This window comes from [Flexibacter] sp. ATCC 35208 (assembly GCF_001975825.1).
GTDB lineage: Bacteria > Bacteroidota > Bacteroidia > Chitinophagales > Chitinophagaceae > Chitinophaga.
Genome location: NZ_MTKN01000006.1, coordinates 115,343 through 173,013, shown reverse-complemented (window position 1 = coordinate 173,013; position 57,671 = coordinate 115,343). Strand labels below are relative to the sequence as shown.

The 57,671-nt window shown below is 42.1% G+C and carries 42 protein-coding genes; 16 read left to right on the top strand and 26 right to left on the bottom strand.

Going from position 1 to position 57,671, the window contains the following annotated elements; all coding sequences use genetic code 11:
• Positions 1 to 136 precede the first annotated feature (136 nt).
• On the bottom strand, positions 137 to 313 hold the full coding sequence (locus tag BW716_RS36650) for a hypothetical protein (protein WP_179091016.1): 177 nt from the start codon (positions 311 to 313) through the stop codon (positions 137 to 139).
• A gap of 63 nt (positions 314 to 376) precedes the next feature.
• On the opposite strand from BW716_RS36650, the gene BW716_RS06550 reads away from it, so the two are divergent.
• Positions 377 to 961 carry a hypothetical protein gene (locus BW716_RS06550; RefSeq protein ID WP_083721733.1) on the top strand — a complete coding sequence of 195 codons (585 nt, stop codon included), beginning with the start codon at positions 377 to 379 and terminating at the stop codon, positions 959 to 961.
• Positions 962 to 1,152: 191 nt separating this feature from the next.
• On the opposite strand, the gene BW716_RS06545 is transcribed toward BW716_RS06550, so the two are convergent.
• The 11 genes from BW716_RS06545 to BW716_RS06500 form a co-directional block, all read right to left on the bottom strand.
• Complete coding sequence (locus tag BW716_RS06545) at positions 1,153 to 1,551, bottom strand: DUF6527 family protein (protein WP_235643512.1); 399 nt, start codon at positions 1,549 to 1,551, stop codon at positions 1,153 to 1,155.
• Positions 1,538 to 2,716 (bottom strand): ThiF family adenylyltransferase, encoded by a 1,179-nt coding sequence (locus tag BW716_RS06540; protein WP_083721731.1) that lies wholly within the window; start codon positions 2,714 to 2,716, stop codon positions 1,538 to 1,540. The genes BW716_RS06545 and BW716_RS06540 overlap by 14 nt, the downstream gene beginning before the upstream one ends.
• Positions 2,691 to 3,392 (bottom strand): multiubiquitin domain-containing protein, encoded by a 702-nt coding sequence (locus BW716_RS06535; RefSeq protein WP_083721730.1) that lies wholly within the window; start codon positions 3,390 to 3,392, stop codon positions 2,691 to 2,693. Before BW716_RS06535 ends, BW716_RS06540 begins: the two co-directional genes overlap by 26 nt.
• Positions 3,393 to 3,704: 312 nt before the next feature.
• The gene (locus tag BW716_RS06530; RefSeq protein WP_083721729.1) at positions 3,705 to 3,950 is read right to left on the bottom strand and encodes a DUF2188 domain-containing protein; all 246 of its coding nucleotides are present in this window, start codon (positions 3,948 to 3,950) and stop codon (positions 3,705 to 3,707) included.
• 16 nt (positions 3,951 to 3,966) lie between these two features.
• Positions 3,967 to 6,438 carry a S8 family peptidase gene (locus BW716_RS06525; protein ID WP_083721728.1) on the bottom strand — a complete coding sequence of 824 codons (2,472 nt, stop codon included), beginning with the start codon at positions 6,436 to 6,438 and terminating at the stop codon, positions 3,967 to 3,969.
• 3 nt (positions 6,439 to 6,441) lie between these two features.
• Complete coding sequence (locus BW716_RS06520) at positions 6,442 to 7,629, bottom strand: AAA family ATPase (protein WP_083721727.1); 1,188 nt, start codon at positions 7,627 to 7,629, stop codon at positions 6,442 to 6,444.
• A gap of 256 nt (positions 7,630 to 7,885) precedes the next feature.
• Entirely contained in the window at positions 7,886 to 9,349 is a 1,464-nt protein-coding gene (locus tag BW716_RS06515; protein ID WP_143708758.1) for a hypothetical protein, read from the bottom strand.
• A gap of 956 nt (positions 9,350 to 10,305) precedes the next feature.
• Positions 10,306 to 10,596, bottom strand: coding sequence for a hypothetical protein (locus BW716_RS37590; RefSeq protein WP_143708757.1), 291 nt, complete (start codon positions 10,594 to 10,596; stop codon positions 10,306 to 10,308).
• Positions 10,597 to 10,622: 26 nt separating this feature from the next.
• The gene (locus BW716_RS06510; protein ID WP_083721725.1) at positions 10,623 to 14,864 is read right to left on the bottom strand and encodes a DUF6443 domain-containing protein; all 4,242 of its coding nucleotides are present in this window, start codon (positions 14,862 to 14,864) and stop codon (positions 10,623 to 10,625) included.
• A gap of 4 nt (positions 14,865 to 14,868) precedes the next feature.
• Positions 14,869 to 19,995 carry a DUF5977 domain-containing protein gene (locus tag BW716_RS06505; RefSeq protein WP_083721724.1) on the bottom strand — a complete coding sequence of 1,709 codons (5,127 nt, stop codon included), beginning with the start codon at positions 19,993 to 19,995 and terminating at the stop codon, positions 14,869 to 14,871.
• Between the two features lie 588 nt (positions 19,996 to 20,583).
• The gene (locus BW716_RS06500; protein WP_143708756.1) at positions 20,584 to 21,030 is read right to left on the bottom strand and encodes a hypothetical protein; all 447 of its coding nucleotides are present in this window, start codon (positions 21,028 to 21,030) and stop codon (positions 20,584 to 20,586) included.
• A gap of 1,423 nt (positions 21,031 to 22,453) precedes the next feature.
• On the opposite strand from BW716_RS06500, the gene BW716_RS06495 reads away from it, so the two are divergent.
• Positions 22,454 to 22,720 carry a hypothetical protein gene (locus tag BW716_RS06495; RefSeq protein WP_083721722.1) on the top strand — a complete coding sequence of 89 codons (267 nt, stop codon included), beginning with the start codon at positions 22,454 to 22,456 and terminating at the stop codon, positions 22,718 to 22,720.
• Positions 22,721 to 22,723: 3 nt separating this feature from the next.
• Here BW716_RS06495 and BW716_RS06490 read toward each other — a convergent pair whose 3' ends face one another.
• From BW716_RS06490 to BW716_RS06480, 3 genes are all read right to left on the bottom strand, one after another.
• A complete protein-coding gene (locus BW716_RS06490; RefSeq protein ID WP_083721721.1) occupies positions 22,724 to 23,677 on the bottom strand; it encodes a hypothetical protein in 954 nt (317 codons plus the stop codon).
• Between the two features lie 208 nt (positions 23,678 to 23,885).
• Complete coding sequence (locus tag BW716_RS06485; RefSeq protein ID WP_143708755.1) at positions 23,886 to 24,704, bottom strand: hypothetical protein; 819 nt, start codon at positions 24,702 to 24,704, stop codon at positions 23,886 to 23,888.
• 82 nt (positions 24,705 to 24,786) lie between these two features.
• Positions 24,787 to 25,287 carry a RadC family protein gene (locus tag BW716_RS06480; protein WP_083721719.1) on the bottom strand — a complete coding sequence of 167 codons (501 nt, stop codon included), beginning with the start codon at positions 25,285 to 25,287 and terminating at the stop codon, positions 24,787 to 24,789.
• Positions 25,288 to 25,602: 315 nt separating this feature from the next.
• Between BW716_RS06480 and BW716_RS06475 the strand changes: the two genes are divergently transcribed.
• The gene (locus BW716_RS06475) at positions 25,603 to 25,857 is read left to right on the top strand and encodes a hypothetical protein (protein ID WP_083721718.1); all 255 of its coding nucleotides are present in this window, start codon (positions 25,603 to 25,605) and stop codon (positions 25,855 to 25,857) included.
• A 326-nt stretch (positions 25,858 to 26,183) separates the two neighbouring features.
• Here the strand turns inward: BW716_RS06475 and BW716_RS06470 are convergent, their stop codons facing one another.
• Entirely contained in the window at positions 26,184 to 27,242 is a 1,059-nt protein-coding gene (locus tag BW716_RS06470; RefSeq protein WP_143708754.1) for a hypothetical protein, read from the bottom strand.
• Positions 27,243 to 27,865: 623 nt separating this feature from the next.
• On the opposite strand from BW716_RS06470, the gene BW716_RS06465 reads away from it, so the two are divergent.
• Together BW716_RS06465 and BW716_RS06460 are read left to right on the top strand one after the other, a co-directional pair.
• The gene (locus BW716_RS06465; RefSeq protein ID WP_083721716.1) at positions 27,866 to 29,218 is read left to right on the top strand and encodes a thioredoxin family protein; all 1,353 of its coding nucleotides are present in this window, start codon (positions 27,866 to 27,868) and stop codon (positions 29,216 to 29,218) included.
• A gap of 65 nt (positions 29,219 to 29,283) precedes the next feature.
• The gene (locus BW716_RS06460; protein WP_083721715.1) at positions 29,284 to 32,004 is read left to right on the top strand and encodes a prolyl oligopeptidase family serine peptidase; all 2,721 of its coding nucleotides are present in this window, start codon (positions 29,284 to 29,286) and stop codon (positions 32,002 to 32,004) included.
• Positions 32,005 to 32,122: 118 nt separating this feature from the next.
• Here the strand turns inward: BW716_RS06460 and BW716_RS06455 are convergent, their stop codons facing one another.
• The 6 genes from BW716_RS06455 to BW716_RS06430 form a co-directional block, all read right to left on the bottom strand.
• On the bottom strand, positions 32,123 to 32,368 hold the full coding sequence (locus BW716_RS06455; RefSeq protein WP_083721714.1) for a hypothetical protein: 246 nt from the start codon (positions 32,366 to 32,368) through the stop codon (positions 32,123 to 32,125).
• 136 nt (positions 32,369 to 32,504) lie between these two features.
• Positions 32,505 to 33,005 carry a redoxin family protein gene (locus BW716_RS06450; RefSeq protein WP_083721713.1) on the bottom strand — a complete coding sequence of 167 codons (501 nt, stop codon included), beginning with the start codon at positions 33,003 to 33,005 and terminating at the stop codon, positions 32,505 to 32,507.
• 1 nt (position 33,006) lies between these two features.
• Entirely contained in the window at positions 33,007 to 33,453 is a 447-nt protein-coding gene (locus BW716_RS06445; RefSeq protein WP_083721712.1) for a MauE/DoxX family redox-associated membrane protein, read from the bottom strand.
• Positions 33,454 to 33,498: 45 nt separating this feature from the next.
• Positions 33,499 to 33,702 (bottom strand): hypothetical protein, encoded by a 204-nt coding sequence (locus tag BW716_RS06440; RefSeq protein ID WP_143708753.1) that lies wholly within the window; start codon positions 33,700 to 33,702, stop codon positions 33,499 to 33,501.
• 514 nt (positions 33,703 to 34,216) lie between these two features.
• Complete coding sequence (locus BW716_RS06435; protein ID WP_083721710.1) at positions 34,217 to 35,278, bottom strand: hypothetical protein; 1,062 nt, start codon at positions 35,276 to 35,278, stop codon at positions 34,217 to 34,219.
• A gap of 5 nt (positions 35,279 to 35,283) precedes the next feature.
• Entirely contained in the window at positions 35,284 to 35,697 is a 414-nt protein-coding gene (locus BW716_RS06430) for a hypothetical protein (protein WP_083721709.1), read from the bottom strand.
• A 588-nt stretch (positions 35,698 to 36,285) separates the two neighbouring features.
• Here BW716_RS06430 and BW716_RS06425 point away from each other — a divergent pair.
• The 3 genes from BW716_RS06425 (at position 36,286) to BW716_RS38935 (ending at position 39,065) form a co-directional block, all read left to right on the top strand.
• Positions 36,286 to 38,136: an ImmA/IrrE family metallo-endopeptidase gene (locus tag BW716_RS06425; protein WP_143708751.1), complete on the top strand. Its 1,851-nt coding sequence runs from the start codon at positions 36,286 to 36,288 to the stop codon at positions 38,134 to 38,136.
• Position 38,137: 1 nt separating this feature from the next.
• Entirely contained in the window at positions 38,138 to 38,602 is a 465-nt protein-coding gene (locus BW716_RS06420; protein WP_143708750.1) for a hypothetical protein, read from the top strand.
• 295 nt (positions 38,603 to 38,897) lie between these two features.
• Complete coding sequence (locus BW716_RS38935; protein WP_083721706.1) at positions 38,898 to 39,065, top strand: transposase; 168 nt, start codon at positions 38,898 to 38,900, stop codon at positions 39,063 to 39,065.
• A 342-nt stretch (positions 39,066 to 39,407) separates the two neighbouring features.
• Here BW716_RS38935 and BW716_RS06410 read toward each other — a convergent pair whose 3' ends face one another.
• Positions 39,408 to 40,907, bottom strand: coding sequence for a RagB/SusD family nutrient uptake outer membrane protein (locus BW716_RS06410; protein ID WP_083721705.1), 1,500 nt, complete (start codon positions 40,905 to 40,907; stop codon positions 39,408 to 39,410).
• A 35-nt stretch (positions 40,908 to 40,942) separates the two neighbouring features.
• Positions 40,943 to 44,320, bottom strand: coding sequence for a SusC/RagA family TonB-linked outer membrane protein (locus tag BW716_RS06405; protein ID WP_083721704.1), 3,378 nt, complete (start codon positions 44,318 to 44,320; stop codon positions 40,943 to 40,945).
• 586 nt (positions 44,321 to 44,906) lie between these two features.
• Between BW716_RS06405 and BW716_RS06400 the strand changes: the two genes are divergently transcribed.
• The 8 genes from BW716_RS06400 to BW716_RS06355 all read left to right on the top strand — a co-directional run bounded on the left by BW716_RS06400 (position 44,907) and on the right by BW716_RS06355 (position 55,502).
• On the top strand, positions 44,907 to 45,473 hold the full coding sequence (locus BW716_RS06400; RefSeq protein ID WP_083721703.1) for an RNA polymerase sigma factor: 567 nt from the start codon (positions 44,907 to 44,909) through the stop codon (positions 45,471 to 45,473).
• A gap of 7 nt (positions 45,474 to 45,480) precedes the next feature.
• On the top strand, positions 45,481 to 46,680 hold the full coding sequence (locus BW716_RS06395; protein WP_083721702.1) for a FecR family protein: 1,200 nt from the start codon (positions 45,481 to 45,483) through the stop codon (positions 46,678 to 46,680).
• Positions 46,681 to 47,521: 841 nt separating this feature from the next.
• The gene (locus BW716_RS06385; protein ID WP_143708749.1) at positions 47,522 to 48,250 is read left to right on the top strand and encodes an ImuA family protein; all 729 of its coding nucleotides are present in this window, start codon (positions 47,522 to 47,524) and stop codon (positions 48,248 to 48,250) included.
• A gap of 2 nt (positions 48,251 to 48,252) precedes the next feature.
• A complete protein-coding gene (locus BW716_RS06380; protein ID WP_083721699.1) occupies positions 48,253 to 49,743 on the top strand; it encodes a DNA polymerase Y family protein in 1,491 nt (496 codons plus the stop codon).
• Positions 49,744 to 49,754: 11 nt separating this feature from the next.
• Positions 49,755 to 52,973 carry an error-prone DNA polymerase gene (locus BW716_RS06375; protein ID WP_083721698.1) on the top strand — a complete coding sequence of 1,073 codons (3,219 nt, stop codon included), beginning with the start codon at positions 49,755 to 49,757 and terminating at the stop codon, positions 52,971 to 52,973.
• A 360-nt stretch (positions 52,974 to 53,333) separates the two neighbouring features.
• The gene (locus BW716_RS06365; protein WP_083721696.1) at positions 53,334 to 53,729 is read left to right on the top strand and encodes a hypothetical protein; all 396 of its coding nucleotides are present in this window, start codon (positions 53,334 to 53,336) and stop codon (positions 53,727 to 53,729) included.
• Between the two features lie 241 nt (positions 53,730 to 53,970).
• Entirely contained in the window at positions 53,971 to 54,861 is an 891-nt protein-coding gene (locus BW716_RS06360; RefSeq protein ID WP_083721695.1) for a DNA-processing protein DprA, read from the top strand.
• A complete protein-coding gene (locus BW716_RS06355; RefSeq protein ID WP_083721694.1) occupies positions 54,861 to 55,502 on the top strand; it encodes a phosphoribosyltransferase in 642 nt (213 codons plus the stop codon). Before BW716_RS06360 ends, BW716_RS06355 begins: the two co-directional genes overlap by 1 nt.
• Positions 55,503 to 55,643: 141 nt before the next feature.
• Here BW716_RS06355 and BW716_RS06350 read toward each other — a convergent pair whose 3' ends face one another.
• Positions 55,644 to 56,738 carry a papain-like cysteine protease family protein gene (locus BW716_RS06350; protein ID WP_083721693.1) on the bottom strand — a complete coding sequence of 365 codons (1,095 nt, stop codon included), beginning with the start codon at positions 56,736 to 56,738 and terminating at the stop codon, positions 55,644 to 55,646.
• 14 nt (positions 56,739 to 56,752) lie between these two features.
• Positions 56,753 to 57,352: a hypothetical protein gene (locus BW716_RS06345; protein ID WP_083721692.1), complete on the bottom strand. Its 600-nt coding sequence runs from the start codon at positions 57,350 to 57,352 to the stop codon at positions 56,753 to 56,755.
• Positions 57,353 to 57,671 lie beyond the last annotated feature (319 nt).

Below are 57,671 nucleotides of genomic sequence, written 5' to 3'. Positions count from 1 at the left end.
GGACAAAACAGGCATACTCTGAAAAGACCCAAATGTATAAGAGACCAGGACAGAAAGTTCCGGGAATATTTGATAAAAGGTGGCAGCACAAAAGAAGATCAATTCCATCCAAAATCACAGTTTCAGATTCACACCGTTAAATAAACAAAGGGAGTACGATTCCTTTGTTGTCAGTAATCAGAAGGTGGTAACAACCAATGGCATCATCGTGAAAGATGGTCAAGGCATCATCTCTTTTGCTGGAGAACTTATCATCTACGAACTCAAATGAGCCGAGGGCTATAATGGGTGTCGTATCTTCTGTAAACCTCACTTTGTATTTGTAATGAGGTCCATTATAAATATATCGGTAAATTTATATAAAACTCAGTAAACTATGAATTCGTCAGATTACCCCATTGATCCTGCAGTAATAGCCATTGCAACCTACCTTACACAAAAGCTTGAAGAACACTTTAACCGGCTGGATGTTAAAGAAGCTTACGATTATGGTATATTACCATGGAAACCAACAATTCCTGGTACTGACAAAGAGATTACGGAAAGGATTGATAGCTGGGTAAACCTTTATCAAACCCCAGAAGAAGACCTGGATGGATTAAAAACTGAGTTGATCGAATTGTGTAAATCCTTCGGATTAACAATAGACTCAGATTTAGAGACAAAAGATTTCCAGGCAGAAATGCGTCAACAGCTTATAAGTCTTCCAGTCGAACAGCTCCTGATACGGGGTGTGTTTGGACATGAAATAACACAGGAAGACGCAAATGAGAATCGCAAAAAGACAATTGGCTTACTGGTAGATTCCCTTCTAAACGCAGGCCTATACCTGGCTGCAAAAGAATTGGGAGTGCCAACCAACTCCAAGGATGACAAAAGTCTGAGTTACATCATTGCCGCATATCCTGAGCTGGTGGATTTTTCTAAGCGGCATTACCTTGGCCGAAATCAAATGAATTAACCCAACTTCCACACTTTATATTTATATAACATGAATTATTGAAAGAGACTGATATCAGCTCTTAAATTGATGAGCATCGTCTTGATGCATGGATGTATAAAATAATGATTTGTTCATAACGGCCAGAATCATTTAATGCCGGCCTTCTTTTGCTTACTCATCCATCCCCCTGTCATGCGGCCTCGGTAAGCCTAAAAACCAAAAATCCGGCTCCAAAAGCCACGCTTTTTCTCCAAGGTCGTCAACGTATGTTCCTCCCCGTCTGAATAATACTTTTCTTTTGCATCACTGGCGCTCTTTCGTCCTTCCTTAATTTTCCTGGTGGTCCAACGATCCGCATACTCAATGTTGCTTTTCGAGATCCAGTAATGGGACCTGCACGCAAAGTTCCAGTTACCAATAGATGGGTATAAAGAAACGGTTTTACCATCAAAGCTCAGCTCCCAGTCGGTTGGTGACAATGGCGTTACAACTTCATTGCCACAGCCACACACACACTTGTGTATGGCTGTGCAATATTCTATGGATATGTACAATATTCCCTCTTCAACATGCTCCGGTATGAATTCAACGAATTTATGTTGCAGCATCTTCATTAAAGATTTTAGATACACCAATTGAATATGTGCAATGATGTTCATGTTCCTGATCAACATAAACTCCGATAAACTTTTTCCACTTCATAACAGCCAACACAGCATTCAATGCATTGAGTTCTGCAATCTGAATATTGGTGGCGTATTCATTATTACCGGTATCCCCTGCAAAAATCCTTTGACTGAGGTGATCATGCTTGGTATGATTAGCAGAAGTAACCCGTACAGCACCGATGAGCTGATCATCAACCACATTCACACCTAAGCCAACATCAGAGAATGCCACTCCTGCTGCTACCAGGTAATCAGTCTGAAATTTACGGACCGAATTTTTATCTACGCAGATAAAAACATAGGTCATTGTATTCAACTCATGCAGATTGTCATTGGTAATATAGTAATCATGACCATGAATTCCTTTGTGCATGTTTGAATAGACCTTCCGATAGTATTCCACCTTACTGAGCTTTGCTGCAAGGTCTTCAAGAGATGCGGCACCAGGCGAACGAAAGGCATTGTGCTGATCAAAACTGTCGCCATCATAAATATGTATTTCTGCCGTAGAGGTTTTAGCCACCATATCCAGTATGTAGGCTCCTGTTCCACCTAACCCCACAATCGCAACACGCTCCCTGCTATGTTTGGCGTTGATAAACTCAATATTGGCCCTGCTGGAATTTGTATCAATATACCGGAATACGGTTTCGTTATCCCGGTCAGCAATGACCCTATAGGTCTTTTCTGTTGCTGACGGATCCAGAAATTTGGCAGGCGCAGAGATGATATCAATGTATCGCTTCACTTTCTCGTAATAGTTAGGATACCCGTTTGGCGGTTTATTAGAAAACGAGCGATTGATAGCAATATCCTGTGTTAGTTGCCTGGTCGTATTGTCAAGTTGAATTGCAGGGATGAAGACACCATCGACATCACAGGGATTATCCCCTATGAAATGTATCACATGAGTATCAGGCACGGTAACGGCATTGTTACTGCTTAGCGTAAGCGTACTTATCAGGGTTCCATATCTGACTTGCTTTGAAGAATCAACGTAAGGAACGTGGTGAGTATGTAAATACCCACCAGTTACCTCAATTTCGTAACCTTCATCGCGTAAACGCTTGAGGTCCAGACTATGATTTATCAGTTGCTGTGACATCGAATATCATTTTATTTTTAACACGTAAAATTGAATTTTTCACCATCGTTCCCTCTGGCTTAGGTTCCCAACCACGACTATAGTTCACCGTATAGCCTATATTGGGATTGTTATCATAGGCACCGAAGGCCAGAACGACTACCTGTTCGAAGGAGATATTTGCCGCTTTCCATTCCTTTTGCCTTGCATTAACAATGATGATGTAGTCATGCTTTGGTGGTCTGGAAACAAAACGCTCTTTCCCTTCCCGGGCTAAATCGACGATTTCGTCATCTGTGATAAGGTCATCCTGCCATCCATCCTGAATATCGAGATATAATTCATGGTCAGCAGGTATGTTACCTAACTCCCGGATCTGTGCGCCGGTTATATATTGCTCATAGGAGGTAAAAAGCTGGCCGTTAATATAGAAGTGCAGTTTTCTTTTCACTATAAACTCTTCCACTTCCGGCCTCGCCAGATTAACAGATTTATCGTTTTCTATCAACTCATCCTCGTAGGGTTTGCTAACAGACAAGTATAATTCTGTGTCTAACGGTATGCCGGCCATCTGCTTTAATTCTGCGCCCGTTTTGTATTGATCAGATGTCTGGTATCCTTTACCCTCAATTTTAAAATGCAAGGGCTCTTTTGGGTGATGGGCATCAGATGCACCATCATGATATTGTGAATTCATGATAAACTTTTTAATATGCTAATAAAAAACATGCATTACTGTACAATCAGTGAATGCCAATCATTGTTCTGGTCAAAACGGATGCGTGGTTGCTGCTGAAATTTTAGGTTATTCAATACCAGACCTTACCGTTTGGGGAAAACAGTAAGGTTAAAATCCACAAAAGGCTTGCTTAATTCGAGTAAAGGAGGTAGATTTGAGTTGTCAAACTTTCTTACTACCGAAAGCCCTGCAAAGGCTTTTGTTTCCTTTAAGGAATTGAAGCCAGGTGAATTTCGCCTGGTTTTTTACTTTTTAGCCATTCGCCTGCAGTTAATGTTTAGTGTCCTTTGATGACCTTGGATCATTACCCGGTTTCACAGTATCACTATCTCTGATTGGCCCGCCATTGGGTTTGTGAATCCTCACCTCCCCACCTCCGGTATTGGAAGAATACTGCTTAGCAAGCTGTTCTGCCTGTTTCTGAGTATAGGTAATAGCGGAGGCTTTTTTACCCCCTTCCTTTTGGACATTCCAGCCGTCCTGGCCTTTTTTTTGTGTGACGTGGTAGTTTGCCATATTGTTTGTTTTTACATTAGATACGTGTTGACACTCGCGCCGCAGTTTGAATATCGACTGCCTGAACACCTAAAGAGGTGAGCATCTGCCGCATGTCGTTAAATACAGGCGCCTGCTTTCCGGGGTCAGAAATTGTAAGTATTGCTGTAAACGGAACACCTGCAGCCGGCATGCGTGCTCCATCCCTCGTAAGATATTCTACATCCAGACTCCATTCTGTTGTAGGACCAACTCCCCGGGGGAACGTCTTTTCATATACTTTTACGGGGCTCCATTTAAACCCATGTTCAATCAGGTCTTTTTCTTTCTGTCCTCCATCACTGCCATCAGGTGTATATACCGCATGCAGACGGCCAAGATAACTATCATCGTCCTGCAACTGGCGCAGGTATGCTTCGACATTCACCCTTACAAACTCAGCCCCGTAGCGGTAATCAAATTCCGGCGTACTCACAATGGTCAGCCTGGCGTGTCCTCTGCACTTTCCATCATGTACCAGGCTTGCAGGCCATGAGAACCTAAAGCTCATCTTATTACCGTTGGTAATTCTATTTGCAAACACCAGCGTAATGGCTGAAGGATCACCATTTAGAATTTCCTGTGAGTTACCAGGCTTTCCAAATCCCACCAGGTCTTTTGCAATGTTCTTTAAGTCTTTGTGCTTTAACGAATCCGGTACAACAGCACTATGAATGCTCAATGCGAACAATGTTTCCCTTGACACTACCCCTTCAATAGCATGGTCCAGGCACGCAAGCGTTTTTGACACATTAGGCGCTGCATAACTTGTACCACAACCATCTACAACAACACCATTAGCATCCAGAGAGAGCAACCCGTATCCATGGGTGGTATGCCTGGTGCCAGCACCGCCAATGTGGGCTAAATCAGGCTTCAAACCAACCCGCAAACCAGGTCCGCGGCAGCTATAGTTACTTAAGGCATATGCTATCACATTATCAAGATGCGGAGGATTGAGTGCAGATACACTCATGTTTCTGCAACTTTCCGCCGGCGTTTTAATTGTATCGTTACGTGACGAAGCCAGTATCCTGAGTGCTTCCAGATTGTCTGCCGGCCATTCTCTTCTCACCTCATGCGGTCGTGTATTACCTGCTGATACGATGAATATAACATCGTTATCCTCTGCAATTTTGTCAAGTCTTTGTGCTACCAGGCTGTAGCCAGTCCCTGAGGCATGTTGAGAAAAGTTCAGGCTGAAGTTAAAAATCCTCACACCTGTTTTCGCCTTTAACTCCTGAACAGCCGCTTCCAATTCATCAAAAAAACCTAACGGCTCCGGAAAATATGTTCGATAATTCTGCTTCGGAAAAATATCCAGATCAATAATTTTACATCCGTCCGGTTCTCCACAAACAGCATCACCGTTCAGCGCTTTACCAGCTACTGCCAGTGTGGCGATGAATGACCCGTGATTTTCATTTTTATCATTTGCACTTATCAGCCCCCACCTTTCCTCTATCCATGGTCCAAGTATTTGAGATACACCACCGTCTACTACGCATATCTTTGGATACGACCTTCCGGTTTCCGGTTGAGGAACAGTGAAGGTTTCCCCTCTTCGCGGACTGATAACAGTATCACTTTGTGTAACAATAGGCGGCAGAGCAATCTTTTTTACTAACGGATGCCTGCCTAAAAAGCCAAGTAGCCGGCTATGCTGTTCAGCATTTTGATTAATCTCATTACCCTGCTGCGATTTTGTAGTTGAACGCTGCGCCACCTTGAGCTTAATTACGGGTTGGGCGCCACTGTTTTCCAATTTTATACCCAGCATGGGTCCTGTATCTTTTGTCTGTTTAATTCTAAGAACAACCAGACCATTTCCAATTTCCAATAAACCTTCGACAAAGGTGTTAAACAACTGCCGTTTTTCAGTACTTAATAAGTCCCAGTCCTGAACTGCCGGTGGTTCTTCAAATAACTCAACAAGATAAAAACCACCGGTCTGTGGCTGGGCCAGCCATTCAACAGCATCGGCAACTGAAAAGTTCCGCTTATCACTTTCTGTGTACGGCGCTATTTCCTGTATTGCCCCGATCTCACTTCTCAATTTGCTGGGTGATGCCTCTCCCCTGGTATTATAGCGTGTTTGCACCTCCGCCTGTTCCACTTTATTACTAATAATATCGATGCTTTGTGGAGTTAGCTCCACAAATAACTCTCCGAGATCGCCGCCACCAACTACGCGCGCAACATCATTTTTAAACAACTGCGATGTCGGACGATGACTTTTCGCAAGTGCACCTGGCTGAAGGGTAACTTTTGCATACCCTACACGGCCAAAACTGCTCATTAATTGCAGGTTTTTTATTTCTTCCAGCTGATCTATCATGGCCTGTTGATGAACAGCAAATGCGGCATCATCACCTGAAAAGAAATCTTTAGGATGACCACCACCCTGATTCTCCAGCGCTTCAATAAAATCGCTACTGTTTAAAATAATTTGAACTGGGCTATTAGCCATAACTTATATTTTACTTGAATCATTCAGTTTTGATAACAGCTTACTCAGGGTCGAAGGGTTCATTCCAAACAAGGAAGCCACGTCCTTTTGTTTAAATGAATAACTTTTATCTTTCAATAGCATCTCAATAAGATCATCATCACTATGCACCATTACATTTCTCTTAATAGCAGCAACACGCCCGGAGTTCAACAGGGCAAACTGCTTCATCACCCATACAATGTTGGCTTTTTCCTCAATAACATAGGCACGTTTCACCCATTTGGCTAATGTTTCAGCATCTGCACCAGTGCCGCCTTCAAGACACCATGCAAGGAACTTAATCTCGCTCTCGCCAAAATTTAGCGGCTGTAAAAACTGCTTTAACAGCGACATTAATACCTCAGTTGCAGGCTTTGGAATTTCGATCTGTATATCGAAGCGCCGCCATATAGCAGGGTCTAAAAGGCTTTCATGATTGGTCACGCCAATGGTGAACCCCTTCTCATGCCTGGAATCCAGTGATTGCAGTAAGGTGTTGACTACGCGTTTTACCTCACCAACTTCCTGGGAATCGTTACGAAGTTTGGCAATAGCATCAAACTCATCCAACAGTAAAAGACAGCGATAGCGGTTTGCAAAGGCAAATAAGCTACCAATATTCCTTGAAGTAGTACCCAGAAAGGAAGACATCAACCCCTCCAGCCTGGCAAGTACCACCGGAAGCCCCAGTTGTTTTGCGATCCATTTAGCCAGATGCGTTTTACCTGTGCCGGGGAGGCCAAATATTAAGCACGAGCTTGCCGGACTGGCATTGATTTCCAACAACCTATCATACACCTTCCATTCATTTACAATGGACTGGATTGCCAACCGGATATTATCATCAAACAAAGGCATCTCATCCGGCAAATCAGCTGGAAAAAAAACCTCCGCTAATGGAGTAGATGTTTCCCTATCAACCGGGACTTGTGTTTTCTTTGTAAGCTCTTCTCCTCCCGCAATAACAAACGACTGCTGCAGCTTACTCGGCGACATCTCCACAGCGGATTGCGCAGCTGACAGAATCGCCTCTAAAGTTTTCGCCTCCTTTTCATTACCATCTTTTGCTAAGCTATCTTTTAAACGGTTAATCTGATGAACAACGGCATCATTAGGAGTAGCCATCATCGAACGGCAGAGAGCTTGAATTATGTTAAAGTACTTGATCATCCTTTATATTATACACAAATGTATAACAAATTTCCGAAAAACAAATTTATTTTCCTTTTTATGGCATATAATTTCCAAATTATAGTTATTAATTTCTTTTAAAAGACAATAAATTTCCGATTACAAACAACAAGTGCCCCGAGTGATATTTTATCAGTTAGTTATTCCCAGGAGGACCACCAGTGAGTTGGGCAGAGTATTTCAACCTACTCAGACATGAATAAAGTACTCAGTTTATTATTTGCGTATTCCGTTCTTATAATGGTAGCAGTGCCAGCTCATCTGGCATATCCCCACCCGTAAGGGTCATGCTCTCTATATCGAATTGTCGATAATATAAGGGTATTTCAAAGGAATTGCGTAACCGTAGCAGATAGGAACGACTTTCATCCGTCAATGGCATGGGGCCTACCACTACCAGTAACTTTGCCCTTTCGGAGTCTGGCCAAAAGGAGTATTCAAGCAGCTGCCCGATGGCCTCTCTCAAACAAGCCCTGACGGTTGGATAAGCTTTAATCTCATAAAAGATAAGGTGTCCGTTCCATTCACGTGCAACGTCAACAAGTGTTCCCTGACCGGTGGGACTCTCTTTGGCTACACAATGGCCATGCAGGTCCATTAAATGATTCTTTAAACCATCGCGCATTTTTTTATGTAAATATTTATTTTCAATAGCTCTGGGTTGTCTGTTATACACAGACGTTTCTACACTGGTGCCATTATCTTCTTCCTTACTTAGATCAGGCTTAAAAATCATCGATTTGCTGACAGGCACCGCAAGCTGAATTTCCTCCTTTTTATACAGGAGCTCATACCTATTTTGCTTTTCAAAGCGTGGATCTTCAATAAGAAGATACTCGTCAAACATCTGTAGATCTTCCAGCTTAAACCGAATATTAAAAAAATTAAGTCCGGGCCAGTCAGAAAAACCCGTAGCAGACCCACCTGCATCAATTATCTGCTTGCGCATACCATCGAGCCAACCTCTGCGCTGATATTCATTTTTTATCTCAATAGCGGTTTCCGATCTGATCACTTCGGCATTATTGATTCTACCGACCATATTCCTCTTTCCGGTTAATCCATTTATGGTAAAGAGGTCAATATTGTATTTTTTTCCAGCAGCCGAGTCTTCTATCCCCCGAATAGTTTCCAGAAAACTGTAATGATAACCGTCCAGTACTCTTGAAACGTCACATAGCCATTCCTCGTGCCCATATCCATACTCACCTTCATGAGATTTACTATCATCACTTTTCCCAGATCGTCCTGACGGTTTAATCCACCCGTTATCATTCCAGCAAATCCTTGAGATACGTTCTCCATTGGTTTTGATTCTGTGTGCCAAAAAGGTACTTTCTACAAATTCATAAACGGGCATCAATCGCTCAAATAGCGCTAAAATAGTATCAATGTCTTGGTCATTCACTTCCCGGATGCCTTTGTTAAAATACTGCCCGATAAAAATGAAATTGTCCCATACTATCCAGGAGGTGGGAATCGCGGTAACCGGAAAATCAGCTGAACGGTGTCTTTTAGGTCTATTAGGGTAATGCCAAAGAAATAGTCCGTTAAAAAAATCAGGATTCTCCTTAATAAACTCATTAAATGCCAGGATTTTTGGGGTCAGATAATTGATAGGGTCTGGCTGGCTTCGATTGGGAGAAAGGGAAAAGCCCACACCGTACCTAAATATGTTTTTTCCGTTCTGGTCTTCCACACCTATATTAAATTGCAGCTCGCTTCTTCCGCCATAATGAAATGCATAAGGATACTCTCCTTCATTCTCAAATATTGTCCTGTCGTCAAACGTACTATAATTACCTACTCTTTTACCTTTTAGGGAAGCTCTTATAACAGGAAGGTTCTTGAATGTAGATGTCTGATGGGCCTTAACATTTATCTGGCCTGCAATGTAGCGGATGTCCATTTGTTGAGCAATTTGTATGTGTAACCGAACTAGTTCCATTAAAATATATGCGATACATCAGCGTAACAATTAGGATGTAAAATGTTTCCGGACTCTTCCCAATCCCTGAAGTCATTGGTGTCAGCCAGCAAGCACATCTGACTTGGATTAAACTTATATTCAATATTTATAACTGATTATTTATGGGTTGGGGCATTAGATCAGTTTTCCCTTCAGCACTTCATCAATTTTTATTGAATACATTGTGATTCATTTTCAAAAACTTACGTCATATTGTTTACGAAAACACGCCGTTTGCGTTCCGTAAACAATATGCAGAGGCAAACAGATTTAAATCAACCTTCTTCCGATGTTGATGAGCGTTGTGATAGTTCAGTTTGGTCAGTCAATTTGCGACCCATCGGCCGGAAGACCGAATATGTTGGCTCGTCTATCAATATTGCCGCTACTTTTGGCCGAATCGGTTGATTAGCAAACAACCCTTCCAGAATTGCCTTTGCTTCAGGTAGCCTGTTTCTGCTAGCAAAGAAAAAGTAGCAGTTGAAACCGGTCTACTGGCACTCGCACACAACTTAAGGAAGAAAGCGGCTTAAAAAAGCCGATATCACCTACTTTTAAAAAACACCTGCCCCAACAGCTTTCTTTACAAATCTTACTTCAATTCGATTACGCTCTATACATCGCCATAAAACAAAAAAGGGCGCCTCTTATTTTTGAGACGCCCTCATGTTCAATGCATTTAAAAATCAATTCTTTGTTATTAATTCATGGATAATTGCCCCTATCCAGAATAAGCCTGTTATAGAAAAAAACAATCCCACTATTCTCTGCTTATATGCAAAAAAAATGATCGCTCCTATCGTAATTAAAACCGGGCCACTGAAAAAAACCTGGATATAAGAATGAAATGGTAATAATGGGAAGTAGTTATAAATAGCTTTATAGTCTTGTAAAAAATATAATAATATTGGATAAACCATGATTATTCCCATGATAAACAAAGAAACTAAAATTGTTTGTTTTACTGAAGTAGCCATAAATATTGATTTCATTTTAATTACTTCTATTTTCTATCTTTATTAAGGTCCCGTAAAATCATATTCACTACTGCTCTTAAGGCATAATCATCAATCTTACCATGTTCGTTTGTGAACCTTGTCACATCTAAATTCACTACCGTAGTATTGCTGCTTTCTTCCTTTTTATTTTTATCTCCATGTGATCTTACCAAAGAAGGGTTAGTTTGATATATATTTATATTCTTATCTACATTAGAAGGGATGGTCCTATCAAGATTATCGGATTCAGGGCCTGCTGCTGCATCAACTGTAACTAATAAAGAAACGGGCACATTTGCTTCCTTCAATCTCCTAGCTAAATGCGTAGCCATCACTCCACCGTAACTATATCCCTGCAACACTACTTTTCCTCCCTCAACATCTTTACCATCACTTTTATTGTAATTGGATAATACATAATCATATGCACTTTGAGTTGCCTTATCCAAACTTTCTTCATTTTCATGATTTGTATTCCAATATTGGGAATAAAAAGATTCTCCCTGCCCACCCTTCTTGCTAAGATATTGTTGCTGTACTTGTTGAATAATCAAAGGCGCCCCTCCCTTATCCTTATGCATAAAAAGATCTGCTCCTCCGAATGCAACCACAACATCACCAGGATCTTGTCCTTTAACATCAATAAATCTAATTGGATTATTATAGGCATAAGCATATGGAGAAATTGATTCGTACTTTTCTATTTTCGGATCAACTACAAGCCATCTACCGGTCTGTGGATCCTGCATTCTGGCTCCATAGTCATACCATTCAAGTCCTGAGCCATCTCCGAACTCTTTTGATTGTAGCTCCTTCCCATTATATTTCATCCGATTTTCTGCATACTTCGCTCCTTTTATAGCCGCTGCACTAATTCCCGCCATCGTGAGGCCAAACGGATAATAATGCGTCTCCTCCAATAACAGCCCTCTGTTATGGACTACCACCAAATTATCAAAATACACATTCTCCCCACTTTCATTGCTTGTATAAATATAAACAAATCCTGTTTTTTTAATAACGAACTTCTCTACCGTCAATGTTTGTAATTCATCAGGATTTCCCTGTACCTGTTTCACACCACTATTATCATCTACCATGTTGAACAGGTCGTCAAAAAGTACATAGGTGAGATACGCCTTTGGTTTAGTAGCAAGGTTCTCATCCGCATCCTTGCTGATCAACTCTTCGTACTCACTGGATGTATATGCTGACGAAATAGCGGAATTTGTACCCGCAGCCGCATGTGTACCATCAGAGATAGTGGAAGAACTGAATGCCTGTATAAGTGCGGCCAGCATACTGCTTGTGGTAGTACTGGAGGTGCTCGCTGCCGTGCTTTTATAAAATGCTTTGACCCCCAGCTGCAGGGTATCCCCCGCCATCACCCGTAGTACAATGGATGGACCTATTTTTTCACCACTTTCTGCATTCAGCCTGGCTACATATGCATTTGGATTGGTAGTTTCATCCGTTGGATAGCCAGCAGGAAGCGCTGTGCGGGTATTGTCTATGTTACTGAATAAAGCGTTTTCAGTCGCACTGCCGGCTGTCTCCATGGTAGCGGCGTATACGCTGGTGTCTGCATTATCTCCCAATACTACCCTGACATTGCCCAGGTGATCTTTTTCAAAATAATCCCAATGATAAACGAGGGCTTTGCCGGAATCGTATTCCGGACGAATACGGCCTTCTTCGTGAATAATATATCGTAAGGTGTCCCGTTCATACACTAATCCTTCTATGTAGTCAGTCACAGTAGTTTTGACAGGAGACAAGGTACTGTCCACTACGGTTTTTTTCAGTTTCCTGCCATCTGCTGTATATAAATAATTAATTGTACCCTTGCCGCTGACCAGAATTTTTTCTGGAAGATTCAGCAGGTTATAACTGATAGAAGTGATATGCTTATTCTGATCGGATATTAAATTCCCATTACCATTGTATGTATAGTCATCGCCTGTGTTTGTACCATCATTAAAATCACCTAGTTTGGCGGTGCTTGTATTACTGGCATCCGTCACGGTCAATAGCTTATTACTGTTGGCCTGGTAGGTATACGTCAGGTTATCCACATTACTGTTGGTAGTACCTATTAACCCCTGTTGTTTCATTGAGCTAATGTTACCATTTGCATCATAAGCGAGGTTGCTTACTGTAAAGTCAGCTTTGTCTGATGTCCATGCTGCTCCTGTATTGTTTTGCTGGTTAAAGACAGCCTTTTTGAGGCGGTTGGCGCCATCATAACCAAAACCGTATGCCCTTGGTATGCCGTTGGACCTGGTTTTCCATTTGATGCCTGCAATGTTGCCATTGTATTGGCTGCTATCAAAGCCATCATCATAACTGATTTCTTCACCGAACCAGTTGTCTGTGCCGGTGGAATTGACGAATGCTTTGTTGATACCCGCTAACCAGCCTTTTATATTATAAGTATAGGTGAGGGTATCTAACTGCCCACTGGCAGCTACGCCTATTTTCTTTTGCTGCAATTGTCCCAGCTCATTATAGGTGTTCTCTGCGATCTTTTCCTCGAGGTTGGTGCTGTCATTCAGCCGCTTGACGAGTGAAATCAGGTGACCGGCTGCATCATAACCCATTTTGGTCAGTAAGGTTGTCTGAGGCGTGACAGTGCTGGAAGGATTGGTATGCGTAAGGTAGGTGCTTAACACCTTGCCATTGTAGTCATATAGAAGGCTGGTCACATCTTTTCCACCTGTATGGTTATCTGCAATTGTCTGGATAGTCAGGGCATCATCGTCGAAGTAGTTCGTGGTGGTGAGCCATTGGTCTGTGCCTAATATGCGAACCTTTGTGCCTGTGGTGAGAGTGGCGACACGCGTACTGGAAGAAGTATTGGCCTGGCTATAAGGATTGTCGCCTGCTTCCGGTTTTGAAAGGGCTGTGTTCACAATGCTATGTACACCAGTATAGTTATAATTATCATAGTAAGTGTAAGATAATGGGGTGAGTGCACCCGCGCTGATGTCCGGCACGGGATTATAGACCGGAGAGGTATCGCTGGTAGAAGTATTCAGCGTACATTGCAGGGCTTCTCTGCTGCTGGTAACGGTGTAAAGCGCCGTTTCATAGGGGCGGTTCAATCCATCGTAGAAGTTAGTCAGCCACTCGGGAGAAGACTGGCCTCTTTGTAATGAATCCTGAGTAAATACGACTCTGTTTCTGCTATCATATACCATTAAAACAGCTCCTGCTCCGGGGATTTTTTTCGAAATCATGCGGCCACGTGCATCATATTGATACTGGAAGCAAAGTTCATCGGCGACGGTTGAAGTGATCTTCCAGTCAGACATGATATTTTGTACTGCCAGTGGCGGTATTACAAAGCGAAGACTGCCCAGATCGTCATACACGTAGTAGGTGCATAACCATCCATCATGGGCTTTACCAGGACTATCGGCCAATTGTACTTTTTTGAGAATGAGTTGGCCGTCTTTGTCCTTGTATTCTATCACCTGGTGCCCTGCTTCATCGATTAAAATGTTTTTATTGAGCTGCCCGGTACTGTAAATGCCGGCAGTATCAGGAAGAGTAGCGGAACCGGAACCATAAGTAGCAGTGGTGGAACAGTTCTTTTTACTAATTGCAATTTTCCAGATCAGTACAGCATCGTCGCTGGTATTGTAATAGTACTGCATTTCTACCGGATGATTTCCGCCTGTTTGTGCCCAACTATCACCGGGGTCCCATTTTTTTAATACCCGGTTTAGTGGAGAGGCTTCATACTCAGTCTGGCTATAGTACACATGTTCATTTGCGATGCCGGGGTTGAGTGCAGTATTTTGATAAAAAGATGCTTGCGCCGCAAACGGATCTGACTTTATTTTTCCATTATGGGCACTATCCTGTTGAGGTATATAGGGCAGGTATTGATATTGTTGTCTGCCAAGTGAATCATATACTACAGCAGTGACCATATCATTGCCGTTAGGACTGATTCTTCTTGCTACTGTTTGCATGGGTCTGCCCAATCCATCCAGATATTGAGTCATCAGCTTCACATCAGCTGTTGACCTGCTGGTATCAAATACCGCATTCGGATCTGTCGTAATCATACTGGGAATCCAGACCCGGATAGAACTTGCTTTTAAGGTATTTAGCGCAGCAGGACGCACTACAGGAGTAGCGGCAGTACGTGATGTATTGACCGGTACCTGTGCCATGCCGGGAACAATTGTTCCCAGCAGGCAGATATATAATAAATATATAAATTTTGATTGTCGCATTGATTTAGTTTTTCCAGACAAGGATGAATGTGGTCGGTGAAATGCCGGTGAAAGTAGCTATTGTACTGGTTGTAAAAGTCTTTTCAACCCCATTGATACTGGCTGTACAAGATCCTGTTCCGGTTATCATTTGCATCGTAATAGTGTAAGTGACACCGGTCGCCACCGTTGTATAATAAGGCCAGTCCGTTTTAGCTGTGGTATTGACAGCTTTTGCACTGGTCGAGTTGTTTGTAGCTACAATGCTTAATGTACCCGGCACTGTAGCTCCGCGTTTCACTACGACCCCAAAATTTTTACCGGATGGTATACAGTAACCATACTGGTTAGCTGCAATCGGTCCCTGTTGATTAGCGTACGCCTGTGCCTGGGCATTTGCATCAGCCTGGGAGATTGTGGAAGTGTATAAACCTGCGGCTAACGTATAAATATAAGCGACACCCGTAGAATCTCCTGTACAGTTGGTTTTGGTATAAGACCCGGAGCTGGCTCCACTGCTATATACTGTAGGTGCTACAGTGGATAAAACAACATTGATAGTAGGTGAAACTGCTGTCCATGTTTGACTACCATTGGCTGTAATCGTTTTGGTCGTACCATTTACGGTGATATATACCTGAGTTGTGGACGCCATTGTCACAGTATAAGTTGCCCCTGTTGGTATAATGGCACATGCTTTCAGGTCTTCGTCTGTAAGCGGACTAAAAGTTTTTTGATATACAACCGCACCGGTAGTAGTATTTGTGACGGTGATACTAAATGGATTCAGGCTACCAGAACCAGCTTTTTTACTGAACAACAAATTGCAGGTCTGACATGTGCCATTTGTATTAGCATAGCTTTGCGCATTGGCATTAGCATATCGCAGCGCGATTGCATTGGCAGTATCCTTGCTGATTGTAGTAGAGTCATGTCTTGCAGCTACAACATAAGTTACATCGGTACCCACATACCCGGAATCACAGGCTTTGGTTTTGGTCACTTTTTGCTCATCACTGAAATAGTAACATATCCCTAATCTATTCGCCTGGGCGGTACCACTATCTTTCAATGCAGCCTTTGCCACTGCATTGGCACTATCCAGACTGACCAAAGTATAATAGGTGTTAGCCGGGATAGTAGCTGTTATCCATGAACCTTCTGCCCTGGAATCCGTACAATTTGTTTTCTGAAAACTACCGGTTTGTGCTGTATTATAGTAACCACAATTTCCTTTTAAATCTGCATAAGCCTGTCCTAATGACTGGAACTTTGCTTGCGCTTTTGCGTTGGCATCGTCCTGACTAATATAGGAAGTATCAGTTCCTCCTGCCAGTCTATATTCAATAGGATTGGATATTCCACCATTGGTACATTTGGAAGAGTAGAAGGTATCTACCAGTTGCTCACTCAGGTAATAACTACAATCGCCCATTTTATTGGCATAGCTTTGTCCATTCGCTGTAATGTCAGCCAGTGCTTTCGAATTTGCATCAGCTACACTTACACGGGAGGCATATCTGCCCGCTTCTACTGCATAGGTTATTATGGAAGTACTCCCGGATGAACAGGTCTTTGTAAAGTTTTGGCTCTGGTAATCATTATAATATACTGCGCCATCACACTGATCAATCTCACCTGCATAGTTGTAACAGTACATTTTCAGGATATTCCTATCCTTATTGCGAATCAGTTTCAGTCTGTTCAGACCATCAAATTCGTAATATAGTGTATGGTTCCCTTCGTCAGACTTGCTGGTCATACCTTTAAGCGGATCGAAGGTATAAGTGCTCATCTGGGATGCTGATGGGCGTAATTTGATATCATCAAACCATACTTTCCCGCTACCATTATTTGTCAGACTGATAGTGATGTATGGGGTACCGGAAGGAACGGAGTATTCTTTTTCAATGTATACCCATTTACCAGTTTCGGACGTAGATATATTCGCTATATTGGTTGAGCCGGTGCTGGTTGCACTGGTTTTTGACAATAGATTTATAGTAGCAGAAGGGCCATTGCTGTACACCCATCCGGAGAAACGGAAGGTAGTCGTGTTTGAAAGAGATACATATAACCAGTTTGGATTGATGTATGTACTTGCACCACTAATGAGACCAGCATATTTACCAGTGTGAGAAACAGTGGCATCGCGGGTAACGCCTGTCCAGGAACTAATATCCTCAAAGCCATCATATAATACCTGATTGAGAGCAGCACCGGCAGTTTGGGAAACCGGATAGGTACCATCAGCAGTCCAGGTGTAAGCAGCCGTGATACCTTTATCATCTCTGATCTGGCGGATGTTACCATAAGGGCCATAGCTTTGGTAAGCAATGGTGGTAGCAGGCAGACTGTTGTCGTTACCTAATTGCCAGCTACTGTCCATTTTAGGCGCTATCAAACTATCATTAGTGCCCCAGCTGTTTCCAAACAGGGTATGTTTATAACTCAGTAATGTGCCATTAGTGTAGTTTCCCTGCCAGTAAGGTTGGCGGATCATGTTTCTGTATACCATGCTATTGAGAATGGATGCATTGCCATCTGTGGATGCATGTTCCCCAGGATAATACATCTTAGAGACAATCGTATCAGACTTACTATTGACTCTGGTAACAGATTTGGGGTAGTTCTTACTATTATACGTGTAATTAACTACGTTTTCAAATAGAGTTCCATTGTTATCATACTCGCGAACGGTAGTAGAAGCCAGGTTACGACCTCCACTCTTTAAAGGTATATAGCTAAATCCAAAGCTGTTTTGAGCTGTTTCGTCTCCACACAGGTCGTCCAGATATAATCGTTTTGTATAAATCAGGATCGCCGTATCAACAGAGAAGTTACTACCGCCATATGAATTATTGGTCCATTTAATAAGGTCGAAAGTACTATCAGTGGCATTAAACCTGAATACTTTTTCATCCAGTAGCAGATCTTCTGCTAAGGAATTATCCACTCGTTCTTTACCACCAAAGGTACTGGGGTTTGCAATCGTCGTATAATCCGTTGGCAATGCATACTGATACATTGTCAAACCATTAGGTTTGTCGTTGTTGTATTCATATTTATAAATATAGTTGTATACAACATTGGCTCCCTGAAATGTAACAGAAGGATAATACGACTGGCCATAAAATGTATATCGATATCCGTATCCTGGAATACATGATGCCGTTCCGTGCACCAAATTTCTATAAGTTTCTATACCAGTATAGTTTTTGCTACGAATCTCATCTGCTGGTATTAATAAAGTGCCTCCTTCGTTCTGTGATGCACCATATTTATATACCTCTTTTTTCTGAAGAGTATTGTCTAAATTGTATGATTCAATAGATTCGATTCTGATACCTCCGCCCATTGAACTTGTTCCCACCTGATTAAGGATGGACATACTTATTGTAGCCTTTATGCTGGTTGTAATATAGTCGTCGATATATAGACGTAATTTGTAAGTATGATTGGAATCACAGTTGTATGAAGCTGTAATAGACTCTGGTGATGTACCATCTCCCTTGGGGTATAAATTCAATGGCAACGGCTCGGTAGTACTTAAGTTTAGATCATATAATTCAACTACCTGGGCATATGTCTTTGAATTTGGTGAGTGAGTGGAATAATCAATATTGATAACAATTGAATTTGTCAGACTCTTGTTTAGGGGCGGTTTTACCTGAAAGATAATACTTGTATCATGAATTGACTGCTTAGATGCAAGCAATCCTGTAAATGTGACATCCACCAGTTTTTGTAGACTTGTATAAGTGGATACATCATAATATTTAGAAATGCCAAAATTATATTTTGTATAGCCTCCGGTAGGATAGGTAACCTTGTTTAGTGTTCCCGCTAAAATCGCAGAAGCAGAAGGTTCCCTGTTCGCAATACCCAGGTTACCGAAATTCTGGAGAAATTCCTTTTCTGGCAGGGCCTGTGGTAACAGGGTAAACTGAGTCGGATTACCATTGTAAAATCCCCACCAGTCTACTCCATTAGAAGCGGTATTGGGCAATTGGGTATTGTCATATTCAAAACTATAACGTTCCGGTTGTTGCCCATCCATATCCTCCATAGTAAAAGAAAGGAGTTTTAACCTGTAATCACTAAAGGAGGGATAGCTGTTGCCGTCATAGAAATAATCATATGCCAGGGTCGCTTTTTTAACACGCTGGTAGCTACCATTATCCTTACTGTATACAACAATGCTATCCAGGGCATTGCCACCGTAATCTTTACGGAGTGTATTAGCATAGAACTTCACTTTCCCCTGGCGGAAAGTGATTTCTGATATTTTGGGTGTGTTACTATAAGAGTAAGAATAGGATACCACTGCATCTTCTGGCTTATAGCCACCTATATCCTCCTGCGATTGATTCCAATGATATAATTTGGTATATGAACGTGTCTCATCCAGTCCTCTGTCTGCAGAGTTGGTGTCCGCCACATAGCTGAATGTGACAGTATCTTTTGAATCATTAGAGATAATGCTGGTCAGGTTCCAGCTCACAATATGGCGCTGTACACCCTGGTTATCTGAAAATGAGTAAAGCTTTTGTTCAAAGGCATACCTGGTGCCGTCATCGTCTGTAACCTGGTAATTATTGTCGCTCGTTCGCTTTATCACAACTGGTTGATATGGAGCGGTTACAAATTTCTTATCCCGCCTGGAGTAAAAGAACCTGCAGGATTTACCAGGGATACTTAGGTTGAAGAAGTCGGGTTGTAAATCGAGACCATTACTTTCCCCCCAGGATCGCATTAAGTAATAATCATTGATCTTTTCAACTGTATCAATATTGATGTAATGGTTAAACCAACCTTTGGCTGTAGTTTCATCTTCTATACCCCGGATAGATCTGGAGATGTTTCCACCAGGCATACAGGTCCAACCAAGTCCTACCCAGGTAGCTTTTTGTCCGACTTTTATGCCGGAGGCGTGATAGCTAAGAGAAATAGGCACCTTAATCTTTCCGGTGTTGATTTCATAAATCGGGTAGGCAATCTGTGGTACACCGGTGTACAGACTTACGGGTGTACTGGTGTACTTGAATAATTCTGCCTGATCGGCCGGTAGCGGGACGATAGGGTTGTCTTGTGCATTGCTGGTAAGTGGTGTGATGAAGCATAGCAATAGGGACAATAAAATCTTTTTCATTAAATGCTGATGTAATTATTGGAAATGGGTCGGGATGGTGTACAGATCATCACAGAACCAATGGTTTTCGTAATGGGTATTAGATGCACATAACAAAGCTATATAGGTAAAAGGTAAAAAGAACCCGGATCAACGTTAGGGTTATTTTGTAAAAGTATTTATAGTTGAAGACAAATGTTATAACACGTATGTTGTATAATTGAATGATTGACGGTCTTACAGTATAAATTCGATCTTCGAAATTCCAGAATATATTACCTGTACTATACTTGCTATATTATTCGAGGTATCGGCTATAAATGAAGTTCTTTGTAATTCGGGGCATAACTAATTTAGTTGACTCGCTATCTTTTATGCGATCCGTCATTTTTCTTTTAAGTAAGGCTGTCCGGGAACTCGAAAATAAGATGCTTGGTTTATTTTAATAGCGCTATTTATAACAATAATTGAATTGGCCCGCTGGTGATTGCCCCCTTTCTGGAATGTTTTATTTCTGAATCAACATTTTTTCCCGACGATACTGATTGGTTATATGGGTTTTATTTTGGAGGTAATGTAATATTATTGTTTACTGCCTGAAAAGCTGTTTTATATTTCACAATAAATCCCCAAAAACCAATGGTCCTTAAAATGCGCCCTGTAGGCTACGGCTCCCACATCCTCATATATATCTTTCGCATATTGAGGAAAGAAGAAATAGTCGTAAAGGAAGGTATTAGGCACATAGGGATGCCTGCCTTTATAATCGATACCGGTGGGTGTAAATATGATATCTTTTAAAAACTCACTATCATACCCTTCTTTATAAACGGCACTGAAGCATGCGCCTAACACTGTCTGCGCATCTTTGATGTTCGCGTTAACACGCAGTCTGTTATTGGTTAACAGGTCAATAAATTTAACCACATCATTCCAGTCAACATCTGCTGCCGGGCCGGTTACTTTTATTTCGATGTTGATAGGATATTTATCAACCAGCGACCGGTTTTCCAGGCTCCGCCACATGTTGACCCTTTTCTTCAAATACGAACTCATAACGGCTTCCGTTCACCACTAACTCTATAGTTTCTTTTTGTATGGTCTTGTGTTTCTAGAAATGGAGAGTTACGGCGTTGCCAGAGCCACAATGGTGGCCAACAACGGGAAGACCAAGTGGGTCATTTTCAAATCTGTGATGGACAATATGACAATGAAGGATGACAAAGCAAAAAAATATGCTGCTAAAACCAGCGCAATGTTTCTCAAAAACCTTTTAGAGAAAAATTACATTTAGCAATCGGGCTGTCAGCCATCCTGTCCAGACTTTGAACGCAAAGTCTGGGCAATGGTTCGTTTGGCGATCGGAGAATAAATGTCCAGCATGAAAAGCTGGTACTGATGCAGGTTGCTGTGCTGCAGGAAACAAATTTTCGATTCTGGATCGGTAACGAAGTTATCATTACGGAGTACCGGTAAGCACGTCCAACTACTTCGCTTGAGGTACCAGCAAAGACAATTCATCCGGCAAATCCCCCCCGTAAGGGTCATGTTCTCTATACCGAATTGTTGATAATACGAGGGTATTCCAAAGGAATTGCGTAACCGTAGCAGATAGGAACGACTTTCATCCGTCAATGACATTGCGCCAAAAGCAATCATCTGTGTAATAATTACTAAAAACAAGACCTTTCAGGTTTGATCAATCGTTTTAATTGGACTTATAATTAAATAAATTATTAATATAATAATTAATTATTTTCAACATTTTAATATCTATCCGTTTACAAGAAAATTATTGTTTGCGTTACGCAAACAAGACAAAAAAGCAAACAATTCAAAATTCAGTATCTTATGGATCTATCCTAAAGGTGAATTTTAGTCCTGAATTTTTTTGGGAGATGGGGAAAAATTGGAAAAGACGGTGTAGATTCCGGACCATGGTGGTTCTTCGTCATGTTTGGTGGTGACGTAGTAAATACAATGGTGAAAGAGTTAAGAATCGTTCTGATTTCCCTTAAGCATTTCATCTCAAGAGTTACGTACACTTAACACGACCACCAAAGTTGACGAAGAACCACCATCAGCGGAATTTACAAAAGACGGGTAGACATTTTTCGAATAGCAGTACTGTTACCTCTATACACGAAACAAATTCGTAAAAAGGAAGCAATGACACATTGAATTATTTACTAAAAAAGCCGGAGAATGCTGGTGATATAGCCTGGCAGGACGCCATCTTTAAAAAACTTGGGTGCTCCATTCTGCAGTCAGTTACAACATCATATAGAATTGTTGATGGCAAATAGATACAATGCAGCGGTTGATGATTCAATTCGTTATTTAAGGGATTAGAGACAAACCACAAAAGAGCGTTAGATTTAATTGAGCAGGCTCAAAACAGGTAAATATCGGTTGCAAAAAAATACCTTTACAACAGGTAAACACCAATCATTATAGGATAAACATAAATCAACATCAAATGAAAAATAACATAACCCCACAGGACTTCTTTTGTTTACTGGAGATGATAGCTGGCAGAGTCAGTTTAGAAATGAATGAACTGGCCTATAAAAAAATACTGGGTGCTACGTTTGGAGAAACAGACTACAGCAGGATCACCAAGATAATTCCCAATTTGAATGGCAATACAATCACCTTCAACAACGATATGGCTGAAAATAAAGTGACGATAAAAGCAAAGTATACACCATACACGAAGGAGGAAATTAGTATAGAACTTATTTAATAATTATGGCAAAGGATATTCTATACCTCCAAAGGAAAAATCAAGCCTTCTATTCTGTAATACCTTGTAATCTCTTCCAAACTCGAAGGGCTTTATCGTATATGTTTGCTGATTGCTTTTAAAAATGTTATAAACCACTGCCGGTAATAGCTCAATCATAAGCGTAGAGTGTGGCTTGTGACCTGACTTGCGTAAATCTGTGAATGGCAAATAAATTTGAAATACCTGATTAGCAAACCTGAGTACAAGGGTATATTCAGGGAAAGCTTCCTTTTTTGTATATATATGGTTAGCCTGATACAAATCTGCGCCGGGTTCCCGCCAGTAAACCCCGTTAAGTGTAGTCATGAATCCATAATTGATGAAGTCAATATTATCTTCAGCAGATAAAAGCCATTTATAAATATGATTGCAATAAACATCAAATTCAACAGGCATTAAGGACATACCAATTTTAACCAGGGCTTTATATATCTTTAATGGTACAAAGGGAGGATGACGAAACAGAATGCTTAATTGATGATTATCATAATCTATTTTCACATCAGAATCTTTACCCGCAAAGACACTTCGTTTACCTTCTGAATAAAGCACTTTAGTTACCAGGTCCTGATTCCGGCCATCAGACCTTGATTGAAATATAGGGACACCCCGCTTCCCCTGGATTCCCAACATGGTTAAAAAAGGTCTTACAAAGGTAGCCAGATGAGATTCATAATCACTGAAAACATGGTTACACTTGTCGCATTCCTGGGAAGTATAAATTTGATTCCTTCCTAACAGTTCAGGAAGAAGATGGGTAATCTCATTAAATGTTGTTTCACCTGGTGATTTCTTACAAAAGCGGCAATAGGTCTTCTCATCTTTGCTGCCCTTCTCAAAAAATTTCGAACTATTCAGCAAGCTATATTTTTTCCAGAAGCTGATTGGATCAGGAACCTCTTTGTTTTTATACATCCGTTTTAATTAAAGTAAATAGCTAAATAACCCGTCTTTTACATCGCAAATGTATTTAAAGCAGAATGTCATCAGATGAGCAAATGGATAAGCCCTGAGAAATACCAGCAAATGAAATGATCATACTAATGAATTTGTTTAAAGTAGACGAAGTTCCAAAACAGCGCTTTGCTATTCAAAAGCATCGAAACGACAGGTCATTGGATAACTATTCAGGTTGAGGAAACTCTTTAAAATAAGTCCATTCAATATACTTTAATAAAGTATCTGCCCTGAATCCATACACAAAAGGGCTTAACAAGTCCTCATCTCCATGCATAACCAGTCCAACCAGCCGGCCCCGGCTATCCATGATAGGGCCACCACTACATCCCTTAAACGCGCTAAAGTCCCTAAGTGGGCCTCCTGTATCAATTTTTACTTTGTATTCATTCACTAATTCAATCGTATGGCCCCAGTGCAGGAGTTCTTCTGTATAAAGCTTCCCGCCATAATTTTTATCATCCGGCCTTACCCTACCAAAAAAGCCACACACCTGATCAGTATCTATTTCGTGATTTTCTTCTAAGGTTACAACAAACTTTAATCCCGCACTGATGGTTATTTTCTCCCCATTGGGATAAGTATAAACCCTTTCTTCCTGGGTGACATCCAACGAATCAATCTCCTTAAAAGCAATATCCATGCGTTCCTCACTTCTGTCCGGATTCTCGAAACAATATAGTAAATCTTCCAGATCCATCTCCTCGACCTCGTTCTGAATTTTGCCCACATAACAAAATCCATCATAATAACAAACCTCTGCCCCGCGCCCTGGTTCACTGGCCATAACGATTCCCACCTGTAGCCCAGAATGACCTGCAAAATGATCAACAGTGCACAAGAAAAATCTTCCTTTATACTGAATAACGACACCAGATCCTATGTGGATTGGTTTGGGATCAGGAAGTTTACTGCTCACCATGTGAATGCAACTCCGGATAATACACTCGGCAAATGGTACTGGGGTCATAGTAAGTTTTTGCAAAAGAAACATTTAAAAGACATACATGTTCAATGTACTAAAATAATACGGTTATACACTTCAGGCACTAAAAAAATCATCACACTTATTGAGTGTGAAACGAACAAAAAAGGGGCCAAATTAACCCCTCATCACCGTAAGAAAAGTACCCGTCAGTGGTAACTATTAAATGATCCAGTAGCTTAATATTAAGTATCTCCCCTGCCTGCTTAATACCCTCCGTCATCATATCATCTGCTCGGCTTGGCTTTAGGGCGCCCGATGGATGATTGTGGGAGATTATTATACTACAGGCATGTGCTTTCAGGGCTGCTGCAAAGATATGTCTAATCTCTACGGTTGTTGCATCAATTCCTCCCGTCGAGTTGGTCATAATACCTAACACATGACCAGCTCTATTAAGAAACACAACCTTCAATTCTTCCCGCATTTCAATTGTATCTTTATTCCAGGTACCACTTAGTAATCTATAAGCATCTTTGGAACTAGCAATTACAAATCTATCAGCTACTTTAACCCTGGATTTATAAATCAATTCTACTTCCGCAGCTTTCAATCTTGTTGATTCTATCAGTAACTCTTCCATAACTTTAAATTTTAAAATTTTAAAAAATTAATTATGGAGAACTACCCGGTTTTGCCCAGCCATTCACTAGGAGGACGCGGCATTTAAAGAGGGCTTTTGTGCGAGTGCCCCTGTGTTCATTGCCGATCTCCGTAGTGAATGCCGCAGGCAAAACCGAACTTTGCGCAATAATTAGTGAGTAAAATTTTTAGACTTTAATAGCCTATATATTAATTAATATCCATCGTATGCCAGCAATACATTTATTACTCCCATATGGGAAAAGGCGGTAAATAGAGTAATTAAAAGTGTAGAGATTTACTTAAACACAGTTACATGTCTGACCTAAACAATACGCAGCAACTCATACTTGTACCAGTTAAAAGCCTGGAAGAAATATTCAATAGGTTATCTAGTATCGAAATATTGTTAAAAGAAAAAACTCCTGGACATATAGGGAAAGTGACCACAAATGCGGCGGCCTACATAACGGCTCAATCCTTTATGGATGCCGTAGGAATCAAAAGAACTAAGTTCTCAAAGCTTATAAAAGAAAATAAGATTAAAACAATTAAAAAAATGCCAAACTAAGAGATACTTACTAATGTATTATTGTATTGGGTTATTAGAGCCTAACAAATTACAGGGCTATGAGTTTTTTAACAGCCAATAAAGTGAATACTGCAGGTGCATTACCCTTAATGCCTCTCGGTTTTTAGGAGATAGGAATTAAAATACTTTTTTTATAGCAATCAGGGTAATGAATTACTACCGAAAAGCTGATCCACCTTTTCATTTACCGCTATAATACGAAGGCTACCTGTTCAAGGCAGTCTTCCTTATGTATGATTTAATATCCTTAATCTGCAATGAATGCTGCTGGGCTAAAATATCAACGGCAGGCCAGTCCAAGCCTATTATTTACCTATCCCTCTTTTCTTATTACTAGATGTTGGAGCTGGCCTATTACTGGTACTTATCGAACTTTTCGTCCGTTTTTTTACAACGGTATCCACCATTTCATTTTCCACCAGACGCGGTATCACCATACCGCTGTCCAACTTTATAATACTGCGCATATCCTCACTATACATCGCAATCGGGAAATACCCCCAATTAAATCCGGTATCCCTGTAATTGGGTAGTTTGATCTTAAACTCCTTGAATGGAATGCCCAGGTAAACATGTAAGTAGATTCCCTTTTTATCCCTTTCGAGTGGATTTTCCTTTGTCACGTTGCGAATGAAAGCCAGCTTTTTAAATTGAATTGCATTTCTGGTTATTTCGACGGAAGAAAAATACTGCTGATAGCCTTTTTGCTGTGCCATACTTCGGTTTACCTGTTCCAGATTGATGGTCTCTATTTCCCTGAAAGCATTGCCCAACAGGTGAAAATGGTATACTACTTTTGTTAACGACTGCTGTTGGTCCCCACGCCAGTCACGGGCGTCTGTTATCCTTTTAGCTGTAATCTCTACATTATAAAGTGGCACTCCAAATCCTGATTGGGAATAGCGTTGAGCAAACCGCTCAAAAGGTTCAAATGCTATCAGGTCCGCCTTATTATTCAGTTGTAAGCGGTTTTGGTATGCAGTTGCAGGCCCCTTTGTATAACGGTGCAGGCCAGGGAGGTACTTCCCTATTCTTTTTTCAAAATCGGCTATGCCTTTCGGAAATATAAAATACACATCCATCTGGCTGCCTTCACCTTCCTGCTGTGTAGGTAATAGCTGTGTTGTGATCAGGTCTGTTCCAGTTTCATCCTTCAGCGAAATTCGGGGAATAAAAAAAGGCCCGCGTAAAACCGGTCCTGGCTTTAACAGGTTAAGATCCAAGGTTACCAGTTTGGAAAATGCATCGGCCAGGAACAAATAATAGTGATTGTACATTGTCCTCCAGCAAAGAGCATTACTGTAATCACCCTCTTTTTCCATCACCTCATAACTGAGTTCAAATTGATTCAACGCTGATTCCATGAATACCTTATTTAAAACACACATTACCATTTCAACCTTATCTAAAAGGCTGTCTGTTCCCAATATCAGTGATACTGGTATACTTTCAGGGAACCTTTTCCCATGTGAGGATTTTTATGGCATTATCTATTCCTATAAACAGTTACAATCAAATTTCCTGTACGATATACCCTATTATTTACTAGTGGGCAATTCTTGTCTATTACGGGGATGCTGGGCCAGTCAAAACGGAGGATAAAGCAAGAGGAATGGTTATCCATTTTCAGAAAAAGCTGGTTGACGGTATGGTTGGCCGGGGCTATACGCCAGAATTCGTCTACCTGCAACATTACTTCCATAGTGTTATTCATAAAATGGGATTTCCTTCATCAATTGCGACAGGCTTCTTTTTTCAACAATGGAACAATAAACTGACTTACAGGAACTTACAAAAAAGTCTTATAGATAAATTTACGACACTAGTACATCCACATAAGAACTGCGTTATCTCTTTGTCAATGTGAATGTCTTTTCAGCGAACCTCGCATTTGGTGGGATTGTCTTGTTTGCCAAAACGGTACTGTTTGCAAACAAAGGCTCTGATTGGCTTTCATAATTAAAAAGAAGCATAACTCAATTTTGTCATGAGATTGTCCATCGTTATTCTGTTCATTTTTCCATTATTTACCTTTGGCAATACCGATACGGGAGGAATTCGGTTTTTAAATTACCTAAGCTGGAAGCAAATTCAGGAAAAAGCAAAGAAAGAAAATAAATACATTTTCGTTGATTGCTATGCTACCTGGTGTGGTCCCTGTAAGGCAATGGATAAAGACGTGTACACCGATAAAAAAGTAGCGGCCTTTTTTGACTCAGGCTATATATCGGTCAAAGTACAGATGGATATTACACCAGGTGACAATGATATTGTCAAACAATGGTACAATGATGCCCGGGAGATCGATAAGGCCTATAAAATTTCAGCCTATCCCACATTTTTATTTTTCAATCCCAACGGTGAAATTGTTCTAAAAGAAATCGGGTTTAAAAGTCCCGACTCTCTTATTGCATTGGCATCTCATGCCACTACACCCGGGCTTAGCTATAAAGATGAATACAAAGAATACGATATGTTGGTAAAGGTTTTTAGAAGTGGTAAGTTGAATGTAAAGAAAATGCCTTATGTTATCAATATTGCCAGGGCACTAAACGACTCCTCATTGGCAGACAGCCTGACCGAACAGTATGAAAAAGTCTTAAAGAAGCTTCCCACATCACAGCTTTATGATAAAGCTCATCTGAATTATTTGGCCTCCCATATTCAATCAGGTAGCAACGCTTTTTTCAGGTTATTCTATCCCAATGGCAGCAAAGTGGATAAGATCATGGGACAAAAAGGCTTTTCTGCTGCTGTTGCAGATAGAGTTATTAAAAAAGAGTACACTGGCCCTGCCCTAACCGTAGCCAGCCAAACGGATGTGGCACCGGACTGGGCCAACCTTTATCAGACTATTTCCACCCGTTATAATTCCACCTATGCAGACAGAGGAATACTGGCAGCAAAATTAAGGTGGTACCAGTATAAGCGCATTTGGCCCTCTTATGACAGTACCTTCCTGGCTATTATTAATAAATATGGTCTTTCGTCTCTGGATATTTACCGCAGCCTGTATGTGCATCCAAACGAAACAACGTTGATGGCCAGGGATATGACTTTGAATTGGTTTGCCTGGGACCGGGTATTCATGACAGATGCAAGCCGGCAATCTTTACAATTTGCCCTGCAACAAATGCCGGGAGTTGTCAGAAGAAGCGCCTCGTTTGGATTGTACTGGGCTTATGCTACCAGAGATACCTATGCCAATCTGCTGTTCAAGGCCGGCAATAAGGAACAGGCACTTAAATGGGAACGTGAAGCGCTGCAATATGCACTTGAATTACAAGACAAAACCGAAATAAAAAATTGCGAGGAAACGATCAGGAAGATGTCGATGTAAAAATATTTTTTTATATTGTTACACCCTGATGAATGTCTCGCCTGACATCTTAACTGCCCTTCAAAATGTACTTAAAGATCTTTTTTTTAACATTGTTTCTTTTAACGACTGCTGTTTATACTGCCCTCGCTCAACAACAAAAGCCTGCCCTGGACTTTTCTGCTATCCAGAACTGGCAAACGCTGGGTGGATATGGTGGACAATTGATCAGTCGCGATGGTCGTTTTTTTTGTTATTTGAAAACCAAGGAGGCCATCGGATCTGACACAATGGTGATACAACGACTGTCAGATTCTTCGGTAGTTAGTTTTAAAGCCGCTACGCCCGCTTTCTTTTCTAAGTCGGACAACCAGTTACTATTTACCATTGGCGATACAGTGTTATCCTTTAATTGTGATAGCTGGATGAAATCGACAGTTGCGATAGGGAAATTATTTCACTGGTCAACTGGTAAACAAGGGGAATGGATCACCTACCAGGATGAAAACCATCAATTAATAATAACCGACTACTTAAAAAAAGACTCATATAAAATAAATAATGTAACGGACTGTTCGTTCGAAGGAGCAGGAGCTGTATTGCTTATAAAAACTCAAACCAAATGGGGTGATGATAAAACTACAACGCTTCAAAAGTTTGATATAGCATCCAAAAAAAGTAAAATGGTATGGCAGAACGAGGCTTTCTTAAACCATCAGCTGCAAAATACATCAGCTTCTCGTACTGGTAATCAGCTTACATTTATGACCAGTGTCGATAGCACAGGCATTAAGAAAAATGTGATTTGGTATTATGTGGATGGTATGCCCGATGCACAAGTGGCGGTTGATGAGTCCAGTGCATCCTTTCCAAAAGGATTTAGACTATCCGCCACCCAACCAGGATTCACTCCCAGCGGGAAGTATATTAATTTCGCGATTGAAAAACGGGCCTTAGCTGTTAGTGATACTATTGCGCAGGTTGACGTGTGGACATATCATGATCTGGTAATGCAATCTACCCAGCTTAAAAATAAATCCCCGCGTCAGTTCAGCGCCGTCGTGGCAGCCGGAAGCAACAAGCTTATTCAACTGGAATCCGATAGTATTGTATTGTGCACGTATCCTTATATGTCTACGGGTGATTATATCATTACCAAGACCAATACAGGTGACCGGTTCTGGGAAGATGAATTTTCAGGGGCCCAGGTACTAAAATATTATCTAACATCGCTCAGTACCGGCGAGCAGTCATTGCTACCTATTGATGGATTTTGTGATTTTCATTTTTCGCCCGATGGTAACAGCCTGTTGTATTTCAATTCCACGGGCAGGCAAAGCAATTACTGGAGCCTGGATACCAGGACCCGAAAGGCGATCTGCTTAACAGCAAAGCTGCCTGTCAACCAGTTTGATCTTCCTGATCTTCTCTTTGAAAGAAACGCGCCGGCAAGAAAACCCAGCACCTGTGAGCCTTTTGCAGGTTGGATGCCGGATGGTAGCAGCGCGTTGGTATACGACGAACGCGATGTCTGGCTGCTGGATTTGAGGGGCAGACAGCCCGTTTGCATAACGAATGGATATGGCAAAAAACATAATATTATTTTTGAAGTCCTTGGCCGAAAGGATGGGGTGATACAATCTTTTCATAAGGACACCCTTTTATTGGCAGCCTTTGATAAAAAAAATTGCGACAATGGATTTTTTCTGGGACAAGCTTCCCGACCATTAAATCCTATACCAATTTATATGGCACCAAGGAATATGTATCTAAGTTATGAACGATTGCTTCCCCCGAATGCACCCTGCTTTGATTGTGGTGTAGAACCATTGAAAGCCGAAGACGCGAATCTATGGATAGTAAAGTCCAGTTCATCAACTGATGCACCGAACTATTTTCTAAGTACTGATCTACGTAGTTTCACCCGTATTACCAACGTCCAACCGCAGGCTGCATACAACTGGTACACGACTGAACGGGTAGCATACTCCCAACTGGATGGGATCCCAACACATGGGATCCTTTATAAGCCGGAAAATTTTGAGGCGGGCAAAAAATATCCGGTAATTATCTACTATTACCAGCATTTCGCACACAGGCTCAATCAGTTCTTACAGGCCAGACTATGTATGGGTTCTATTGATATTGCATGGTTTGTGAGCCGCGGCTACCTTGTTTTAACGCCGGACATCCATTTTACAGGCGGCCGGTACGCTGCCAGTGGCCTGGCAGCTGTGGAGGGCGGAGCTAATTATCTTGCTGGCCTGCCTTACGTAGACAGTACCAGAATTGGCATCAACGGTCATAGTCTTGGCGGGTTTATTACCAACTATATAGTTACCCATAGTAACAGGTTTGCCTGTGCACTTTCTGGCGCTGGTGTTTCCGATTTTATCAGTGCCTCTCTTTCACTTGGAGGAATAGACAACGGTAGTCGTTTGGGAATTTCCGAAAGGCGGTTGGGCACTACGATGTTTAGCAACCCTGAAGCTTTTTTGGATAACTCAGCAGTTTACCACGTTAAAGATGTAACTACACCGGTTTTGATGTTTCACTGTAAGTCTGATTATGCCGTTCCTTTCAACCAGGCGATTGAACTATTTACGATTTTACGCAGGCTAAACAAACCGGTATGGCTTTTACAATACGACAGGGGCAGTCATGAACTTTATGATCTGGTTGACCAGCAGGATTATACCTCCCGCATTACACAATTTTATGATCACTATTTAAAAGGCGCTGCAGCACCCCGGTGGATGAAGACGGGTATACCTTTTTCGGAAAAAGGTGTTACTACAGGCTATTGAAATAGGTAAAGAGAGGACAAGTTGAACAATCAATATTTGGTATAACTATTAAGGCTATACTGACAAGGGGCCAGCTAATATTTTAGCTGGCCCCTTGTCGGTTATAATTGCGTTACTACTATTCAGCGATCAATACCACTGCAGCGGTGCATGGGTTATTACAGTTAGTACCTCTCTGATAGCCAAAGTAATTGGAAGTACCGGTTGACTGATTTGCTACCAAAGTTCCAGTACAAGCTCCAGCGCCATTAGCTGCAGGTCTGATGCACCAGGTCTGTAGGCGATATGGTTTAGTTACAGCAAATGCAGAACCAACGATAGTTACAACGCCTAATGCGGTAAACAACATTTTTAAACTTTTCATACAATAGAATTTAAATTGTTTATTAAGCAAAAATGCCTACTCTGTAAGGTTTTCGGCTTCCCCTTATGGTAAGGCTTAGAAGATGGTACCGATCTGCCAGAGCCCTCATCGCTTGATTAATCTTTCGAAAGTATAATTACATTTTCGTTGCCAGCAGAAGTGTATCTACCGGTACGGGACCAACAAAGGCCCGGGTCAATTGCCTTTGATCTGAATAAATGGCTGTAAATGGAACCAGATCAGTTTTAAAATGTCTGGCGAAATATCCACCGGTATCAATGCCCACTTTAATATTTGGAAAAGCACTTAAATCATACAGCTTCGCATACGCTTTCACACTTGCCATGTCCGAATAAGCAAGCAGCAGTATATTAACGTCTTTAAATGCATCAATATGGGTAGTAATTCTGCGCGTCAACAACCTGCAATAAGGGCATGTTGGCGTTAAATAAATCAGGATACTCGGTTTGCCCGCCTGGTAGTCGGCAGTATGTACATAACTGGCACTATCTAGCATTAACAAGCTGAAATCAGGGAGAGTTTCCCCTAGCCAGCCGGCTTGGGCGATAAAATATTTTTCCCGGGAACAGCCAGCAAAAATTAAAATAAGCAGGCTGGCCATACAAATTCGTTTCATATCAAATTGAATTAGCTTTTAGTAAGCTGCCCTGTCCTTTGGAAGACATACGCATAAAAATGAGGGCAGTCACTCCCAGTAAAATAAAGGCAATATTGAAAAACAGATGTTGCGGCCACGATAGCATTTCCAGTAGTCCACCGCAGGTGCAGGGCAGACTTTGAGCTTTCCGTATGATATAAATGATATACACTGTAAAACTCACCATCAGCAACGTAGCAGCATAAAATCCGATTTTACGTGTCTGTGGCAGAAAGATTAAAATTGAAATAGCTATTTCAGTAGCAGGCACGAGCCAGGCTAACAACATGGCTTGTGACCCAATCAGTGGCATTAACGTGAGTTGTTCCCTACCGAGTTCAAATTTACTGAGCTTACTTAAGGCAGCATAGATAAATAATGACATATATAGCACAGCGGCTACATCTATTAGCAGACTTCGTTTCATTACAGGCACGGCTTTAAAACGTTAATCAATTAACAGGCGAATGAATTAGTTTTTCTGATTTAGACTTTGGAAGAAAAATGGTTTCGAGGATGAATACTTCTTTTTTTGGGCATTTTGAACATGGTTAATTTTGTAATCAGGCACAAACATTAAAAGAGTGATTAACTGTTCTTCAAAACTAAAACCTTCTACTGCTAGTTCATTGCAGTGATGAATTTTTTCTAAAAAAGCATCACGGTTAATGATCATATCTGTTGGTATATCCGCATACCGAAAAGTCGTAGTGAAAAATCTGGTGAAGTTTATGGTCATACAAATCCTGCAACAGCTATGATAGAATTCTAATCCAACAACACCATCGGAGCTTTCGTAAATAATGAAATGTAGATTGACAAGTAAAAGGGGCCGCCTAAAATAAAGAGGCGGCCTTTTAAGGTTTTATGGCGATGTATAGAGTCCAATAAGATGGGGCGAGTTAGCTGGTTAAAGTGTCAGAAAAAAGTAATAAGACGATCATTGTTTGTAACATATCAGGTGTTTGTTTGAAGTTTTTGACATGTTGACTTAGATGCTAAATTAATGGACTGGTGTCAGTAGTACCTTGATGGATACTACAGGAAGTGATGTGTTGATTATTGGTGCTAATCCGTATATTGCAGGCATCTTTAGCATTATCACACACTTTACTGCATCTCCATCGAGATCCAATAATACCTGGCGGGGCCTTCGTTCTTTTTTACGTCATTCCGACACACGAACAGCATTACTCTTTACTGGCCAATATAAAGCTGTATTGCACGAATGGCCCGAGGGCAATCTGATTTTTATTGACCGTATCAAATTTTTTGATTGGAAAGCCCAGCCGGAATTGGTTTTTGGGTGAAATCTTAAAGTCAAGGAATGGTGTAATGACATATTGGTACTTAATGCCGTCCTGGTAATATGTGGAATCTCCTGATGCCCTCTGGTATTCAAAAATGCTACCAATAATGATGGAAGGTATGAAAAAGGAATTTATGTAATCCTTGTTGTGCTCCAGCTTTTCATTTTTTTGCAACCGGATAGCACGCCAGTTTACGCCAACGTTGAATCCATTGTAATTAATCATCTTCTGTTTCTCTTCCGCACTTTTTCGTTTACGTGCATGCGAAAAACCGGCACTAAAAAAGAAATTTTCATTGATCGCATAACTCACGTCAGCGGAAAAAGCGTGCGCCTTTGTTGTATACTCGTTGACCACCACACTATCATCGTTACGTATCTTGTCTCCCCCAATCACTTCAAAAAGGGAGATATTATAGCCAACAGTTACAGAGAAGGCATTTTTAGCCAGTGACTGGAGGTACTTGATGCGGTCCCTGTTACCCTGTAGTTCCATGTCCTCCAGGTACTTCCCGTATGCTGCCACTGACTCACTGTCGTTTCTTTCCCGGATTGCTTCTCGGATGGGCATTCGAGAAAATTTTTTACGGACATTCCCAAATGTGTTGTAAGGATTGGTGTTATCAAAGCCCAAAGCAACACCGAATGTGGAGATGCCCTCTTTCTGTGTTATATTAACACGCGAATCATTTAAGATGCTTGCCTTATTCATCATCTTAAAAGGTGATATAACCACCTTTTGTAGGTTATTGTCCTTGGCAAATTTAAAATTGGCTGATACCAGGTCAAACCCGCCAAAGCTTATGTCGTCAAACAAATCCTGTTTGGAGTTGCTACTTACTGCACCACTAAAAAAATTCTTTAGTTCCGTGTCCTGGCCGGATACTTTGGTAGTTGTCAGTATTAATAAAGGCACATAAAGAATGGTAGTAGTATACTTCATAGGAATTATGCGATTTTTCCAGTAATAACTTCAGTCCACTTGTCGCCAGTTTGTAGTAGTTTAAAATTATGGAGCGGCTGGCGCTCGACAACCTGTCCAGGATTGATTTGAGTAATCATGCAAACTGCCTGAGGAATGTCAGCGAAAGCTTCTACCTGGAAGGAAACCTGAACTTCTGTATTACCGGATACCGTCCCAAGTACAAAGACTTCACTGCCGGAGGTGGAATTAAGCATATTCTGAATCGCCTTTTTCCAGCCTCCGCCAGTTATCTTCCAGTTGACCTTCCAAAAACGAAGCGGACCACCGCTGGTCCATTTGAATACGAAGGAGACTTCTCTCATAGATAACCCATGCTGCAGATCGGTGTCGAATGTCTGCGATTCAACCGAAACGGTGTGTAAGTTTAAGGACATCATACTTGTTTTAGGGATGGTAAAAAAGGGGATTATACAGTCAGATAAAAATCGTTGATATCTCAGGCTATCGGACAATGACTCGCAAATAAAGATGCATTATTTTTACTTATTTTCCAAACAATGTAATGATGGCCTCGCAGCAAAAGCATGATGCATTTTGCCAGCCCCTGACAAATCTTATTATGGAAAGTATAACTGTTCCCTGACCGGTAGACAAAACCCGACCCCATGTAGACGAAAAGCCATATGCTCAAAGAGGCAAAGGAGCCACATTTTGATTTGCGGATATTAAGCCAAATAACCTGAATAAAAAAAGGCTAAAACACCCCTTTTGTACGAACGCCTCAGAAGAATACTATCCTTTTGTTATTGTATTATTCAATTAAATTTGCTACTTTACTATAGCATTTCCTCTACATAATTTTTTTTATGAAAGTCTGGATAAGAACTTTATCCATAACCGCAATAGTTGGACTATTAGCATGGCTCTATTTTAGTCCTGGAACCTATCAGTCTCGCATATTAAAAATAAACCAGCTCCTTTCGGGCAAGCGCCTACCAACACTGTCTGCGGCGCAAGAAAGTGATTTGGACAGCGTTATTATTAGTGCAGTAAAGGTTGCAGGCCTGAAGGAACAAATATTTATTAATCAGCCTTTTGATCCATCAGCAGATGCAGACAACGGTTTACATTTTTTTGTAACAAGTCCGCAGACAGAACCGGTTACCAATTGTGAAAGGGGCAATGCAGTATATGATGCCATTACCAAAAGTGTATTTATTGATATTTCACTATTAGACCATTCACTTTGGATGAACTATGCACCGCAACTAGGTTCTGAAGTACTTGAGGAAGACATGCCCTTCCTTAAGGTATACCTGTCCTTTGTCCTGCTCCATGAATTGGGACATCATGCGCTCCACCATGGGTCAGCAGGTAATTTGAGTTATACGAATGGGGGTAATAAAGAATTCAGGCAAAAAGAAAAAGATGCAGACCAATTTGCATTTACCGTTTTCGGGAAACTGTTGAAAGACAATGCCATGATTCAACGCAAAGCCTCTGCCATGATTGATATTACCCTGGATTCAGCAACACAGGAGGAAAACGCTGCGATTTCCATTCTATCTATGGCAGAAACCATACTACTCTGTATGCAGTATGGCTTGTCTCCCTATTCACAATTTTACGCAGACCAATCCCATCCTTCATACCTGGATAGGATACATGGAATGGCAGATGAAATAACTACTTCGCAAAACATTCGACCCGATATTATTGTAAAGGCAATCCAGCTAAAAAAGACCATCGAGGTAACAAAATCTATACAACAGCAATATGCGGTATCAGAAATAACATTATTTACCGGAATTCTCGATGCCAGTTTTTCTGACAAAGGCTTGTGCTTTATATCGACTAAATTTAACGGACATACGGAAATTCCTTTTTTCAAAGCAAATTCTGCCCCCAACAACCTTCGACAGTACACTGAGCTGCCGGATGATTTCTTTCCTTTCACCGCGCCACTGGATTCCAATTCAAGCATTGATTTATTCTCGATAGCAGGTGTAGGCACCTACTGCCTGTTGAAGGGTACCGATCAACTATATGCAGTAGAAAAAAATCACTTTAGAAAACTGCCCACAGATACCTTTAATCGTGCCTTTGCAGTACCTGGCACCGTTGTATATGGAACACTGCCCGCTAACTTCGTGTATATCAGCACAAGTGAGGAAATAAAAAGTGTGTCTGCCAAAGGAGTCGTCATAGTAAACCGGCAGCAACTTGCACAAGCCATTGCCCTTCAACACAATTTAACGGAGGTAAAAATCGACCAATTTGACATGTTGGTAAATGGCAACTACGTAGGTATTTACTTTAGCGCAATGGCAGACACCATCAGCCGGATAGGTTACCTCATTCTGGAAGGCCGCAACCTGCAGATAAAAAAATCTATAGTATTTGATTTACCACAGAACTTTTTTGCATCAAATGAATATGGAAATGAATTGAATAAAGGAGAAAATATGTTACTATTTTCTCTGGCTGATTCTCTGGACATTTATATCACTACAACCGAAAAAACAAATACTTACAACATATCATGGTTGCTCTGGAAAATAGATAACAATGGTAGCCCCCGTATGTTGAAAAAGTTCGATTTCCTTTCAAAGGAAGCTGCTCACCAAAAATGGTACCATCCAAAATCACCCTATCTGTACAAAGAAAGATACTGCACAATCGGCAATGACCTGTTTATTGTTAACTGGAGCAACGATCTGTGTTACCTGATGGATTTGAAAAAAGAAGTGGTAAAGCCTGCTTTTTATCCTGGCGATGAAGAACAAAAAATCAAAGGTGGCGGAAACGGAAAAGCACTTTATTTCATGCAGGGAACCAAAAGATGCTATCTGATTGATTACAGTCAAACTAAATAAAATGAAAAAAATTCTCATTTTTCCACTTGCTATAATAGTTGGTTTTTTGATCTGGTCACAAATGATCACTACCCATCAGCAAACCTTCGGCGCTCAATCTGTGCCATTTCAGAAGAATTTACTTTTTGCCATCTATGGGTTCACGGTTACCCTGATTGGAGTGTTCCTGGGCTCTACCTACAGGGCGCTTCAAGCGCTCAGGGAAAAAGGGATAACAAGAATTCCGAACCTTAAAGAATTTTTCATCGGGCTGCTGTGTTCCGTAGACCTTTGGATCGGCATTGTCAGTGCACCTATCGTATTTGCCCTTATCTGGCAAAGCCTGGCAACCGTCAATATAGCTGGTTTAACCGTTGTGGCGCTTCAAAACGGATTTTGTTGTACCCTGATCATTGCCAATTTGGTCAATAACCAAACCGCCGCAGCTCATCCTCCGGGCCAAAAGGAAGAACCCAAACCTGAATAATCTTTGCCTCAACCGTATTGGCTTTGTTATAAACTGTTGGAATTCACTGTGGTTCCATACCCAATCTTTGCCTAACAAACAAGCTAAAAGCCCTTGCTTCCCATGATCATTAGCATTTTGCTTCACTGTAACAGCAAACTCAATAAATTCCGGCACATGTTCCAATCCACACTCCCACTCCGGTTCAGTATAAATACCAGGCTAAAAATAGTGAAGGATGCTTTTTAATAGACACTTGCCACGCTTAGAAAGGCAATCGTAGAATAGAACAAGTTTAAATAATCACAGCCTCAAGCTGAAAGCTGAAAAGCACTTAATAACCAAACATGGCATCCAGAAACGTAAGCAACGTTACTTTGATACTGAACCTATGTTTGCAAACATTAAATATGTTCATAATTTCAAGTGCTTTATTCTAACAGGTAAGGATAAGGTGAGCATCGACATGGATTATTGGCACTAGCGCCCAACTTAAGAAAGAAACCAGCATAAATAAACACTGGATACGATGCAAGCAAAGAGCGCCTTATTTTCTTTTTCTTTTTTCTGGCCCTCTATCCAGCTAACTCGCTCCATCTAATTGATCCCTATAGATCGCCATAAAACCACAAAGAGGCCGCCTCTTTTTTGGAGACGACCTCTTCGTGGTGCTGTAGTAACAGTAATCAGGTTGCTTTACTACCTATCACACAGATGCTATCGGTTTTGATGCTGACACCATCTGATACTTTCGACGTCTCTGGCAACGGTTTACTTTGTTATCTCCTTCACATTTACCTGACATTGAAAGTATACCTTTTCTTTCTCAATAGCCTGTATTTTGCTTGATTACACCTGATCGCTGGATATCAACAAAGGGAATGGGAAATAACGCTTTAAAACTACTCCAGCTCCCACCTTTTGCAGTGGCTACAGTGTTCATCACACCATCAATTTTACCGAGTCTCTTCAGATCAAACCACCGGTGCCCCCATTCGGTAAACAACTCTACCTGTCGTTCACGGGTGATAGCATCTACCAGGCTCGTTTTATCGGAGGCAGAGGTAGCACTGAGTCCTGCTCTTGTTCTTACTTTGTCCAGGTCTTGTTGTGCTGCTGAAATGTTATTTTGCTGTGCTCTGGCTTCCGCCCTGATCAGATAAATTTCAGCGAGCCTCAACACCATCAGATATTCGGTCACGGCGTCCCCATAAACTGCTTTTTTGTATTTAAAAGGATAGTAATAGGTCTGACCAGTTACAATAACACTATCTATCCAATGCTTTCTTCTGGTATCACCTGCTTCAAATGCGGCCAACAGCTCCTCACTAACATAAGTTGGATAACCGAATCCAAAACTAAAATCAGATGGACCCGTATCCGGCAGGACAAAATTCCATGCATCTTCTGTATTGTGTCCCATTTTGACGGGTTGCAATTGCCAGATAGCTTCCATGCTATTTTGCAGGAAGACATCATCTGCTGCGGTTAGCTCATAAAGGGATGGATTATCGATCACCAGGCTGGCCTGCTTTTCTGCATTTTCATAATCGTTCATAAATAGGTAAACTCTGCTTAACAGGCCTGCTGCGGCCCATTTAGTAGGTCGGATTCTTTCGCTGGATTCAGATTTTAAATCTGCATTTAAATATCTTTCACTAAGTTCCTCTCCGGCTGTAGTCAGGTCTTCTTTGATCAGTTGATATACTGTTGTTTGGCTACTACGTGCCAACGTTCTGTTTACATTGGGATCGGTCCCGGTAACCAGTGGGACCTCGCCAAACATGTTGGTAAGGTAGAAGTAAAAAAAGCCCCTTAAGAAGTGGACTTCCCCAAGCAGTTGTTGCCTGACGGCTGGCGTCAGGGAACCTGAAGCTGAGAGGCCTGCAATGGCCGCATTACATCTGAATATGAGGTTATATATAGTGAGCCAGTGTTCGGATCCGTAAGACTGGGTACTGTTTGCAATCAGGTTATTGGTATAGTAGGCTTTAAACATTGGGTCGGACACACCGCTATACAGTGTAAGCTCATCGCTTGCAATTCCACATAAAAAAGAAATACTTTTAGCACCCGTAAAATCGCCCACTGTATTTTCAAAAGCAGGCGTTGCCATGCTGGCGTAAATGCCGGTAACGGCTGCTATTGCCGAGCCATCATCCTTATAAACATTTTCCTCATTGATGCTGGCCTCTGGGGCACCGGGATCGACCAGTTTATTGCAGCTGGATATTGAGAATAAAATAAATGCTGCAAGAACTGTGGATTTGAACATGTTATAAAAAGACAAACGCTGTTGTTGATAGTTGTATGGCTGCCAATTCATTTGCGTAGATTTTTTTGTTAACTAATAAGGGCTTGCTAAAAGCCTGCTTTAACCCCAAAGGTGATGACACGTAGCGGCGGCAGGCTATTGGTGCCGAGTACTTCCGGGTCGAGCCCCTTATAGTTTGTAATCGTCAAAAGGTTCTGGCATTGTAAATACAGCTGCAGGTCATTTACTGTTTTTTTGGTGACAGCTTTTGGCACCGACCAGGAAAGCGAAACATTTTTCACCCGTAAATAAGATGCATCGGTAATATTGGCATCACTGACCTGTGCATATGTAGCCAGTGGTTCCGACACCTGGGTGGAATACTTTTGAATCGGCCGCTGGTCTCCGGTTTGCTGCCATCTGTTGAGCACCGTAACAGGTTGATTTCCGCCTGACCTGTTAAATGCACCCGGTGTAATTGCGGAATTGTTGCCAAAGATCAGCGAAGAGCCTACCTGTTTGGTATATTGAATTAATACATCCAGGTTGATTCCTTTATAGGTAAATGTGTTTTGAAGGCCACCGTATAATTTTGGTGAGAGATCAATAATAACATTATAGTCATCCGGGAAAGTAGGCATGCTGGTTGGCGCACCATGTGCGTCACTAAACGTATATTGTCCGGTGGCAGGATCCACTCCCTGTAGGTGGTAGGTTTTTGCAATATTGATGGATTTACCTACTACATATAGATTGGCGTAAGCTGAACTGGCCAGTGTCGGGAAGGCAGTTAATCTGTTTTTGGGTATTGTTAAATTGCCACTCATCGTCCAGTTAAATGTATTGCCTTTCAAAAGCTGTGCGACGATTCCCAACTCGACAGCTGTATTTTTGACTACGGCCGGGAAGTTCTGTAACAATTCATTAAAGCCGGTAAAAGTGGGAAGAACGGAAGACAGCAACTGATTGGAAGATTGATTTTGGACATAGGTGGCGTTTGCTAAAATTCTATCCTTAAAAAATCCCAGCTCTATGCCTACCTGAAATTTGGTGGTTGTCTCCCACTTTAAGTTTGCGTTGGGGAGTTTTGTGGGATAAATCGTGGCAACCTGCTGGTACGGCACCTCTACTCCTACCGTTGGTCCATAGGTACTAATATAACCATAGTCGCCGATCTGGTCGTTTCCGGTAGTGCCGTAACTGGCACGTAGTTTTCCAAAGCTAAGCCACCGGGCATTATTTTGCAGGAGTTCTTCATTGGAAAATATCCAGGCGCCACCTATTGCACCAAAATTATGGTAGCGGTTAGCCGGACCAAACCTGGAACTTCCGTCACGCCTTCCCGTTAAATTGAGTATAAATCTTCTATCCCAGTTTAGAGTGATGCGACTAAATCCAGCTGTATATTTATATTTATTAATAAAAGCGCCCTGGTAATTCCAGGTAGCAGCGGCCATAGGGTTTCTGAGTACCTCATCTGAAGATTGTCCGGATGTATTAAGGGTGCCTCCTGTTTCGCTTCTGTTTGAGATTGTTCCTCCGAAAAGTGCCTGTAATTGCAAGCTTGAAAAGACTCTGCTATATCTTAACTGAGGTTCAATAATCCAGGATGTCAGAGATCTGTTTCCAAACGAAGCACCTCGCTGTTGAATGGTATTTCTCCATTCGGGCCTGATAGCGGTGATGGGTAAAGAGGAGTAATCATCTGTTTTGTTGGATGTATACCCCATGTTGGTTTCGAGTTGCAGACTTGGGCCCAGTTTGTAGCTGGCTACTACGTTTGAGATAAGATTCGCTGTTTTGTTTTGATACTCTTTAACCGCATTAGATAACGGGTTGGTAAATGTCGAATTACCATTAGCATCCGGTTCCCAGTTCAGCGAGCCATCCTGGTTGTATAAGGCTGGGGCATTGGGCTGCAGCAAAATGGAATATAGTGTCAGGTCAAGTGAGGGCAACCGGTTATCATCCAACATGTAATTGTTGCTCCATTGTAAATGAAATCGCTGATTGGGTGAGTTGATTGTCAGGCTGGAACTAAATGCGGCCTTCTCGTCAGCGAAATTTTTATATGGAAATACGGTGGTTTGTCTGTTATAGGTGGCGCCGATCCTGTATTGAATAGTAGGGGTTCCTCCACTGGCAGCAATATTCGCATTGCTGAACTGTGCTGTATTACCAATCAGTTCTTTTTGCCAGTTAGTATAAGAGGTGGTATCCCAGAGTTTTAAGTCATTGGCAGAGACTGCAGGATCCCTCCAATCGATTCCGTCATTTTTAAAAGCTTCGTAGCGCATATCCAGGTACTGGCGGGTATTCATCATCGGGAGGATATGGGACACCTTCCCCCATCCATGTTGCAAATTGAGATCCACTTTAGTTTTACCAGGCTGTCCCTTTTTAGTAGTGATCAATATGGCACCATTGGCAGCTCTACTGCCGTAAATAGCAGTAGCATCTGCATCTTTTAAGATATCTATGCTCTCAATGTCGAATGCATTGAGATAGCTAAGTGGGTTTCCTTTTCCCCCCTTGGCGCCATTTTCATTTGCCGATCCCAGTACATAATCATTACCCGTAGCAGGAAGCTGGGAGTTGATAGGGACACCATCTACGACGTAAAGCGGTTCATTTCCGCTCAGAATACTATTCTGCCCCTGAATACGCACGGTAACCGATCCACCTGAGATGCCGGTATTTTGTGTGATTTGCAACCCTGGTACTCTTCCCTGTAAGGAAAGCAATGGGTTGGTGACGGGTTGGTTTTCGATGTCTTTTGCTTTTACGCTACCGATATTTCCTGTGCTGAGTCTTTTTGAGGTCTTGCCATATGCGATAACAACTGTTTCATCGAGAGAGGAAACAGCGGGATTTAATTTTACAATGATGTTGGAGCTGTTCACTTTCACCTGTTTGGTTTCAAACCCAACGGAACTGACAATCAAAATACTACCTTTAGGCACCGTTGGCAGATGGAAGCGGCCATCTGCATTGGTGGATCCGCCAATGCTTGTTCCTTTTAAAATTACGTTTGCCCCAATAAGCAGGTTACCTTCCATATCTGCCACAGTACCTGAAATGGGTATGCCCGTAATAGTGGTATCGCCACCGACCGTTGCTGTGGGTGGCGTTTCCTGCTTTTTTACAATAATACTTTCATCTACCAGCATCCAGACCAGGTTACGCGACTTTAATAAAGTATTTAAGGCATCGCGCAATGCTGTTCTATTAAAGTCTACTGTTACCTTTTCTTCCAGATTCAAGGCAACGACACCATTGGCAAACAACAACGAGTAACCAGTTTGCTGCTGGATATTTTTGAAAACCTGCCTGAGGGTGAGGTCTTTGCCCGAAATAGTAACCTGGTCGCTTTTTTGTAAGATGCCGCCCTGCATAGGGAGAGTAAAAAAGAATACAAAAAAGGTGATCGAAAACAAGAGCCTGTAAAGATTACCGGCCCACTGCGATGGTAGTGGTTTGACCATTATCTTAAGTTAGTTTTGCGTTGATAAAATGCTTCCCCTTGGTGAATTAGTACCATTTATTTGCCTATCCGGTATAGGACTTTTGTCACATGACTTATTAGAAAAACGCAGTATCAAGGCAGATGACCTATGTGGGTCTGAGAAAAAATTTTGCTTCTTTTGTAAATTGCTAACAGTCAGTCTTCTTTAGCCTTTTCATTATTAATAAATAATTGTCCTTCTCCGGTTGCTATGCCTAACTTTTTTTCAACGTATTGTCTGCGTAATTGAAAATTATCTAAAAATGGGAAGGAAAGGGAACTTTTTTTTATTAACCTCGCATTCACAAAAGGGTACTTTTTTTAACTTAATTTGTATTTTGGGGCGAAGGCTCTTTTTTAGAGGAAAAGAAAAGTGCCTGATTGCAAAACCTGACAGTCGGATAATTAATAACCATTTATTAATTCAGTTAAAATGAATAGTATCCATTGATGTTATCCCTTTTAAAAGTTAGCTGAAAATTTTATCCCTCACTTATCCGCCTTATCTGTGATTGTGATTCAATAATGACACCAACCACATTTAGAATTTAAATTGTCATGAGCGAATGTCATACAGTGACGTTACATATTTAATAAACCAACTCAAGAAAGGCGATGAGGGAGCCTATAAGCATCTATATTGCGAACACCGCAAATGGTTGACAGTGGCAGCGCTTCAGATTCTTAAGGATGAGGCAATGGCCCACGATATGGTTCAGGAACTTTTTACCGAGTTCTTCGCCCGTAATTTGTTTTTGCGACTGGGGCCCCCTTACGATTTGCGGAGGTATTTATTTGCGGCCATTCAAAACAAATGCAGGGATTACCTCAGGCGGCAATCAGTCCAGGATCGCAGACGCAACCTATATATAGACGAGGTGGCGATGCTCCCTATTTCACCACTTACCAGTATGGAAGAGCAGGAAAGAAAGCTGGAGATTTCCAATGCCATAGAGGCTGCCTTAAAGCAACTGCCAGCACAGAGCGCCAAAGCTTTTCAATTATCTTACTTAGAACAAAAAACACGCAACCAGGTGGCTTCTGAAATGGGCAAGAGCCCCCATACGGTTAAAAATTTGCTGGCCAGAGCGCTGACGATTTTGAGAAAGGAGTTAAAAATGTTAAACTCTTAAATAGGTCATGGCTATCAAAAATGCGTTTAATAATCAGCTAATGAATGCTTTCCAGGACAATATTGAATTTTTGATCATCCAGAAGCTGGCGGGAACTGCCAGTGCAGAGGAATTACAGCAACTTGAACAGTTGGTGGCAACTGATGAGCGTGCTGCCTCTCTATGGAAGGCTGCCTTACAGGAAAATACAACCGAAGATGTTCAAAATCATTTTGCCAGGATCAATGACTGGCAGTGGAAAGCACCCGAACAGCTGCAAGCCGAAGGGAACAGAAGAAAACGGAGGAGAACGGTAATAAGGGTATCGGTGATGGTGGCAGCGGCAGCCGTCGTGATTTTAGTTGTCAATCTAATATATTTCAGGCCCGGTCAGGTTACTTCACCTTTAGATGGGGTTGCTTCTACCATGCAAGGCGCTATCGCGGACAGCAGCAAGCAAATAGCGTTGAAACTTGCCAGTGGTGATGTCATTAATCTTTCACAGCAATCCGGGAATATAACTTACCGAGACGCTGTTTTGGTCAATAATAACAAAAGTCTTTCCTATACTGCCGGCTCAAAAGGTGTTGACTATACAGGGATGAACAGTCTGATTGTGCCGATAGGCAAGGATTACCATATAGTATTATCTGACGGTACACAGGTTTGGATGAATTCTGCTACCACACTTGAGTTCCCATTTTCCTTTAGTGGTCATTCAAGAGAGATACGAATCAATGGAGAAGCTTACTTACAGGTTGCAAAGGATGCCAGCCGTCCATTCCTGGTTCATATGTCTGCAGGAACGGTAAAAGTGCTGGGTACTTCGTTTAATGTCAATTGCTATCAACCTAACAGGTTGGCGGTCTCATTAGTTGAGGGAGCTGTACAGTTGGTTAGCGGGGATAACAAAACAGCCTTACAGCCAGGATTTGAAGCTGTATCACAACAGGGACATATAGCGATAAAGCCGTTTGAGGAAGATATCGTTTTGGCCTGGCGCAATGGCAGGTACTACTTTGATAACGCGAGCTTTGACGAAATCATGCAAGTGCTACCCCGCTGGTATGGGATGGAGGTAATATTTGATAGCAAAGCAATCAGCCAGCAGCATTTTACGGGCGTGCTGAATCGGAACAAACCAGTTACGCTATTTTTGGACAAACTTAAAATTGCAATGCAGTTTGAATACTATTTTGATTCAACCGGAAGGCTGCATATTCGCTAAAATGCTATCAAATTGTTCCTTTTCTCTTGTAGCAACTTCCCAGGTAGACTATTAAAATAAAAAAGAGAGCAGGGCCTCAATCTATTAGTTAATAATCAGAAGGCAACAGCGACCCATTATCAGAGAAATAACCAACGAAAAAGCAGCATAAATCTCGCGCATGTAGTAACACTCCTTCATGCGCTGCCAAATCATTGTTGCCATACTATAATTACCCAAATTCAGGGTATAGTTTGAAACACGCCTGTTTTTTTAAACTAACAGTATTCTGATATAAATGTACTTTTCTGCTGCAAGGCTGTTGCTGTGCAGGCTGGTACCTTCACGCTGCACGGCTGTACAAAAAATAGCCGCGAAATGCAGGTTCAACGATAGAGGGCGACGTACAATTTATAAAAGCAGGCAAATTAACAGCCGGCCTACTTATTATGTATTTATGCCAGGCTGAATAGCTGTCAAGTGCTATAAGATGATAGGGGCCTATGAAATAAAAAAATAACCTTCGCCTACAATTACACAAAGTGCTGCTTTGGCAATAGCCATGGCCGCCTTTCCAATTTTATCAGGTTCGTGAACTATTTTTTGTATGAAGACCAAAACATCTTCTTCAAGTATAGGGGGTGTTTTGTAACAGACACCAGTAAATAGAATAAAAACTTTTTGATGGAACAATCGCTTCACTTTTCTTACTATTCTATTTCTCAATGCTTTCTGGCAATCTCTTCAGCATTGATGGTCATTATCATTCCCGTTTTAAAATGAATTGTGTAAAACTTACCCCGACTATACTAATTTAATTAGTATTTTTGGCTAATTAAATTAGCAAATCAAGCCAATGCCTATGCTGACAGATAAAATGGATGTGATAGCGTCACTACGGCAGGACATTTTACGCTTACAGGGCTTTAAGCCCAATAACATGGACGATGAGGTGGGTCTAGGAAAAATTGAACAGGCATTTCCGAACAGGATTTTTCCAAGAGGTGCGATACACGAATTTGTAAGCGAAACAAAAGTAGAGTATGCTGCCACCTTCGGGTTTGTAAGCGGGCTATTGTCGCGCCTGGTTTCCGGCAGCAAACCCTGCCTTTGGATTTGCCAGTCCCGTGTTTTCTTTCCTTTATCCATCAGCAGGTTTAATCTGGCTCCGACCCAGATTATATTTATAAATGCACCGCGCCCACAGGATGCCCTCTGGGCTTTTGAAGAGGGGTTAAAGTGTAACGGCTTGTCAGCCATTGTTGCTGAGATTCCGCGTATCTCTTTTTCGGAGTCGCGCAGGTTACAATTAGCCGTTGAAAAGAGCAAAGTAACAGGCCTTTTACTCAGGTCTACCAAATACCAAAATACCACTACCAGTGTAGCCAGATGGCACATTAAACCTTTACCGAGTTTATCTGATGATGGACTTCCGGGTGTGGGCTATCCACAATGGAACGTTGAACTATCTAAGGTAAAAAATGGCCGGCCGGGCGCGTGGCTGGTTGCATGGCGACCGGCTGGTTTTACAGTTACTGAACACAGCAAAACAATCACAGAACAGATTCCATTGGTTTCAAAAGCAGGTTAGTCATGGATTCCCGGTATTTGGTATTATGGTTCCGGCATTTATTGCCCGACTGGTATATGCGTAAACATGGTGCAAGAAAGCGTCCCATTGCTTTTGCACGCAGCGAGCGTGGGCGGCAGGTTATTATGGCAGCCTCCCGGCTGGCAGAAACACTTGGCGTTCAACAGGGCATGGCGGCAGCTGATGCCAGGGCCATCATCTCCGAATTAGAAATTATTCCCTACGAACAGGGGCAGGAGTCCACCATCCTGCGGGCGATTGCCGAGTGGTGCATTCGTTATTCTCCTACTGTCAGCATTGATCTGCCTGATGGGCTCATTGTTGATGCCACCGGCTGTGCCCACCTGTGGGGTGGTGAACAAAATTACCTGAAGGACATCGTTATGAAGTTTAATGCTTTTGGCTACGATGTCCGTGGTGCCATGGCCGGCACTATAGGTACTGCCTGGGCGGTATCGAGGTACTATAGGGAGAAAGTCATTATTGCAAGTGGCGATGAGCTGCAGACTATCACTACGCTGCCCCCGGCTGCACTACGGCTGGAAGATACCTTACTGTCTCAATTGCAGAAACTGGGTTTCCTTCAGATCAAATCCTTTATCAGCATGCCATCATCTGTACTAAAACGCAGATTCGGTATGCCATTGCTACTGCGTATAGGACAGGCACTTGGTATGGAAAGGGAGGACATTTTTCCTATTCGCATTGCTGCTGAATATGAACAGCGCCTACCCTGCCTGGAACCCATCAAAACGGCCACTGCCATTACGATTGCCATCAAACGGCTGCTGGAAGAAATCTGTAAGCGGTTGGAAGGGGAAAGCAAGGGACTTCGAAGTGCTGTGCTGTTGTGCTACCGGATCGATAATCAAATGGTGCAGGTAAGTATTGGTACCAATAGGGCCAGCTGTAATCCCGAACATTTGTTGCAGCTGTTCGAGTTAAAAATTGCGGCCATCGCACCCGGTGCCGGTATCGAGCTATTCGCTTTGAAGGTTCCACTTGTCGAACCGCTACATTCACCGCAGGAAAAACTATGGGCTACCGCTGATAACAGCAATAGCGTTGCGCAGCTATTAGACCGCATTACCGGTAAACTTGGTAGTAGCAGTGTCGAAAGATTTCAGCCGGCAGAACACTACTGGCCGGAGGTCAGTATACAACGTATTGCGTGTCTGGATGAAAACACTTTTTCTCCCAAACAGGTAAACCAGCGCAGGCCGGTAATACTGCTGTGGGAGCCGGTACCTATCCAGGTGACGGCGCCGATACCGGACTACCCACCTATGCTTTTTCAATATAATAATGAGCGCTATACTATCAAAGCTGCAGATGGGCCAGAGCGCATTGAACGGGAGTGGTGGATAAATGGAGGGTTACACAGGGACTATTATGTTGTAGAAGATAATAAGGGAGGTCGTTTCTGGATATTTCGCCTGGGTCATTATGATCAAGGTCAGTCTCAATGGTTTTTACATGGCTTTTTTGCATAAGTGGTTAAGTGATGGAACAGTTATATACAGAATTACAGGTAACCAGTAATTTCAGTTTTCTGAGAGGGGCATCGCACCCGGAAGAGCTGGTGGAGCAGGCTGCACTTTATGGCTATGCAGCTATCGGGATCGCCGATCACAATACACTGGCCGGCGTCGTTCGTGCGCATGTCGCTGCAAAAGCTAAAAATATGCGCATTATTGTTGGTGCCCGGCTGGACCTGCAGGATGGTCCGGGTTTACTTGCATTCCCAACTGATAAGGCAGCCTACGGACGGCTTTCTGCCTTGCTATCATATGGTAATTTGCGCACAGAGAAAGGCAGGTGTGAACTGTATAAAGATGATGTATATAAGCACCGGGAAGGAATTCATTTTATAGCCATCCCTCCGGATGAATTCAATGATAGCTTTGACTTTGATGATCAGTTTAAAAAAGATCTTGGTGAGTATAGTATCCGGCTGGCGGGTATGCTTTCCCTGGCGATGGTGCGCCGCTACCAGGGCGATGATCAAAAGCGTTTCTTCCGGCTGGCGCAACTTTCCGATCAGCTCCGAATTCCGTTGGTAGCAACCAACGATGTCCATTATCACGAGCAATCCCGCAGGGAATTACAGGATGTACTGACCTGTGTACGTGAAAAATGTACGATTACCGAGGCAGGTTTTCGCCTTCATCCAAACGCTGAGAGGTACATGAAGGCGCCCGCAGAGATGATGCGGCTATTCAGGCAATATCCCCATGCCATCAGGCGAACGCAGGAAATTGCCGATGCCTGCCAGTTTTCTCTCGATAGTTTGGAATACGTTTATCCTGAAGAGATTGTGCCCAAAGGCATTAGTGCACAGCAATACCTAACCGAACTTGCCTGGCAGGGCGCCACCGAATACTTTGGTAGTCCGCTGCCTCCTGCCATCGTTGATGGTATTAATTATGAGCTCAAATTAATTGGGCAGCTGAATTACGCTAATTATTTTTTGACCGTGTACGATTTCGTAAAATTTGCCCGGTCAAAAGGTATCCTTTGCCAGGGAAGAGGATCGGCTGCCAATTCTACTATTTGCTATTGTTTGGGTATCACGGCGGTAAACCCTACCAAATTTGATCTGTTGGTAGAGCGATTCATATCACCGGAGCGCAATGAACCGCCGGACATCGATATCGACTTTGAACATTCGCGGCGGGAAGAAGTCATCCAATACATCTATGAACGATACGGCCGTGACCGGGCAGCCATTGTCGCCACTGTTACCCAGCAACATTATAAGGGGGCACTTAGGGATGTGGGTAAGGCTATGGGCCTTTCTGTGGATATATTACGGCGTCTCGGCAAAGACACGGATGTGCTTGACGAAAGTTCGCTGGCAGCACAGGGTATAAATGGCCAGGATCCTCACGTAAAAAAAGCGGTGGAACTCACCATGCAAATGATAGGTTTTCCCCGCCAACTGGGGCAACACACAGGCGGTTTTGTCATTACGCAAGGCAGACTTACCGATCTTTGTCCTATCCTCAATGCACGCATGGAAGACCGAACCAATATTGAGTGGAATAAAGATGATATCGAGGCGCTTGGCTTTTTAAAAATCGATGTGCTGGCTTTAGGTATGCTAACATGCATCCGTAAAGGCTTTGAGCTGGCAAAATCGCATTATGGTTTAGACTTAACCCTGGCAAATATTCCGCAGGATGATCCGCGGATATATGAGATGATTTCGAATGCGGACACCATTGGTGTTTTCCAGATTGAAAGCCGGGCCCAAATGTCTATGCTGCCACGCCTGAAGCCCAAAACATTCTATGACCTGGTCATAGAGGTGGCCATTGTGCGACCCGGTCCCATTCAGGGTGATATGGTTCATCCCTATCTCAGGCGACGAAATGGCGAGGAACCTGTTGATTACCCATCAAAGGAACTTGAACAGATACTGGGCCGTACATTAGGGGTCCCGCTCTTTCAGGAGCAGGCCATGAAAATTGCCATTGTCGCAGCGGGCTTCACACCTGCAGAAGCTGATCATTTAAGGCGCAGCATGGCCACCTTTAAGGCAAAGGGATTGGTTACCCATTTTCAAAAAAAACTGGTAGATGGCATGGTTGGACGCGGCTATTCACCTGAATTCTCACAACGGGTTTTCAAACAACTGGAAGGATTTGGCAGTTACGGTTTCCCGGAAAGTCACGCAGCAAGTTTTGCCTTGCTCGTGTATGTTTCTGCCTGGTTAAAATGTCTGTACCCGGATATTTTTGCGGCTGCCTTACTCAACAGCATGCCTATGGGATTTTATCAGCCTGCTCAAATTATTATTGATGCCAGAAATCATGGCGTGGATGTCAGACCGGCAGACATCAACTTGTCGGAGTGGGACAATACACTGGAAGAACAATCCGGTAAATATCGGGCACTGCGACTGGGCTTTCGCCAGATTACAGGCATACGTGAAGCAGATATCAAACTGCTTGTGGACAAACGGAGTAGCCAGTATTCATCGATCAATATGCTACTGAATGCGGGTATTTCAATTAGCACGCTTGAGCGGCTGGCAGATGCAGACGCATTCCGTTCCATAGGACTTGACCGAAGAAAGGCGCTGTGGGAAGTCATCGCTTTAAAAGATAATCCGATAGCTTTATTTGCAGGCCAACCGTCAGAAAGCACCAGGGAAGGTCAAATCGAACTCCCTTTTATGAGTGAATCAGAACATGTGGTTCAGGACTATGCAGCCATGGCCTTGTCGCTAAAAGCTCACCCGGTAAGCTTTCTACGGGAAAAGCTCTCATTATTACATATTTTGTCAACCAACCAGATCAATAATGGTCAAAATGGTATTGCTGTTAAGGTGGCGGGGTTAGTATTGGTGCGTCAAAGACCAGGGACTGCATCTGGTGTTACCTTTATTACGATTGAAGACGAGACTGGTTATACCAACCTGGTTGTTTTTAAAAATGTATATGCGCAATTTAAAAAAGAAATTGGGCAGGCCAAACTGCTGATGGTAGAAGGCATGTTACAACGGGAAGGTAAGGTCGTGCATGTTATTGTCAGTAGTTGTACTGATATGTCCAAAATGCTGCGGACACTGGTAGGTAATGGAAAGGATGATCCGGCTGTACTAACCCTTTCCAGGGCGGATGAAAAAGATCTGCCTGCTGAAGGAATACAATCGAAACCTAACAGTAATAAGCAGGCAGCAGAACACCACATCCCGGAAGCAAGAAATTTCAAATAGAAGAACAATATGCAACGCGGGTGGTGGACCAGCCCATATAGTAGTGAAGGTGGTCACTCTCCTTTCACCTATCCTGAAGTCTGGAATTTTAAATAAACTTATTTCTTATAAAGTCACCAATTATTATAATTATTGGCAGAATATAGAAATCAAACATTTGCCAAATTTTAGAATTATTGGTAATTATTAGAAAACTAATATTTACCAAAATTTGTAATAATTGGCATTTATTAGAATTGATTGCTTTGATGAGTTTGATAGGAATTTGAACTTTGGGGTTGTGCACATTGCAATTAAGGAGGCCTGAAGGGAGCAAAGCCCTTTTCGATCGCCACCCACCTTCACCCATTTCTCGATGATATGGAAGGTAAATTTCAATTCCGGACGAGTGTAAATGCAGTCGATTTTCTGGTAAACGACCAGGACTTTACACTGAAGCTTAAGCCCTGCAAAGGAATCGCCAAAGAAACAAAGAAGAAAGCGAAAGCAAATATCGATGCTTTTGGATTGCAGGACCGCTACAGTCATCATAAAGACATAGCGGCCGACATACTTAAAAAGGCATATACCTATAACAACCAAGCGGTTGAAAATCTCTATAGTGGACTGGTCATTAATGGCAAACCGATTTTTACTTCACCGGCTGAAATAAAAGAGTTAGTTATGGGAAACTATTTACATCCGGACAGTTTTCATAAACGAATTTTATCGAAATTAACGAAGGATATCGCCGAGGAATTTGGGCTAACATTATGAAAATGGCAGCCGTCAGCAATGATTATTGAGCTTACCGGATAAGTTAAAGAAACGTGTGCGGTGAAAAAAAATATCTGGCGGTAGGCCGCAGCCTGGAACGTTTTTCGTTATTTGATTATGAAGTTTGCAATAATTTCTACAATTTTATGTTTATTTAGCAAATTGTAGTTAATAATCAAGCACTTAGTAAGCTAAACAATAGGGAAACTAAAATACTAAATTTTTTAGTAATTTGCAGCTTATGGTAACATTGACTAAACAACCGCCAATCCTGCCCTTACGGGAGATGGTAGCGTACGAAGTGTTGTGGAATAAGAGGAATATCAGTTACAAACGCCTTTCAGAATTATTCTCATCTATCCCGGGTAGTCGTCCTTCGGATTTTGTGAAAGAATCGGAGATAATCGAATTGGAGCCATTGATCAGAGAGCTTATTTTTAGCAACCAGTTCGACTACAAGACTAACTTGCTTATCAATGGTACGTTTGACTATCCATCGAAATTAAAGGATGCCGAGGAACCCGTTGAGATATTGTATTACTCGGGCAATCTGGATTTACTTTCTACGCGATCAATTGCTGTTGTCGGCTCACGCAAACCAAGTGAAGAAGGAATAAGAAGAGCTGCAAAATTAGCAAGGTTACTGGTAGAAGATGACTTTACCGTTGTAAGTGGACTGGCTGCAGGAATAGACACAATAAGCCACAAAACCGCTATCGAAGCGGGTGGACGTACGATAGCGGTAATCGGTACTCCTTTAGATCACGCGTATCCAAAAGAAAATGCACAGTTACAGCAGTTTATAGCGCAATCCCACCTATTGGTGAGCCAGGTTCCATTTTATCGATATCGCCAACAAACCATAAATGGCAACAGGCTATTTTTTCCTGAGCGCAACAAAACGATGTCAGCCCTAACTGAAGCAACTATTATTGTAGAGGCGTCTGATACTTCCGGTACCCTGATACAAGCGCGTGCAGCTATTCAACAGGGGCGAAAATTGTTTATACTTGACAGCTGCTTTCAGCGCAAAGACATTACATGGCCTGAAAAATACCAACAAGTAGGCGCGATCAGGGTCAAGGAATATGAGGACATCAGGCAACATCTCACACCAACTGCCGATAGCTGATGCAATTAAATACCATTGATGAGTTAGTCATCAAAGATCACCGTCACCTGGAGTCTGGCATAGACAGTTGTTATTACTTCATGGAATATACCGCTCAGGCAGGCTTTAGCCACAGCAAGGCAAACGATATTATTCAAAATCTAAAAAAACCAGTTAGCCGCAAAGGCAAAGATGAATATCGCTGGAAAATTTGGGCAATGGAGAAAATCGCCGGCATTTTCGCCACATCCTTACAGGTTCCACCGGGTGTATGGACATTAGTACCAATGCCCCCATCCAAAACGCGCCAGCATCCGGATTACGATGACAGAATGTGGCAGGTGCTACAGAAGTTTCAGCAGTTGCAAGCTTGTGATGTCAGAGATATTCTATCATGTGTGAATGACCGTGACGCAGCCCATATCAGTGGTGCTCGCAGGGATATAGCAGCCCTTCAGGCCAATTTGCGAATTGATGTAACGGGTTCACAAAATCTAGCCCCCAATGTGGCCTTGGTGGATGATGTGCTTTCTACCGGTGCCCAGTTTAAGGCTGCCAAAAACCTATTGCTGCAACAGCATCCTCACCTAAATGTAATTGGTATTTTTGTAGCGCGTCGCTCCCTGGTGGAAGGCGCCAAGCTAAGTTTTGGCAATCTGTAAGTGGCAGTCGACCCCATTTATCAGTTCAAACTTTGCAAAATCCATAACTCGCTAGCATTTTTTCTTCTTTAAAGCGGCTGTGAAGTTGTAATGGCCATCTGGCCGGTAGAATGAAAAGAATTATGGCGAGACAAAGGAGCGTTATTCATAGCGCTTATCATGATTGACACTTTTGGCACTTGCAGCGCGCTGTAAGGCATATATAAATTCTGTAAAGGACAGGCGTTGTTGTGTGGCAAAAGGCCCAAACTTTTTAATTGTAATAATGTAATCGTCCACAGATTCTTTTTCATTATGGTACCATAATGCCTCAACAGATAATTCTGGTACCCTCAGCAGGCGTAATGCAAAAGCCTGTTTTTTGCTATTGCTTCGAATAATGTTTTCATACTGCTCAACAAACTTACCGTCATTAATCACTTGCTGTAAAGGCGAATTGCTTTTTTCATTATCAAAATCGAATATCAGTAAGCGATCCTTATTTGAGGGGTCAATTATTCGGTATCCGGTTTTGTCAGGTACTGCATTGGCATTCACAACAAGTTTTCGGAAGGGTATTGTAAAGATATCATGTGGTACAATCGCTTTTCTGGGTAGGGTTTTAAAATGTGCTTTATTTTCCATTTTTCTTGCCTTCGTCGTATCCATTACCTTGGCAACTTTTAATGATACTTCCTCATGGTCTGCAGAAAACTGTAGCGCACTAACGCCTGCAGCGGGCCGGGAAAAATAGGTATGGCTCCATCTGGCACCTTCTGCATGTTGATAGCTATTGACCAACTCGTTATAGGATGGTACAGAGCTTGGCCGCTGCGGGTCCTTTACATAAACAAAAAACTGCCCGGCATTGATGCTGTAACCATGTATGGTTATAAAATGTCCAAAGCCATTTGCCCATCGGATCCTTACGCCAATTAGTCTTCGCTGGTCTATTTGATCTTTTATCTCATCACTGGACAACGCCCTTGGCAGTTCGGGTGCCGCCAGGTTATGGGTTCGTTGAAGCCCTTCGTCAAGGTAGGAATCCTCATCACACTCCGGATGGCTATCACCAGGGCAACAGGGCTTATTGAACATCCGGGATGCTACGGAACACTGTGTCCATAAGTTCTGGCCTGCATAGCAATTGGCGATACTTGCGGTATTGGCAGCCCAGCACCAGTTATCAGTTTCCTGTCGTTGCATACCGAAGGCAATTTCTCTGTTGTCTGGAAGGTTAGTTACAAACTTTGGCATAACGAGAAGGTGCGCTATAATTCGTTAATTTTAAAACTCAGTTTTAATTCATGTTCGGCTGTATGCTTTTTTGTGGCACCAGTTTCTATGCTGAAAACGCCTATGTCAAACAATAGTGCACCTGTGGCATCAACTTCTATAGAAAAGCTCATGTCAATGGAAAATGTCTTTTCTGTAAGCCTGCCGATTTTGACATTCATGGAATTCAGTTCTCGGGCGGAGCTGATAATCAGGTCCCTTAAGGTGAAGTCTTCCTTTTTGGTTGTGTCGGTGCTACCACCACTTGTATTTTCCTTTTGTGATAAAGTGTATGTGACAGAGGTTGACCTTGTATTTGTTAAGGTACCAGACGGTTTAAAGATCAGTACTTTAACTTCTCCGGTGCCAGACATCTCTTTTGTGACTTTTAATGTCAGGTCTGCTTCGGTAATATCTAGTTTGATGTTCTTGTCGGCTTCAAGGGTATCAAGCGCCATTTTATACTGCCGTTGAACTTCTGACAGCACATTTTGCAATTTGGGTGCTTTTTCCTTATTAAGTCTTACTATTTTACTGGCTGGCCAGCATGAGCTTAGGATAGCCACGGTTATTGTGGCATACAACAGTTTATACATATTCAGAGTTTAAAGAATTGGTATAGTTGTGGACGTTTGTTTTAAATTTACAGCAAATGGGTAACCGGAGCAATAAGAAAAACACCTGAATTGCATAACCAGGCAAAAATGGTGTTTTCACGGTCGTCCTAAATATTTTCAGGCCCGGTATATATGGTATCTATCCAATTGAGCATACTAATTTTGTCAACTTCACGAACATCGGGGGTGAATCTCAAATAATACGAAGGACTATGGAGCAAATATAACGACAATAAATAGTCGAAAAAATACCAACTAGTTTGTATTTTTTCACTCGGGGATATTGAAGAGAAGAAAT

What these genes read in the sequence shown, in the direction of transcription:
- BW716_RS06375 (WP_083721698.1), top strand. Translation starts at nt 49,755, where the DNA reads ATGGAACAGTTATATACAGAATTACAGGTAACCAGTAATTTCAGTTTT.
- BW716_RS06500 (WP_143708756.1), bottom strand. Translation starts at nt 21,030, where the DNA reads ATGAGTTCGTATTTGAAGAAAAGGGTCAACATGTGGCGGAGCCTGGAA.
- BW716_RS06495 (WP_083721722.1), top strand. Translation starts at nt 22,454, where the DNA reads ATGAAAAATAACATAACCCCACAGGACTTCTTTTGTTTACTGGAGATG.
- BW716_RS06380 (WP_083721699.1), top strand. Translation starts at nt 48,253, where the DNA reads ATGGATTCCCGGTATTTGGTATTATGGTTCCGGCATTTATTGCCCGAC.
- BW716_RS06465 (WP_083721716.1), top strand. Translation starts at nt 27,866, where the DNA reads ATGAGATTGTCCATCGTTATTCTGTTCATTTTTCCATTATTTACCTTT.
- BW716_RS06535 (WP_083721730.1), bottom strand. Translation starts at nt 3,392, where the DNA reads ATGAATTCACAATATCATGATGGTGCATCTGATGCCCATCACCCAAAA.
- BW716_RS06420 (WP_143708750.1), top strand. Translation starts at nt 38,138, where the DNA reads ATGAAAAAAATTCTCATTTTTCCACTTGCTATAATAGTTGGTTTTTTG.
- BW716_RS06395 (WP_083721702.1), top strand. Translation starts at nt 45,481, where the DNA reads ATGGCTATCAAAAATGCGTTTAATAATCAGCTAATGAATGCTTTCCAG.
- BW716_RS06530 (WP_083721729.1), bottom strand. Translation starts at nt 3,950, where the DNA reads ATGGCAAACTACCACGTCACACAAAAAAAAGGCCAGGACGGCTGGAAT.
- BW716_RS06540 (WP_083721731.1), bottom strand. Translation starts at nt 2,716, where the DNA reads ATGTCACAGCAACTGATAAATCATAGTCTGGACCTCAAGCGTTTACGC.
- BW716_RS37590 (WP_143708757.1), bottom strand. Translation starts at nt 10,596, where the DNA reads ATGGCTACTTCAGTAAAACAAACAATTTTAGTTTCTTTGTTTATCATG.
- BW716_RS06520 (WP_083721727.1), bottom strand. Translation starts at nt 7,629, where the DNA reads ATGATCAAGTACTTTAACATAATTCAAGCTCTCTGCCGTTCGATGATG.
- BW716_RS06410 (WP_083721705.1), bottom strand. Translation starts at nt 40,907, where the DNA reads ATGAATTGGCAGCCATACAACTATCAACAACAGCGTTTGTCTTTTTAT.
- BW716_RS06445 (WP_083721712.1), bottom strand. Translation starts at nt 33,453, where the DNA reads ATGAAACGAAGTCTGCTAATAGATGTAGCCGCTGTGCTATATATGTCA.
- BW716_RS06480 (WP_083721719.1), bottom strand. Translation starts at nt 25,287, where the DNA reads ATGGAAGAGTTACTGATAGAATCAACAAGATTGAAAGCTGCGGAAGTA.
- BW716_RS06550 (WP_083721733.1), top strand. Translation starts at nt 377, where the DNA reads ATGAATTCGTCAGATTACCCCATTGATCCTGCAGTAATAGCCATTGCA.
- BW716_RS06345 (WP_083721692.1), bottom strand. Translation starts at nt 57,352, where the DNA reads ATGTATAAACTGTTGTATGCCACAATAACCGTGGCTATCCTAAGCTCA.
- BW716_RS06460 (WP_083721715.1), top strand. Translation starts at nt 29,284, where the DNA reads ATGTACTTAAAGATCTTTTTTTTAACATTGTTTCTTTTAACGACTGCT.
- BW716_RS06510 (WP_083721725.1), bottom strand. Translation starts at nt 14,864, where the DNA reads ATGCGACAATCAAAATTTATATATTTATTATATATCTGCCTGCTGGGA.
- BW716_RS06525 (WP_083721728.1), bottom strand. Translation starts at nt 6,438, where the DNA reads ATGGCTAATAGCCCAGTTCAAATTATTTTAAACAGTAGCGATTTTATT.
- BW716_RS06470 (WP_143708754.1), bottom strand. Translation starts at nt 27,242, where the DNA reads ATGGAATCAGCGTTGAATCAATTTGAACTCAGTTATGAGGTGATGGAA.
- BW716_RS06450 (WP_083721713.1), bottom strand. Translation starts at nt 33,005, where the DNA reads ATGAAACGAATTTGTATGGCCAGCCTGCTTATTTTAATTTTTGCTGGC.
- BW716_RS06490 (WP_083721721.1), bottom strand. Translation starts at nt 23,677, where the DNA reads ATGTATAAAAACAAAGAGGTTCCTGATCCAATCAGCTTCTGGAAAAAA.
- BW716_RS06350 (WP_083721693.1), bottom strand. Translation starts at nt 56,738, where the DNA reads ATGCCAAAGTTTGTAACTAACCTTCCAGACAACAGAGAAATTGCCTTC.
- BW716_RS06430 (WP_083721709.1), bottom strand. Translation starts at nt 35,697, where the DNA reads ATGATGTCCTTAAACTTACACACCGTTTCGGTTGAATCGCAGACATTC.
- BW716_RS06365 (WP_083721696.1), top strand. Translation starts at nt 53,334, where the DNA reads ATGGAAGGTAAATTTCAATTCCGGACGAGTGTAAATGCAGTCGATTTT.
- BW716_RS06400 (WP_083721703.1), top strand. Translation starts at nt 44,907, where the DNA reads ATGTCATACAGTGACGTTACATATTTAATAAACCAACTCAAGAAAGGC.
- BW716_RS06455 (WP_083721714.1), bottom strand. Translation starts at nt 32,368, where the DNA reads ATGAAAAGTTTAAAAATGTTGTTTACCGCATTAGGCGTTGTAACTATC.
- BW716_RS06505 (WP_083721724.1), bottom strand. Translation starts at nt 19,995, where the DNA reads ATGAAAAAGATTTTATTGTCCCTATTGCTATGCTTCATCACACCACTT.
- BW716_RS06440 (WP_143708753.1), bottom strand. Translation starts at nt 33,702, where the DNA reads ATGATCATTAACCGTGATGCTTTTTTAGAAAAAATTCATCACTGCAAT.
- BW716_RS06435 (WP_083721710.1), bottom strand. Translation starts at nt 35,278, where the DNA reads ATGAAGTATACTACTACCATTCTTTATGTGCCTTTATTAATACTGACA.
- BW716_RS06355 (WP_083721694.1), top strand. Translation starts at nt 54,861, where the DNA reads ATGCAATTAAATACCATTGATGAGTTAGTCATCAAAGATCACCGTCAC.
- BW716_RS06405 (WP_083721704.1), bottom strand. Translation starts at nt 44,320, where the DNA reads ATGGTCAAACCACTACCATCGCAGTGGGCCGGTAATCTTTACAGGCTC.
- BW716_RS06545 (WP_235643512.1), bottom strand. Translation starts at nt 1,551, where the DNA reads ATGCTGCAACATAAATTCGTTGAATTCATACCGGAGCATGTTGAAGAG.
- BW716_RS06360 (WP_083721695.1), top strand. Translation starts at nt 53,971, where the DNA reads ATGGTAACATTGACTAAACAACCGCCAATCCTGCCCTTACGGGAGATG.
- BW716_RS06385 (WP_143708749.1), top strand. Translation starts at nt 47,522, where the DNA reads ATGCTGACAGATAAAATGGATGTGATAGCGTCACTACGGCAGGACATT.
- BW716_RS06475 (WP_083721718.1), top strand. Translation starts at nt 25,603, where the DNA reads ATGTCTGACCTAAACAATACGCAGCAACTCATACTTGTACCAGTTAAA.